The following is a 51,492-nucleotide window of genomic DNA, read 5'->3' as shown; positions in this document are numbered from 1 at the left end:
GCTGACGGCCTGCGGGGTCAGCCCGGTCCGCTCGGCCAGTTCGAGCCGGCTGATGCCCTCCGCCCCGGCCGCCCGCAGCAGATCCAGCACCAGCGCGGTGTTGTGGCTGCGCACCGCGAGGAGGTTCGCTCCCGTCGCCCCGCCGCTCTTCGTCCTGTTCACGCCACCATTCTCCCCACCGCTTGCACTTTGGCAACAGCGTTGCGAAAGTAGGACGCATGACTGGTACCCCCCTCCGCGTCGGCCTGGTCGGCTACGGCCTCGCAGGCTCCGTCTTCCACGCCCCGCTGATCGCCGCGACCGAGGGCCTCGCCCTGGACACGGTGGTCACCTCGAACCCCGAGCGGCAGGAGCAGGCCCGCGCCGAGTTCCCGGACGTCCGCGTCGCCGGTACCCCCGACGAGCTGTTCGACCGGGCCGACGAGCTGGACCTGATCGTCATCGCCTCCCCGAACAGGACGCACGTCCCGCTCGCCGGCACCGCGCTCAAGGCGGGCCTGCCCGTGGTCGTGGACAAGCCGTTGGCGGGTACCGCGGCCGAGGCCCGCGAGCTGGCCGCGCTCGCCGAGGAACGCGGCCAGCTGCTGTCGGTCTTCCAGAACCGCCGCTGGGACAACGACTTCCTGACCCTGCGCGGGCTGCTGGAGGCGGGCGAACTGGGCGACGTGTGGCGCTTCGAGTCCCGTTTCGAGCGCTGGCGCCCCCAGCCCAAGGGTGGCTGGCGCGAGTCCGGCGACCCGGCAGAGATCGGAGGTCTGCTCTACGACCTCGGCAGCCATGTCGTCGACCAGGCCCTGGTCCTCTGCGGCCCGGTCACCGAGGTGTACGCCGAGACGGACATCCGCCGCCCCGGCGCCGAGACCGACGACGACACCTTCATCGCGCTCACCCACGCGAACGGCGTCCGCTCCCACCTCTACGTCTCCGCCACGACGGCCCAGCTCGGCCCGCGCTTCAGGGTGCTCGGCTCGCAGGCGGGCTACGTGAAGTACGGCCTGGACCCGCAGGAGGCCGCCCTCCGGGAAGGCCTGCGCCCCGGCCCCAAGTGGGGAGCCGAGCCCGAGTCCCTGTGGGGCCGCCTGGGCGCCGGCGACTCCCCGCTGACCGGCGGCGGCCGTGCCGTACCGACGCTGCCCGGTGACTACCCGGCCTACTATGCGGCCGTGGCAGCGGCCCTGACCGGCGCCGGCCCCAACCCGGTGACCGCGCTCGAGGCGGCCGCCGCCCTCGACGTACTGGAAGCTGCCCGGCGCTCCGCCCGCGACAAGGTGACGGTGACCCTCTGATGCACCACCCGCAGATCACCCCGAAGTTCGCCCCCGAGATCACCCCGAGCGTGGAGGAGCTGGAGGCACAGGAACGCCGTCTGGTCTTCAGCCGGTTCACCTACGAGGACGCCTGGGCCCTCGGCTCCCTCCTGGTCGAGCTGGCCAGGGAGCGCCAGGCGCCGGTCACCATCGACATCCACCGCGCCGGCCAGCAGCTCTTCCACGCGGCGCTGCCCGGCTCCACGCCCGACAACGACGCCTGGATCGCCCGCAAGCGCCGGGTGGTGGAGCGCTTCGGCGCCTCCTCCTACCTGGTCGGCACCCGCTTCCGCGCCAAGGGCACGACGTTCGAGGAGTCCTCCCGCCTGGACCCGGACACCTACGCGGCGCACGGCGGTTCGTTCCCGGTCCACGTCGAGAACGTGGGCATCATCGGCACGGTGACCGTCTCCGGCCTGCCCCAGCTGCAGGACCACCGCTTCGTGGTGGAGGCGCTGGAGCAGTTCCTGGGCGAATAGCCCGTGCGCAGGATTATCGCGCGGCTCTCTCCGGTTGGCACCGACGTGCACGACGATCACGGCACGACACCCACCCGGAGGGAACGGACCCGATGAGCGAGTCGACGAGCAGCGCGCGCATCTTCAAGGAGACGATCGGCCGGTACGGCGTCTGGAGTGTGGGGCTCCGCTCGGAGGACCCGGCCCGGCGCGGCGACATCGCCGAAGCGGCCGCGGAGCTGGAACAACTCGGGTACGGAGCAGCCTGGCTGGGCGGCAGCAGCGCCGTCCGGCATGCGGTGCCGCTCCTCGAAGCGACGTCCCGGCTGGCCGTCGGCACGAGCATTCAGAGCATCTGGCAGTACGACGCCGAGGCGAGCGCGGCCGGCTTCGCGGAGGTGGAGTCGGCCCACCCCGGCCGCTTCCTGCTCGGCCTCGGCGTGAGTCACGCCAAGCTCGCGGACCAGTACCGCCGCCCGTACTCGGCGCTGGTCGCCTACCTGGACGCGCTGGACGCGGCCGGCGTTCCGGCCGAGCGCCGGATCCTGGCGGCCCTCGGCCCGAAGACCCTGGAGCTGTCCCGGGACCGGGCGGCAGGCGCGATCCCCTACCTCGTCACCCCCGAGCACACCGCCCGGGCCCGCGAGATCCTGGGCGACGAGCCGCTGCTGGCCCCGGAGTTCGCGGTCGTCTGGGAGACCGCCCCGTCCCGCGCCCGCGCCCTGGCCCGCGACCACCTGGCGCTCTACCTCTCGCTCCCCAACTACACCAGCAGCTTCCTGCGCATCGGTTTCACCGAGGACGACCTGGCCGACGGCGGCAGCGACCGCCTGGTCGACGCGCTGTACGCATGGGGCGACGAGGACCGGATCCGGGACCGCGTCAACGCCTTCCACGAGGCGGGCGCGGACCATGTGGCGATCCAGGTGGTGGACGGCGGCTCCCGCGACGCCCTTCCCAGGGAGGTATGGCGCCGCCTGGCCGCTCTCCTGGGCTGAGCGGCCGCGGCTCAGACCGCGGCCTGACCGCCGCTCCGCGCCGGGCAGTCGCGCAGCAGCTTCCTGATCTGCCCGGCGCGGTCGGTACCCGGAAGCATCTGGTTCATGCGGCGTTGCAGCAGGGCCCTCGTCTCCTCGTCCAGGTACTCGCAGTTCCCCCGGAACACCTCGCGCAGCGCCTTGAGCGCCCAGTACTCGTTGAACGGTTTGTCCTCGGACACCGCCGCCTCGGCGAGTGCGCGTCCCCACGCCGGATCCGGATTGGCGTACAAGTACGCGGCAGCGGCCAGTCGCAACCCACGGTCGTCGCTGTGGAGATGGCTCTCGACGTCGAAATCCGGGGCGCCTCGCAGCAGACCGATCATCTCGTCCACCACGTCGGACATCGCCTGTGTCCTCGCCTGCCCGCTGGACATGGTCCACCGGATCTCGTTGTACCGCGCCGCCAGCCGACCGACGGGATCGGTCGGCACCGACACGGCGGCCTGGCCGGACTGCGCTCTGCTGAGCGCCTCCCGCACCCCGTCGGCCAGATCGTCCGTCGTCTCCTGATGCCTTGCCTCGACCTCCCGCGTCTCGCGGATGGCCTCCTGCGCGGTACTCCGGGCCTCCTCCACCTGGCGCTTCAGCGTGATCCCGAATCCGGAGATCTCGGAGAAGAAGACGCCCAGGAGCACCAGGATCACGAGGCCGAGGACGACCATCGGAGGGTCCGTCATCTGCGGGTGCCGACAGACCCTGACGACGTTCCCGTTCGAAGCCAGCTGCTGGTCGCACACCTCGGTGGTGAAGAACACGACCATGGCCGCGCCCGCGGCGAGGGTCACCAGCGAAGCGGCCGCCCGCTGGAGCGGCCTGACTCCTCTGCGACCGGTCGTCGAGGTCCGATCAGCTCCCGTCGCGACCATCCCCCACCCTTCGGCCGAGCCGACATCGACGCCATGGTAGCGGCGAGACCTCGGCGCCTCAGGCGTCCTTGAGTTCCTGCCGCTGCCGCCCGAGCCCCGCGATCTCCAGCTCCACGACATCCCCGGCCCGCAGGAACGGCTTCGGCTCGGGCTGGCCGAGCGCAACGCCCGCCGGCGTACCGGTGTTGATGACGTCACCGGGGTACAGGGTCATGAACTGGCTGACGTACCGCACGACTTCCGCGACCGGGAAGATCTGCTCGGCCGTCGTACCGTCCTGCTTCAGCTCACCGTTGACCCACAGCCTGAGCGACAGGTTCTGCGGGTCCGGCACCTCGTCCGCCGTCACCAGCCACGGCCCCAGCGGGTTGAACGTCTCGCAGTTCTTCCCCTTGTCCCAGGTCCCGCCCCGCTCGATCTGGAACTCCCGCTCGGACACGTCGTGCGCGACCGCGTACCCGGCGACGTGCGCGAGCGCCTCGTCCCGGGACTCCAGGTAGCGGGCCGTACGCCCGATGACGACGGCCAGCTCCACCTCCCAGTCGGTCTTGGCGGACCCGCGCGGCACGAGCACGGTGTCGTTCGGCCCGACGACCGTGTCCGCGGCCTTGAAGAAGATCACCGGCTCGGCGGGCGGCTCCGCCCCCGTCTCGCGGGCGTGGTCGTGGTAGTTGAGACCGATGCACACGACCTTGCCGATCCGGCCGAGCGGGGGCCCGACCCTGAGGCCGGCCGCGTCCAGCGCGGGCAGCTCGCCGGACTCGGCCGCCGCCCGTACCCGGCCGAGCGCGCCGTCGTCGGCGAGCAGCGCCCCGTCGATGTCGTCCACGATCCCGGACAGGTCCCGCAGGATCCCCTCGGCGTCGAGCAGCGCGGGTCGCTCCGCACCGGCCGTACCGACTCGCAGCAGCTTCATGGTCACAATCTCCCTCGATCGCGGGCGCCCGACCGATGGGTGCAGCCATCGGAGGACTGGTCGATCCTCCAATCCGGCCGTCCAGTCCGCAATACCTTGTTCACGGACTGGACCGTAACCACACCCCCGGTGAGCCGGCTCAGCGCCCTCGGTGACCCGGCTCAGCGGTAGAGCGCGGCTCGCTCCACCGCGCTCCAGGTCGTACTGGTGACGACGTACAGCGCGGCCGCGAGCGGCACCACCGCCACGGTGACGAGGGTGAAGAAGGACATGAACGGCATGACCTTGTTGATCGCGCCGAGCCCCGGCACCTGCTCCCCGTCGCCTGCCGCGACCGTGACCGGGTTCTTGGCCGTCATCAGTTTGGTGCGCCGGTAGTTGAAGGCGGCGACGGCCGCGACGAGGGCGAAGAGCGCGAGGTAGACGAGCCCGGCCGAGCCCAGGACCCCGCCGTCGGCGAGGGCGTCGGCCCAGCGTCCGCCGAGCGGCGCGGCGAACAGGGAGTGGGTCAGCAGTTCGTTGGCCTCACCGCCGATCGAGGTGTTGGAGAAGAGGTGGTAGAGGAGGAAGAACGCGGGCAGCTGGAGCAGGCTGGGCAGGCAGCCGGAGAGCGGCGAGACCTTCTCCTCGGCGTGCAGTTCCAGCACCGCCTTCTGCAGCCGCTCGGGGTCCTCGGCGTGCTTCTTGCGCAGCTCGGCGATTCTCGGCTGGAGTTCGGCCCGGGCGCGCTGGCCGCGGGCGGCGGCCCGGGACAGGGGATGCACGAGCAGGCGTACGAGCGCGGTGAACAGGACGATCGCGGCGGCGGCCGCGGAGGCGTGGAAGAGCGGCTGGAGCAGGTCGGCGAGCTGCTCGACCAGACGGGCGAAAACGGACATGGGTGGACCCTCCGTGGCGGGGTGTGTCGTCGTGCCGGTGTGACCGGAGATGGCATGGCGGCATGACGACCCGCACGCGGGTCACGTGACGGATCACGCAACGGTGGCCGGTGGTGCCCTACGCGCAGGTCGTCGCGAGGGCGTGTCCGGGGGCCCGGGGCCGGCGGCGCCCCGAGGCGTCGGGGTCGCGCTGGGGCAGGAAGGCCGTACGGCGGGCCCGGTCGCGTATCGCCGTGCGGACCCGGGTGGGCGGGACGGCGGGTGCGCAGCGGGCGGTGATCAGCGAGCAGACGGCGAGCGCGGAGCCGGCGGCGGCGGTCGCGGCGAGCGCGACGGCGGTGGAGAGGCTGCCGGTGTCGAGGAGCGCTGCCTGGAGCAGGAGCAGGTTCACCAGGACGAGCAGCAGGGCGACGGGACGCGCAACGGCGACACGACTGCGCACCCTTGCCTCCCCCCTCCGCTGACCTGCGGTTCTATGCGGTTCTACTCTCTGCCTCTCGGTTATACAGGATCGATCTCCAGGGGCTCCACCAGCCTCTTCGGCTTGAGCAGCGCCCTGCTGACCGGATCCGCCGGGTCGGGATCGAGTCCCGCGCCCGGCACCATGACAACGTCCGCGACGGGCACGACAGTTCCGCAGACGGGACATTCGCCGTACGACCCGAGTTCCGTGCCGCACTCCGCGTGCCGGAAGAACCGCAGCTGGGTCTCCTGGAAGTGCTCCCGCCCCCACAGCCCGAGAGCCCGAAGCGCCGGCCACAGCGCCGTACCGCGCTCGGTGACGACGTACTCCTCACGCGGCGGCGCCTCCTGGTACCGGCGCTTCTCGAGGATCCCCTCCTCGGTGAGCGCCTTCAGCCGGGCCGAGAGGACCGCGCGCGGGATGCCGAGGTGGACGAGGAAGTCGTTGTAGCGCCGGACGCCGTAGATCGCGTCGCGGACGACGAGGAGCGTCCACCGCTCGCCGACGACCTCGAGCGCGCGGGCGATCGAGCATTCCTGCGTCGCGTAGTCCTTGCCCAGTGCCATGGCGTCCACCTTAGCCAGTTTCCGACGGGTTGGTTCAATGACAGAACCTTCAGTGTTACGGTACTTCCATGACTAGGTTCAATGAAAGAACTCTCCAGGCGGTCGATGCAGCCGCCCCGCATACCGCCCCGCGCACGGCACCCGGCACGGAAGCGCCCCGGCATCCACGGGCCACACTCGCCCTGACCAGCGCCGCGACGGCGGTCGCACTGATGACGTACACGGCCCCGGTGGTCACGCTCCCCGACACCGTGGCGGCGCTGCACACCCCCGCCTCCGCCCAGGCCTGGCTGCTGAACGGCACCCCGCTGGGCCTGGCCGCCCTCCTGCTGGTGGCCGGCAGCCTGGCCGACGACTACGGCCGGCGGCGGATCTTCCTCTACGGCACCCTGGCCCTGGGCCTGACCACCGCGCTCGGCGGACTGTCGACCTCCACCTGGCAGTTCACCCTCGCCCGCATCGCCCAGGGCGCGGCCAGCGCGGCGATCCTCGCCAGCAGCCTCGGCCTGCTGGTGGCCGCCTTCCCGAGCCCGCGGGGCCGGTTGCACGCGACGGGCGTGTGGGGAGCCTTCGTCAGCGGCGGCATCGCGGTCGGCCCGCTCGTCGCCGGGGCGCTGCCCGACTGGCGGGTGGCGTACGGCGTCCTGGGCGCGGCGGCGCTGGTCGTGGCCGGGGCGGCCGTCCGCCCCCTGACCGAGTCCCGCTCACCCCGGGGCGGCCGCCCGGACATCCTGGGCGCGCTGACCTTCGGACCGGCACTGGTGGCACTGGTCGCCGCACTCACACTGGGCCGGGACGGCTGGCTGCGGGCGCCGGTCGGGCTGCTGCTCGCGGCCGCCGTCGTGCTGCTCGCCCTGTTCACCCTGGTCGAGCGGCGCGTACGCACCCCCATGATCGACCTGGACCTGCTGCGCCACCGCCGCTTCCTGGCCTCGTCCGCGGCCGGCCTGTTCACAGGGCTCACGGTGATCGGCCTCTTCAGCTTCTTCCCCACGGTGCTGCAGCAGGCGCTCGGCCTGTCCGCGATGAACACGGCCTGGCTGTTCCTGCTCTGGTCCGGCCTGTCCTTCGCGGTGGCCCTGCAGGCGAAGCGGCTGGCGGGGCGGGTGGCCCCGCGCCTGCAACTGGCCATCGGCTTCCTGCTGCATGCCGGCGGCGCGCTGACCATGCTGGGCGCGATCGGCGCGGGCTCGTGGGCCCGGCTGCTGCCCGGCCTGGTGCTCGGCGGCATCGGCAGCGGCCTGCTCAACGCGGCGCTCCCGCTGCTCGCGGTGGAATCCGTACCGCTGGCGCGGGCGGCGATGGGCTCGGGTGCCCAGCAGACCTTCCGCTACATCGGCTCCTGCGCGGGCGTGGCCCTGACGATCGCCCTCGTGACGTCCTCCTCCGGCGGCCTCGCCCGGGGCACGGACGTGGCGATCGTGGTGTCGGCGGCGCTGGCCGTGGTGGGAGCGGCGAGCGTGCTGGCGCTGCGCGAGCGTGCGTGAGCCGGCTGGGCTGTCCTCCCCCCTCGCCCATGTCACCGAGGCCGCATCGACACCAGCTTCCCCCACACCACCATCCGGTACCGCGAGGTGAACTCGGGAGTGCAGGTGGTCAGGGTGATGTAGTAGCCGGGCTCGTCGTACCCGTAGGAGGGCCGGACGAGCGACCGCGGCACGGGCCGTACGACCCCGGAGTCCCGCGACGACGTCTGCGGCAGAACCTTGTCGACCGCGTACGTGTACGTCGCCGTCGCCGTCTCGACCTGGAGGGTGTCCTTGGGGCGGAGCCCCGGCAGGTACCGGAAGGGCTCACCGTGGGTGTTCCGGTGCCCGGCGAGCGCGAAGTTGCCCGCCTGGCCGGGCTGCTGGGTGCCGGGGTAGTGGCCGACGTACCCCTTGTTGAGCACACCCGGTTTGCTCACGCCTTCGGCGACGGGGACGCGGAGGTGCAGCCGGGGGATCGTGAGGACGGCGTACGCCTGGGAGGGGCCGGGCCGGCCGGAGACGATGACGGGGGTGGCCGACCGCTGCCGCGCACGTCCGGGAGCCGTCGCCACCGGGGATGAGGCCGACGCCGAGGGCGCAGCGCCCGAAGCCGCACCGTCCCCTCGACCGCCGCTGCCCCACTCCCGCTCCAGGGCCTCGACCTTCCGCTCGGCCCCCTGCCGAGCCTCCCGGTTGGTCCACCACAGCTGATGCACCACGAGGAGCATGAGCACGGCCCCGACGGTGACGAGCACTTCGCCCCCGCCCCACAGTCCGCGCCGCCACCTCGCCCGCCTCCGCCGATCACGGTGCTGCACGACACGCATCCGCACACCCACCTCCCAGGAGCCGCCCGCACGATAGGGCGAGTCGCCCCAACTCACCAGAGCCGTAAGGACTCCGGTGTCCACGCCGACGGACGCCTGCTTCCACGTCTGCTTCCGCGCTTGCTTCCACACCTGCTTCCTCAATGGGTTTTAGAAAGGGCTGCCAGATCCCTCGACAACCCCGTGCGTCACACCTGATGCTGCTTCCTGTTGGCATGCGGGGGGGGACGAACCGAGCCCGGTCGGGAACCGATGTTCGAGCCGCACGGAGAGGCAGAGAAGAACCCATGATCCGACGCAGAACACTGCTGGCCGCCGCGGGCGGCGGCCTCCTGGGCAGCGCCCTGGCCACGGGCACGGCCCGGGCCGACGCGACGATAGCCGTCACCCCGTCGACGACCTACGGCACCTGGGAGGGCTGGGGCACGTCCCTGGCCTGGTGGGCGAACGTCTTCGGCGGCCGGGACGACTTCGCGGACCTCTTCTTCACCACCAAGTCCACGACGTACAACGGCACGTCACTCCCCGGTCTCGGCCTGAACATCGCCCGCTACAACCTCGGCGCATGCAGTTCGAACAGCGTCGGCGGCGAGTCGATGGCGGTCTCCCCCGGCATCCCGGCCTTCAAGCAGATCGAGGGCTACTGGCAGGACTGGAACAACGAGGACCCCACGTCCTCGGCCTGGAAGTGGACAGCGGACGCGACACAGCGGGCGATGCTGCTGAAGGCGACGGCACGAGGGGCGACGACCGAGCTGTTCGCCAACTCGCCCATGTGGTGGATGTGCCTCAACCACAACCCCTCCGGCGCCTCCGACGGCGGCAACAACCTCCAGTCCTGGAACTACCGCCAGCACGCCTCGCACCTGGCGGCGGTCGCCCTCCACGCGAAGCAGAACTGGGGCGTGAACTTCGCGACGGTGGAGGCCTTCAACGAGCCGTCGTCGTCCTGGTGGACGGCGACCGGCACGCAGGAGGGCTGCCACATGGACGCGACGGTCCAGTCGGCCGTGCTCCCGTACCTGAGAAGCGAGTTGGACAAGCGAGGCCTGACGAGCACGAAGATCTCGGCCTCGGACGAGACGAGCTACGACCTCGCCCGCACGACCTGGAACTCCTTCTCCTCGACGACGAAGGGGTACGTGAACAGGGTCAACGTCCACGGCTACCAGGGCTCGGGCGGCCGCAGGGACCTCCTCTACACGGACGTGGTGACGACGTCGGGCAAGGCCCTGTGGAACTCGGAGACAGGAGACAGCGACGGTTCGGGCCTGACCCTGGCGAGCAACCTCCTCTACGACTTCCGCTGGCTGCACCCCACGGCCTGGGTCTACTGGCAGGTGATGGACCCCAGCTCGGGCTGGGCGATGATCGCGTACGACGAGAACACCCTCCAGCCGGGAGCGATCCAGACCAAGTACTACGTCATGGCGCAGTTCAGCCGCCACATCCGCCCGGGTATGACGATCCTGGACACGGGCGTGAGCTACGCGGTGGCGGCACTGGACAAGTCGGCGAAGCGCCTGGTGATCGTGGCGGCGAACACGTCGTCGTCCGCCCAGACCCTCACCTTCGACCTGTCGAGGTTCACGGCGGTGACGGGCGGCTCGGGCGGCCTGGTCCCGCGCTGGAACACGGTCACCACGGGCGGCTCGGATCTCTACACCTCCCACTCGGACACACATCTGTCCGGCAAGACCCTGGCCGTGCCCTTCGCGGCCAAGTCGGTGCAGACACTGCAGGTGGACGGGGTCACCGTGTAGCGCGGCGGCTCAGGGCCGCGGAAGAGCGTCCTGGTACCCGTTCCACGGCCGGTCGACCTTCTCGACCGTACGGGCGTCGAGCGCGACCGGCGCGGAGCTGGTGCCCAGCTTCCCGCCGGCGTGCCAGGTCCCGGTCACCGTCACCCACGTGTTGGCGGGCAGCACGGGACCGCCGTGGATCCGCACCTTCACCGACTGGGCGTCCGCCGCACAGCAGTTGAGGATGATCCGCGTCAGATCCCAGCTCCCACCCGGCCCCCCGGGCGTGACGAACCCGGTCATCCGGATGCTGCGCCCCTTGACGGACTGCGCCCGGTCCTGCCGCACCCGACTGGTGAAGTCGGAGAGGGTCATGGGCACGGGCGAGCCGGCGGGCAGCGGATCGAAGTCGCTGCGCTCGGCGACGGCTCGGGGCGGCTGCCGGGAGGCGGTGTAGGCGCCGAGCGCGGGTGGGGCGTAGAAGAGCAGGCTGAGCGCCGGGAGGAGAAGCAGCCAGGCGACACGGGGCAGGCCGGAGTGATCGTGCCCGTGCCCACCGTGCCCCTCTTCTTCTCCCTCTTCTTCCTCCTTCTTCTTCTGGGGGTCGGGCTTCTGCCTGTCGAGCACGGCACTGGCCAGACCCAGCAGGAGCAGCACCACGCCCGAGGCGACGAGGAGGGGCTGCATCCCTTCCTTGACGTACCTCAGGCACAGGTCGGTGAAGAGGGAGACGTGCAGCAGCCCGAGCCCGCAGAGCACGAGCAGGACCGCCTGAAAAACTCGCTTCACAGCAGCACCCCACCGATCAACGAGCTGCACGCGACGGCGACGACGACCGTGGCGGCGGAGAACCGTACGGCGAAGGCCCGCCCGAAGGTCCCCGCCTGAAGGGCGATGAGCTTGAGGTCGACCATGGGCCCCACCACCATGAACGCGAGCCGCGCGACCGGCGGGAACCCGGTCAGCGAGGCGGCGAGAAAGGCGTCGGCCTCGGAACACACGGCGAGCAGCACGGCGAGCCCGGCCAGAAACAGCACGGACAGCCAGGGCGCCCCGGCGAAGGTGTCGAGCACGGATCTGGGCACCGCCACATTGAAGGTGGCGGCCGCCATGGCCCCGAGCACGAGAAACCCGCCGGCATGCAGGAAGTCGTGCTGAAACCCGAGCCGGAACTCGTTCCACCGGCTGTGGCCCTCCTGGTGACCGGTGTGCCGTACAGCGGGCGCCAACCACTCGGCCCGCCCGAACCGCAGCCACAACCACCCCATGACCACAGCGGTGACCAGCGAAGCGACCAACCGGGCCAGCACCATGGCGGGGTTCCCGGGGAACGCGATGGCGGTGGCGGTGAGTACGACCGGATTGATGGCCGGCGCGGACAGCAGGAAGGCGAAGGCGGCGGCCGGGGCGACCCCACGCCCGATCAGACTGCTGGCGACCGGCACCGAGGCACACTCGCATCCGGGCAGGACGACCCCGGCGATCCCGGCGACCGGAACGGCGAGCGCGGGCCGCCGTGGCAGCACCCGGCTGAACACCCGCTCCGGCACGAACGCGTTGATCGCGCCGGACAGCGCCGTGCCGAGCAGCAGGAAGGGCAGGGCCTGCACCGTGACGGCCAGACACACGGTCCGCCACGCCTGCACGGCAGGGGCGTCCCCCCAGCGCCCGAGAAGAATGACGGCCGTACCGGGCACCACGGCCGCGCCCGCGAGGAGCAGCGGCCAGTACCGGGGCGGCGCGGACCGCGAGCCGCCGGCCTCCCGCCCGCCTGACCCTTCCCCCGCGCCGTCCGCTACGGCACCGGCCGCCGCCTGATCCCCGGCGAGCAGGGCACCCGTCTTCTCCATGCCGACTCCGCTTGTAGAGGTCCGCGTCGAAGATAACGGTCCACACCTCCCGTTCCCCCCTTTCCCACGGGCGGGCGGCCACTTCCCGACCTCCCCTTTCTCACCTCTTTCCCTCCCCTTTGCGCCTCACGTTTGTCACCGCCCGGCAGTACGGTGTCACCCATGCGCCCCGACACGCCTGCCGAGAATGTCGACCACACCGCCGAGGCGGCACGCCTGGAGCGGACCGCCGGCCTGTATCCCGAGGACGCCGAGGCCCTGCTCCTGCGCGCCGCGGCCCACCTGGAACTCTCCGGCGACCGCCCAGCCGCGACGACGCTCTACGACCGCCTGCTGTCCGATCTCGCTTCGCTGGACGACCCCCACCTGGTCCGCGCCCTGAAGGCGTCGAACCTCTGGGAGTACGACCACGAGGCGGAGGCGAGGGCGATCATCGACGGCATCCGCACGTCGGCTCCCCGCGACCCGGCCCCCTGGGTGATCGTGGCCGAGGCCCTGGAGTCGCACGACGAACTGGAGGCGGCGGAGGAGACGTTCACGGAGGCGGCGCGCCTGCTCCTGACGGACACGTCCGAGCCCCCGTACGCCACCCACCCCCTCCTCTACGGCCGCCACCGCGTCCGCCGCATGCTGGGCCTGGACCACGACGACTGGGACACCCTGGCCGACACCCTCCACCCGTCCCCGGTCTCCCTGGACGAACTCCACGACCCGAAGCGCGTGTGGTCCCTGGGCTCGGACAACCCGGCGGAACTGGAGGCCGAGATCTCCCGCCTCCGCGCCGAACTGGGCGCCTACCGGGAGGCCCTGTCCCGCCCGTTCCCGGTGGCGGTACTGCACTGGCCGGCGGGGGAGCTGACGGAGCTGGTGGGTGCGTACCCCTCCCTGGACGCGGAGTACCCCTCCCACTCCGAGCACCTCACGACCATAGAGTCCTCCTTGCGCGAACTGTCCACCTCGGGCACCCCGAACCTCGGCATCGTCACGGGCACGGTCCCGTCGTACGAGGCGTTCGCGGCCTCGGAGGGCTCATCACCGGCGGACGTGACACTGCTGCCGCAGTATGCGACGACGCTGGCGGCTCGGGGGAGGGCTGTGGTCTGGCCGCCGCAGAGGGGGGCGGGGTGCTGGTGTGGATCAGCACGGGACTACGGAGGGTGCCACGGGGCCGAGTAGGAGACTCGACCTCGAACCCAGACCTTCACCTAGCGCCCCGGCCTCATCCCTGGCTGGGGCTGCTCTTTCCCTGCCACCAGTCCCGGTGATAGCGCACATACTCCTCGTGCACCCTGTGCTTTCCATGCCTTTTAAGCATCGCTCGTACGTTGTCGCCGAACATGCCGGCACGCACAATGATCGACCAGTCTTCGTCGATGACGATGGCACCAATATCAAGGCGAACATGACAGTTCGGGCAGAGGCAGAGGATGTTCCTCTCAACATCAGGCCCGTTATGCGGACTACCTAGTGGCCTTATGTGAGCGCCTTCGCTGTAGGGCTTCTCATCCGGCCCCACCAAGCGCATCCCGCATATTTGACACTCATGCTCGTAGAGCTCTTTGATACGTCGTGCCGCAGCAGCATCGCGGACGATCCTCTGAACAGAAGTGGTGCGTGACGTGGGGAACTTGAGCAGTTCTTCCTGCTGCACCAGCACCGAAGCGATCTGGCGCTCGGCAGCAGTCAACTCCTGCTCAGGATCTGACAGCCGCTCCAGATCAAACTGGCATATGTGAAGGGGAGAACCATCAGGAGCCGGTGTTTTGGAGGGGGTCATCCGAGACGCAGTGATCCGATACAGGCCATCGTACCGATAGTGCTCGGACAATGAATAGCGCCGGTCACCCTTAGGGCCGCGAATGATCCTTATAGCATGACCTCGATCGAAGCTAAGCTTGAGCGCAGCGTTATCTCGGTACTCCCAAGACTGGCTCCGCAACAGCCTCTTACCGTCCTTGCTCTTCTCATTGTCCGGAGAGGCACCGGTGTACTTGATCCGAATCCAATCGTCTTCGTCGTCTTCGTAGCCGCCGTTCAAGACGATCGCGTCTGCAACGTAACTGCCGTCGGTATCCTTCAGCCGCGAGATGCCCCGCATGGTGTCGCCGTGCAGGTTGGCCCGCTTCACATCTGTCCTGAGCGGGAAAACCGCGCCAGGGGCTATGCCGTCAATGTGACCAATGACTCGCTCTCCCATCGCTCCATAGTGGCGCAGGTTGATCACTCATGTCACACCTAATGCACGAAGTTGGCTGATCGCGGACGTTGCCAGTCCATCCAGCGTTCGGCGAGGGAGGGCTTGCCCTGCATCGGTACCCTGCCCCCATGATTCGCGCAGTGGTCTTCGACGTAGGTGAGTGCCTCGTGGACGAGACCCGGGAGTACGGGACCTGGGCCGACTGGTTGGGGGTGCCGAGGCACACGTTCCACGCGATGTTCGGAGCTGTCATCGCGCAGGGCCGGGACTACCGAGAGGTCTTCCAGCAGTTCCGGCCCGGGTTCGACCTCTACGCGGAGCGGGAGAAGCGGGCCGATGCGGGACAGGCGGAGACCTTCGGCGAAGAGGATCTGTACACAGACGTACGGCCCGCCTTTGCCGAGTTGCGGGCCGACGGGCTGTGGCTCGGTATCGCTGGGAACCAGACCGTGCGGGCCGGGCGGATCCTGCGTGAGTTGTTCTCAGACGGCGTCGACCTGATCGGTACGTCAGACGACTGGGGGGCCAGCAAGCCCGACCTTGAGTTCTTCAAGAGGGTTGCCGAGGCCGTGCCGTTCGACGTAGGCGAGATCCTTTACGTCGGCGATAGGTGCGACAACGACGTCCGTCCCGCGCGTCTGGCCGGCATGCAGACGGCGCTGGTGCATCGCGGGCCCTGGGCCACGATTCAGTGGAACACCGATGAGGCCAGGGAGCTACCGACCTTCCGAGCCGAGAGCCTGTTGGACCTGCCGAAGCTGATCCGCCAGCTCAACGGCCCAACGCACTGAGAGTCGTAGCCCAGTCGTACAGGCGGTCATCGAGATCGCGGACACAGCGCTCATGTTGGTGGGGCGTGAGCGCACGGCGGACCTCGCGCACCCGGTCCATGCCGGTGGCGTACCAGGTGATCGCCAACTGGTCGAGAGCCTGTGCGGCGTACCCGCACGCTGGCTCCGGATCGCCTGAGGCCGCCTCGACAGCTGCCAGGTCGCCGTAGACCACCGAGCGCTGTTTGTCCTCGGCAGGTGTCATCGAGGCCAAGGCGTGGAGCAAGCTCTCGCGGGCCTGCGGGAGGTGGCCCGCGATCATCTGGGTGTTGCCTTTGAAGGCTGCCAGACGGGCCGGGGAGAACCAGTCCATCCACTCCGGCGAGGCGTTGTCATTGCCGGCCGCCAACACGTCCTCGGCGTGACCGATCAGGTTCAGTGCTGTGCGGGTGTTCCCGCACCTGGTTTCACACTCGGCCTCCACGGCGTCGAGCCAAGCGAGGAATTCGGCGGACGCAGGGGCACGGCGGGCGTACGTGCGGGCCGCTGTCATGCGCTCCAGAGCTCCGTCGCGGTCCGCCGCCCAGCCCGGAACGAAGGCCATGTGCGCGATGATCGCCGATCCAAGCAACGAGTCGTCGGCTTCCCCAGCGGCTTGCAGAGCAACGAGGAGGGTGTTGTTGGCCCTGCTTGGTTCGCGGAGGTCAAAGAACTCGATCCGACCTGCCAGGAGGTAGGTCTCGGCGAGAGCGGCGGCCACTGTGCGACGAGTCGAGTCCCTCGTCTCCGGCAGCAGGGCACAGCCCAGGGTCGCGTGGGCGACAACCGCGGGGTGCAACTGGGTCGGCGTGACAGACCAGTAGAGGCGACGGTGAGAGCCGGTCACTGCCTGGAAGTCAGTCCCGGCCGTAGAGGGTTGTGGTGCTGCCCCAGCTCGCCTAGGCAGGGCAGCAAGGCCCAGGGGCGCTGCGCCATCGGCGTCCAGGATGCGTCGCAAGCGGCCGGGCTGTTGCAAGCCCTCCGAACCCCACGGGGGCGTGAATCCAAGCGCTTCCATGCCCTGGCCCAGCAAGTGGACGAGCACACGCTGACAGTCTGGCTGGGGCCACGGAGGACTGTCCGACTCCCATCGCCGGACCTGCCGAACCCCGATCGACAGCCCGCGCATGCCCATGTCCTTGGCGTGCTGAGTGAGGGCATCGGCCAGATCTTGCTGCGAGTTGAACCCGGCGGCTACGCGAGCAGCCTTGAGTCGGACATTGCCGGTAGGCCTGGGCACTTGGACACCTCCTGCTGCTAGCTGGTCCAACAGTCCCACATGGAGTCCCTTGTTGAGCTGCCTTTACCCCAGAAGGGGCAAGCAAGGCCCTTCTTGAGTCCCTTCTGAGGCCCTTCCAAGTCCTCGAATATGCTCATCGATTCGAGAACGCTGTGTGTCGTACCTGATTGGAACCTAGACAGGAGGCAGGCGTGGATACACAGGAGGCGCTGGACAGGGCGATTGCGGCGTGGCTCGCCCGAGCTCATCCTGCGCCGGAGCGGGCACGGGCGGAGTGGGCCATCCAGGGCGTCGCACTCCTGCCTCTCGGCGACCGGTTTGCCGCAGTACGTATGACGGCTGACGTGGTTCATGCCGCGGTGGCTTCGTGCGACCCCGACCAGATCGCGGTCTGTCTCGGCGAGACGCTGGGCGGTTCGGTCATCTACGACCGCCGCGTCTCGGGTGGGACGTACTACGCCCTGATTCAAGGGCACGCCGGCCTGGTCTGGGCATACGACGACGTCGCCACGTGCCTCGGGCACGGCACCTACCTCGGCGTGCCACGGCTCGACCAGCAACAGCCACCCGGCACGTACTGGGTGATTCCGCCTCGCTACGAGGGCGACCTGTGTGCCCCGCGATCGATCATCCCTCTGGTCGAGTTGGGCCGGTCTCGACTGGCCGCCCAGGCCGAAGCCTGATTCCCGCGGCATGCTTGGCCGGGAGAGGCCAACGCGACAGGGACCACCGTAGGGCCGGCACTGCGCTCTCCGAACCGTGCAAACCCTGCCCTGAATTGTCCGACGAAGGACGCCGCGTGGTTCGGCACGCGGCGACGTGCCGCGTGCCGAACCACCTGACAAGCCCTACTCGTTGACGCAGACGTTCCCGAACGACGGGTTGAGAAGGCCGATAATGCTGATGGTGTTGCCGCACACGTTGGTGGGCGCGTGTACGGGCACTTGGACCACGTTGCCGCTCAGGATGCCGGGAGAGTGCACAGCGGCGCCCTGGGCCCCGGCGTCGGCGGCTGCGGCGCCTGCGCAGCCGAGTACTGCGGTCGCAGCGAGAGCGGCGGCAGCCAGGGTGACACGTCCACGCATGGTGTTCTCCTTCGTGTGGAGGGCGATCGCTCGATAGATCTCCCGGCGCTCGGCGGAAAAACGCCGTTCCAGGCGCAGCCCGGAGAAACCACTCGTTCAGTTGGAAGTGCGGCCAACTCGGCCACGGACAGGGGCTAGTCCGGGCTGGACCTCGTCGTTCCTGATCGTGCGCCACAGATCCGACAGTTCTTCCGCCACCCCTGGTGCCGCCAGCAGCAACGGCTTGTCGTACGCAGGAAATTGCGGCAGCGCCACCGCCCCCGCCTCCGTCGCGATCAAGTAGGCCGGGAGGCCGTCCACCGCGTGGAATTCGCCGATGGCGGCGGCGGTGGCCCGGCCTGCGGCCACCTGGGCCAGGGAGAGTGCCGTCGAGCCCATGACCCTGGTCGTGCAGTGGCGGTGCGACAGAGCCACCAAGAGAGAGTCCAGGCCCGGCCAGTGGGCGTGGGCCGCCCATTCCGTCAGGAAGAGGTGGCCCGTGAGGGTGGTGTGGGTGGCCGCCCGGACGGGGGCGCCGTTCAGGTGGGCGCCTCTTCCTCGGATCGCCGTGAAGGTCTCACCTCGCCAGGGGTCGGCCACCAGGCCGAGCAAGGGGGTGCCGTCGGGGGCCGCCAGGCCCAGGGAGAAGGAGCACCAGCCGAGGCCGTGGGCGTAGTTCGTGGTGCCGTCGACCGGGTCCACGACCCAGTACGGGGCGTTCGGGGTGGCCGGCTCGTCGGTGCCGTACTCCTCACCCTCGATGCCGTGGGTCGGGAAGGCCGCCCGCAGGACCGAGCGGACGTGTGTCTCGATCGCCTCGTCCGTCTGCGTGACGATGTCCGCGGGGCTCGCCTTCTCCCGTACGTCGTCGTCCGTGGCGCCGGTGGTGCCGTTCCGTGGGCGGCGGATCGCCTCTGACGCCCAGGCCGCCAGTTCGGTCGCGACCGTCAGGGCTCGATCGAGGTCCAGGTCGAGGTCCGGTTCCGGGTCCGGTTCCGGGCCCTCGTTCAGATCCTGGTTCAGGTCCGGTTCCGGGTCCGGTTGCGGGCCCTCGTTCTGATCCTGGTTCAGGTGCGGATCGTGGGCCGGGTCGTGGCCGTTCACGGAGGTCACCGCCGGTCTGCTCGGGGACGGTCCTGAGGAAGGATGCCACGGGCCCACAGAGGTCGTCCGACCTGTCCAGGTCGGGGCCGCACCTGCGGCCGACCCCGTCTTTGTCCCAGGCGATGCCGGGGGTGGGGTCCTAGTCCTACGAGATCATGAAACGGCGTGTCGCCGTCCACTTTGAGGTATTTTCACATAATTTTCATGACTGCGAGACGTCGGTTCGTGACAGATCGCATCCACCTTCAATCCAGTGGAGATGACATGCACAAGCTTCACAAGGCTGCCGTCCTGGTCGCCGCCCTCGGCAGCGTCGGGCTCCTGTCGACCGGTACCGCCTACGCCGGCGACGACGGGGGCAGCCACGTCCTGCAGAGCTCCAACTGCAAGTCCCACGACCTGAACCTCGACGTCCTCGGCGAGGTCGGCCTCATCAACGGCGCGCTGGGCAACGCGCTCAACGGCGAGGGCGACCCGGGCGCGCAGAACACGCACATCGGCTCGACCATGGGCTGCAGCAACAAGGCCTGGTAAGAGGCCGGTTCAGCATCCCTTGACGGCGGACAGCGCGGCAGGCCAGGCGTCCGGTGGGGCCAATCGGCTTGCCCACCGCCGGCATGGGACACGCGTGGTGACCTCACGCGCGCACGGGTATGGGGCACGAAGGACCCGTATGCGTGCGTGAGGTTGCCACGCACCCGCAACCATCATCGTCACGGCGCAGTACAGCCCCATGGTTAGGCTCTGCGCAGATCTTGACGGGCGAGTGGAAACGGGGGGCGCCATGGGGGCGACTGTCACGGCTGTGAGCAGTAATGGGGAGTACTCCTTCACCAAGCCGAACCGGGAGAGCATCACGCTGCTCACCGGGCTGGGGGTCGAGGGGGACGTGCATGCCGGGGTGACCGTCAAGCACCGGTTTCGGGTCGCCCAGGATCCGACTCAGCCCAATCTGCGGCAGGTTCACCTCATCCACGAGGAGCTCTTCGAGGACGTCGCGGAGAGCGGGTTCCGGGTGGGGGCCGGGGACCTCGGCGAGAACATCACCACCCGCGGGATCGACCTGCTGGGACTGCCCACCGGGGCCCTGTTGCGGATCGGGGACGACGCCATCGTCGAGGTGACCGGGCTGCGCAATCCCTGTGCTCAGATCGACACCTTCCAGCGAGGGCTGCTGAAGGAGGTCGTGGCGCGCGGGGACGACGGGCGCGTCCTGTACAGGACCGGGGTCATGGGTGTCGTGAAGGCGGGGGGCGTGGTGCGGGCCGGTGATCTCATCGCCGTGGAACTGCCCGAGACGCCTCATCGGCCGCTCGAGCGGGTCTGAGAAGCGGGGAGCCTTCTGCCACCTGTCATCCCGGGACAGAAACTTGACAAGCATCGACTCATGTTCGGGGAGTCCCATCGCCTGCCCGTTAGCCTCGGGCGAAGACCGAAGGAACAGAAAAAGGCAGCAGAAAAAGGCATACGAGGAGGCAGACATGGCGAAGGTTCCCAGCTCGGTGATCGCCGCGGGTGGGCTCGTCGGCGGTTACGCCGTCGCCCGCTGGACCAAGAAGCGCCAGCTCGGCGGGGCCGTCCTGGCCGTCGCGGGTGCCGCCGCCGCGCAGCAGTGGCGCAAGCAGGTCGGCGGGAAGGCCGCCGGTGCGCTGACCGTCGCCTACATCGCCGCGTTCGCCGGGTCCCATCCGCTGGCGAAGAAGGTCGGCGCCTGGCCGTCCGTCTTCGGTGTCGCCGGCACTGTGGCCCTGGCCTCCTGGGCCGTCGCCGACCGTCAGAGTTGATCAACAGAGCCGCCCAACGGGCCGTCACCGGCCGCCGGGACCGACCGGCCACGAGCCGGACCGACCGGCCACGGGCCGCCGGGACCAGCCAGGGATGACCGGCAAAGCCCCCGGGCCCTCGCCACCGCCAGAGCTGACCAGCAAAGCCTCCCCGGGCCGCCGGGCCCTCGCCACCGCCGGACACTGAGCCGACCCGCCCGGACACTGAGCCGACCCGGCCGGCCCCCTACGACGCCCTCCCGGCCCCCTCCCCCGTAGACCGGAACGACCTCCGATACGCCTGCGGACTCGTCCCCACCACCCGGCGGAACCGTTCCCTGAACGCCGTCGGGGAGCCGAAGCCCGCCTGGGCCGCGATCCGCTCCACCGGGTACGGCGTCGTCTCCAGCAGGTACTGCGCCCGCCGCACCCGCGCCCGGTGCAGCCACTGCAGCGGTGTCGTACCGGTCTGCTCGCGGAAGCGGCGGTTGAGGGTGCGGCTGCTCATGCGGGCCTGCGCCGCGATCTCGTCCAGGGTGAGGTCGCGGTCGCAGTGGTCCTCCAGCCAGGCCAGGAGAGGTTCGAGGGTCCCGCCGGCAGGGGCCGGGGGCAGGTCGTGGACGATGAACTGAGCCTGTCCGCCCTCCCGTTCCAGCGGCATCACGGACATCCGGGCCGCGTGCGCGGCGACCGCCGAACCGTGGTCCTTGCGGATCATGTGCAGGCACATGTCCATGGCCGCGGCCGCGCCCGCCGAGGTGAGGAACTGGCCGTTGTCGACGTAGAGGACGTTCGGGTCGACGGTGACCTTCGGGTACATCGCCGCGAGATCCGCTGCCGCGATCCAGTGCGTCGTCGCCCGCCAACCGTCGAGCAGCCCGGTCGCCGCGAAGACGAACGCGCCCACGCAGATCGACGCGATGCGCGTCCCGTTCGCTGCCGCCGCGCACACCGCCTCCGCGACGCCCGGCGGCAGCGGCACGGTCGGGTCCGCGACGCCCGGCAGGATGATCGTGTCCGCGTCCGCGAGCGCCTCCAGGCCGTGCGGCGCCCGCACCTCGAAGACGCCCGCGCCCGCGCTCACCTCCCCGGGCGGGGAGCAGACCCGCACCCGGTAGGCGGGCCGCCCGTCCGGCAGCCGGGCCCAGCCGAAGGTGTCGATCGGGACGGACAGATCGAACGGGATCACCTGGTCCAGCGCCAGGACGGCGACAGTATGCATGGCAAGAACCTAGCCATGCGACGGAATGGCGCCAACCGCGTGCCAACCGCGTGATGACCGCACACCCACCCCACACCAACCGAGCCTCACCATCCTCGCGGCCCCTGGCACCCGCTAAGAGACCGGCTGGCGAGAATCCGTCACCTCCTGGCAATCCCGCCACTACTCCAAGATCCCCCGCTCGCCTAGCGTCCCCCCGTGACCAAGTTTCTCCTCGCCGTCCATGTCCTCGCCGCGATCGTCGCCATCGGGCCCGTCACCGTCGCCGCCAGCATGTTCCCGCCCGCCGCCCGCCGCGCGCTGGCCGCCCCGGACGACACCCGGGCCGCCGAGACGGTGCAGCTGCTGCACCGGATCTGCAAGGTCTACGCCGTCGCCGGGGTCGTCGTCCCGGTCTTCGGGTTCGCCACCGCGAGCACCATGGGCGTGCTGGGCAGCGCGTGGCTGATCGTGTCGATCGCGCTGACAGTGCTGGCCGCGCTCGTGCTCGCCGCGCTGGTGCTGCCGGCCCAGACCGCGCTGGTGGAGGGCGACGGCACGCGCGAGAAGACCGTACGGCTGGCCATGTTCACCGGGGTGTTCAACCTGCTGTGGGCGGCCGTGACGATCCTGATGATCGTGCGGCCGGGGTCGACCACCGGAGCCTGAACTTTCTGTTATCGGCGGCTTCCCTCGCACGTCTCCGGGGCATGCACGTGACCTCTCAGATCAGCCGCCGGAGCCTCGTCAAGGCCGCGGCACTCACGTCCGCGGCCACCGCCCTCGGTGCGACGGCCACCGCGCTCGGTACGACATCCGCCGCCGCCGACACCGCCTACGCGCACCCCGGCCTGCTGCACACCCGTACCGACCTCGCCCGCATGGCCGCCAAGGTCAAGGCGGGTGCTGCGCCCTGGGCCGCCGGGTACGCGAAGCTCACCGCCAACCGGCACGCGCAGAGCGGCTGGCAGCCCGACCCGCAGACCACCGTGTACCGGGGCGCGGGCAGCCCGCAGAACTACGGGATCCTCTACAACGACCTGCACGCCGCCTACCAGAACGCCCTGCGCCACCACGTCAGCGGGGAAAACGCGTACGCCGACACGGCCGTGGCGATCCTCAACGCCTGGTCGCACAAGCTCACCTCCCTCGCCGGGTCCGCCGACCGCTTCCTCGCGGCGGGCCTGTACGGCTACCAGTTCGCCAACGCCGCCGAACTCGTCCGCGACCACCCCGACTTCGACCTGACCGCTGCCAAGAAGGTTCTCCTGAACGTCTTCTCCGCGCCCAGCGAGTCCTTCCTCACCCGGCACAACGACGCCGTCGTCACCAACTACTGGCCCAACTGGGACCTGTGCGCCCTCGCCTGCGTCCTGGCCACCGGCATCTTCTGCGACGACCGCAGCCGGGTCGACCAGGCCGTCGCGTACTTCAAGCACGGCGCCGGACTCGGCTCCGTCCGCCACGCCATCCCGGTCGTGCACGACAGCGGGCTCGCCGAGTGGCTGGAGGCCGGCCGCGACCAGGGCCACTCCCTGCTCGGCGTGGGCCTCATGGGCACCGTCTGCGAGATGGCCTGGAACCAGGGCATCGACCTTTACGGCTACGACGACAACCGCTTCCTCAAGGGCGCCCAGTACGTGGCGAAGTGGAGCCTCGGGGAATCCGTCCCCTACACCCCGAACACCCGCAGGAAGGGCGCCGTCGGCGGCTGGTCCGGCAGCGAGACGGCCACCGCCGCGGCCGCCGTCGACCCGGCCATGGCCCGCCCGGTCTGGGCGATGATCGCCAACCACTACACCAAGCGCCGCGGCCTGTCCGCCACCTACCTCACCCGCATCGCCGCCAAGTCCGCACCCGAGGGCGGCGGCGGGGACTACGGCCCCAACAGCGGTGGCTACGACCAGCTCGGCTTCGGGACCCTGGCCTTCACCCGCGACCGGACGCCCCGCTCCGAGACCTCGGCCGCCCCCAGCCCCGCGACCTCCGCCGCCGCCGCCGGATCCGGTTCCGGTTCCGGCTCCGACCCGCGCCCGCAGACCCGGTCGTCCGGCAAGCCCGCCCACGACCTCGCCGCGACCGGCACCGCCGACGTCCTCGGCTGGACCGCCGCGGCGGGCGTCGGCGCCGTGGCCGGAGGCCTGCTGCTGCTCCGGCGGCGCGTCCGGCGCCCGGCGCGGTGACCTACAGCTCCGCCTGCCCCGCCCCCTTCAGCGCGCCCAGGTCGAAGACCTCGCCCATCTTGCGGAAGCCCAGGTCACTGGGGTGCAGATGGTCACCTGAGTCGTACTCGGGACGCAGCCGGCGGGGGTCGTACGGGTCCTTGAGGGACGCGTCGAAGTCGACCACCGCGTCGTACACCCGGCCGGCCCGGATCTCGGCGTTGATCTGCCGGCGCACCGTCTCCCGGGCCGGGGTGAAGCCGCGGTGGCCCTTGAAGGGCAGGAGGGTGGCGCCGACGACCTTCAGACCGCGGGCGTGGGCCTGGCGGACCAGGGTGCGCAGGCCGTCGGCGATCCGGTTCGGGTCGGCGCGGTCCGGGTTGCGCAGGATGTCGTTGACGCCGAGGTCGATGACGACGACCTTGACGTTCGTGCGGGAGAGCACGTCCCGGCCGAAACGGCCCAGGCCGCTCTGGTTCTCGACCGGGCGGCCGAGGCCGTCGGCGAGGACCTGGTTGCCGCTGATGCCCTCGTTGACGACGCCGTACCGGGGCAGCGCGTCGCCGCTCCCGACGGCCGTGCGCAGGCGGCCGGCGAGGATGTCGGGCCAGCGGCGGTTGGCGCCGACGGTGGACGTTATGCCGTCGGTGATGGAGTCGCCGAACACGACGGCCGTGCCCGTGGCCTCGTTGCTCAGAACGTCGAGCGCCGTCAGATAGCGCCAGTACGGGGTCTGTTCGGTGTACGGGGTGCCGGTCGCGTCCTCGGTGCGGTCGCCCCGGGCGGCGTAGGACACCTGGCGTGCGTACGGGTGGTACGTCACCGGGCCGGAGGGAGTGGGCGAGTACGTCGTGACCAGGACGTCCGTGTCGTGCGGGACGGTCAGCCGTACGGCGTCGCTGACGATCTGGCCGCCCGGCGGGATGACGACGCGGGTGCTGCCGTTGAACGTGAGACGGCGCATCGTTTCCGCGTCGGCCGCGGCGGTTCCGTCGCCCGTCGAGAGGGCGAGGGAGGCGTGCGTGAGGGTCAGCGGGGACTGGCCGTAGAGGTTCGACAGCGTGATGCGGGCACTCGTACCCCCGGTGCTCGCGTGCACCACGTTGCGCACCGAACGGCCGGCCAGGCCCTCGGTCCCGGTGTCCGGCTCACCGCCCACGGGCGACGTGGCCCAGGCGCCGACCCAGGTGCCGGTCGAGGCGGGTGCGACAGAGGCGTCGCGGTGCGGGCGGCTGTCGGCGAAGGTGCCGCCAGACGTGCCGTCGTCGGCCGCCACGGTGACGTAGATGACGGCGGACACGGCCAGGACCAGCGCGACGAGCGCAGTCAGTACGGCACGGTGCTTCGCAGGGGCCGCAGTTGTCGGCTGCTCCGCAGCAGGCCCCGCGCCCCCGTCACGGGACTTGGTCACGTTGGTGTTGTTCTCCCCCGGAAACGGGAGCCCGAGGCTCCGATCTGATGAGCCCATCATCCGGCATGGGCTCGGGAGACCTGACAGGACCCTGCCCAAAAAACCGTCCGGACAGACGCCGGGAACTCCTGATCCGCTTCGGGAGTCGGTCAGGAAGGGACAATTGTGTGCGGGTGTGTGCGGGATCACCGAACGGGTGGAGCTGATGGAACCTACGGAGACGGAAACACCGAGCCGGACGACGTCGTACCGGACCATGACCGCCTTCACCCCGGCCGACGAAGAACGCCGGCGCGGGGTGCGGCGCATGAAACTGACGGCCACCGGAATGCTGCTGCTCGTGGCCGTCATCTACGTGCTCGCCACCTGGGCCTCGCACGAGGGCGCGGGCAACTGGGCCCGCTACGTGGCCGCCGCCGCCGAGGCCGGCATGGTCGGCGCCCTCGCCGACTGGTTCGCGGTCACCGCCCTCTTCCGGCACCCGCTCGGCCTGCCCATCCCGCACACCGCGATCATCCCGACCAAGAAGGACCAGCTCGGCGTCTCCCTCGGCGAGTTCGTCGGCGAGAACTTCCTCTCCCAGGACGTCGTACGCCAGCGCCTGCGCACCGTCGGCATCGGCAGCCGGCTCGGCGCCTGGCTCGCCGAACCCGAACACGCGGACCGGGTGACGGCGGAACTGGCCACCGCGCTCAGAGGCGCCTTGACCGTGCTGCGCGACTCCGACGTGCAGGCGGTCGTCGCAGAGGCCGTCACCCGGCGCGCCAACGCCCAGGAGATCGCGCCCGGCATCGGCAAGATGCTGGAGAAGATCGTCGCCGACGGCGGCCACAAGCGCGTGGTCGACCTGGTGGTGGCCCGCGCCCACGACTGGCTCGTGCTGCACCGCGGCGACGTGATGGTCGCCGTCGAGGGCGGCGCACCCGGCTGGACGCCCCGCTTCGTGGACAAGAAGGTCGGCGAACGCGTCTACAAGGAGCTGCTGCGCTTCGTCACCGAGATGCGCGACATGCCCTCCCACCCCGCACGCGGCGCCCTCGACCGCTTCCTCACCGACTTCGCCTCCGACCTCCAGTCCGACACGGACACCCGCGCGCGGGTCGAACGGCTCAAGGGCGAGGTGCTGGGCCGCGGCGAGGTCCAGGACCTGATCGCGTCCGCCTGGACCGCCGTACGATCCATGATCGTCGCAGCGGCCGAGGACGAGCGCAGCGAGCTGCGGCTGCGGGTACGGGCCGCACTGCTGTCCCTCGGTGCGCGAATGGCGAGCGAACCGAAGGTGCAGGAGAAGGTCGACAGCTGGGTCGAGGGCGCGGCCGTGCACGTCGTGACCACCTACCGCAAGGAGATCACCTCCCTCATCACCGACACCGTCGCCGGCTGGGACGCCGAGCACACCACCCGCAAGATCGAGGCCCACATCGGCCGCGACCTGCAGTTCATCCGCATCAACGGCACGGTGGTCGGCTCACTGGCAGGATTGCTGATCTACGTGATCTCGCGAGGGCTCGGGGCCTGATTCCAGGCCCCTCCAGGGATACTGACCCCCATGACCCGCTTGATCCTCGCCACCCGCAACGCCGGAAAGATCACCGAACTGAGGGCCATCCTCGCCGAGGCCGGACTCCCCCACGAGCTGATCGGCGCCGACGCCTACCCCGACATCCCCGACGTCAAGGAAACGGGCGTGACGTTCGCGGAGAACGCCCTGCTGAAGGCCCACGCCCTGGCCCAGGCCACCGGCCTCCCCGCCGTCGCCGACGACTCCGGCCTCTGCGTCGACGTCCTGAACGGCGCCCCCGGCATCTTCTCCGCCCGCTGGGCCGGCCGTCACGGCGACGACAAGGCCAACCTGGACCTGCTCCTGGCCCAGCTCTCCGACATCGCGGAGGAACACCGGGGCGCCCACTTCGCGTGCGCGGCGGCGCTCGCCCTGCCGGACGGCACGGAGAGGGTGGTCGAGGGGCAGCTGCGGGGTGCACTGCGGCACGCACCCGCCGGCACGAACGGCTTCGGCTACGACCCGATCCTGCAGCCGGACGGCGAGACGCGGACGTGCGCGGAGCTGAGCCCCGAGGAGAAGAACGCCATCAGCCATCGGGGGAAGGCGTTCCGAGCGTTGGTGCCGGTCGTGCGGGAGTTGTTGGGCTGACTTCACGAAAGAGCCCCGCACCTACGATCCAAAGGTGCGGGGCTCCGATTACCTGTGCGCCCGGTCGGATTTGAACCGACAACACCAGGCTTCTAAGGCCTGTCTCTCTGCCGTTGGAGTACGAGCGCCAGCCGGGATCTACCCTACTGGGCGAGAGTATGCCGTCGCCGCCCACCTCGGCACCAGGTGCTGGTGATCGCGTGGCAATTGGGGCACAGCAGCCGCAGGTTCTCCCGCCGATTGTCCCGCCAGTCCCCGTTGACGTGGTCGATCTCCAGCGTCATGGGCTTCCCGAACCACTCGGAGCCGACACCGCACCTGGCGCACTCCTCGGGTACGCCGACTTCGAACAGCGCACGCCGCAGGCGTTTCGTTGCGATCCGGTGAACGCCGTCGTGCCGCACCAGCACGTCCTCCGGCCGCTTGGCGTTCGTTCCAGGCTTCCCTCGCTGATGCGCCTGCCCCAGAAAGTGGGTCGTGGCGAGGTGGTCGGCAGCGATCCACTTGCGAACGTTCGCGCGCTGTGCGCCGTTGTTGGCGCGGCCCAGACAGCGCAGCACTTCTGCAATGGAGTTCGAATCTCTGACCGCCGCCCGCAGCACATCCGGTGAGGGGCGTGCTTGCCTGCCACTGGGCGGAAAGTGAGAGATGTCGATGCCGAAGTGGGCGAATCGCTTCACGAGATAGCCGCGGAGGTATCCATACGGCCGGGTGCCGAAGAAGGCGATGACCTCGTCGATGTTGGAGCACTGCTCGGCTGCCTGCGAGTCCCCTCCGCTCCGGCCACGCGTTCGCAGCCCGTGCGGAGTAACGAACCGGTTATCGGACAGTCACGCCCGGAACGCGAAACGGCTCGCACCGGGGTACCCCAGTACGAGCCGTCGGCGGCAGAAGCGGGTCCTCAGATCCCCAGGTCCTTGATGATCTTTGCTACGTGGCCTGTCGCGCGGACGTTGTACAGGGCCCGGTCGACCTTGCCCTCCTCGTCCACGACGATCGTGGAGCGGATGACGCCCATGTAGGTCTTGCCGTAGTTCTTCTTCTCGCCGAAGGCGCCGTAGGCGTCGAGGACCTTCTTGTCGGGGTCGGCGAGGAGGGTGATCTTCAGGGATTCCTGTTCGCGGAACTTGGCCAGCTTCTCCGGCTTGTCGGGGGAGATGCCGATGACGTCGTAGCCGGCGCCGGCCAGGAGGGACAGGTTGTCCGTGAAGTCGCAGGCCTGCTTGGTGCAGCCGGGGGTCAGGGCCGCGGGGTAGAAGTAGACGATGACCTTGCGGCCCTTGTGGTCCGACAAGGACACCTCGTTGCCGTCGGCGTCGGGGAGGGTGAAGGCGGGGGCCACGTCGCCGGGCTGGAGTCGCTCGCTCATCGGTCCAGCGTAACGGGGGGCGTTGCGGTGCGGTGGAGGCTGGAGCTGACAGACTGTCCGGGACAGCATCAGGAGACTTCGGAGGCCGTACGGTGGCGGACACGTCGGACACCAGAACCCCGGCGCAGATCGAGGCGGACATCAAGCGCCGTCGCGAAGTGCTGGCCGAGACGCTCGACGAGATCGGGGTGCGGGTGCATCCGCAGACGATCGTCGGGGACGCCAAGGCCAAGGTCGTCGCCCATATCGATCACACGGTGGGGCGGGCCTACGTCCAGGTCAACCGGGTGGTGAGTGAGGTGCGGGCGCAGTTCGTGGACGAGGAGGGCTCGCCCAGGCTGGAGCGGGTCGTGCCGGTCGCGCTGGTCGCGGTCGGGGTGGTGGGGTTGTTCGCGCTGGGGTCGCGGCGACGGCGCAAGGGCTGACGGGGGCGGAGTCGAGCGGTGGCCCGGGTCGTACGGGTCGGTCCGAGGCAGGTAGGTTCGAGGCGTGAGCGCCAACAGAAACGAGCACAGCAACCCTCAGCACGACAAGCTGCCCATCCGGATGCTGCACGACCGGGTTCTCGTGCGGCAGGACGCCGGTGAGGGCGAGCGGCGGTCGGGCGGCGGCATCCTGATTCCCGCGACCGCGGCGGTCGGGCGGCGGCTGGCCTGGGCCGAGGTCGTCGCGGTGGGGCAGAACGTACGGACCGTGGAGACGGGTGACCGGGTCCTGTACGACCCGGAGGACCGGGCGGAGGTCGAGGTGCGGGGCGTGGCGTACGTGCTCATGCGGGAGCGGGATCTGCATGCGGTGGCCGCGGACCGGTTCGAGGGGGCGGAGGACTCCACGGGCCTCTACCTCTGATTCCGGAGGACCTCCGATTTCGGAGCACCTCTGATTCCAGAGCGGGAAGGGGCTGGTGACTGTGGTCACCAGCCCCTTTTGTCGTTCTTTTGCTATGTTCGAAGGAGCCCGACGAGACGCGCCGTACCGGGATGCAGGCAAAGACGACGCACCGAAGGAGAGTCGTCCGTTCGTCTCGGAGGTGTGTGTCGTGGCCTGGGTGCTGCTTGTTGTCGCCGGTCTGCTCGAGGTCGGCTGGTCGATCGGGATGAAGTACACCGACGGGTTCACTCGGCTGGTGCCCAGTCTGTTCACCGGTGCGGGGATCGTCGCGAGCATGGTGCTGCTGTCGTATGCCGCCAGGTCGCTGCCCATGGGTACCGCCTACGGCGTGTGGGTCGGCATCGGGGCGGCCGGGGCGGCGGTGCTCGGCATGGTGGTGCTGGGTGAGCCGGTCACCGCCGCCCGGATCTTCTTCGTCTGTCTGCTGCTGGTCGCCGTGGTGGGGCTGAAGGCGACCGGCGGTCACTGACGGCTGCGGGCCTTCCTACGGCTGGCCTGTCGGGGTGCCGGCGGTTCCGGTGCCGCCGGTGGTCGGATCGCCGCCTGTGTCCGTGCCTCCGCCGGTGGGCGCGCCCGGGGTGCCGCCGCCGGTGGTCGGATCGCCGCCCGTGGTCCCGGCGATCGTGCCGCCGGCCGTGGTGGTGCCGCCGCCGTCGGTGGGGGTGCCGCCGTCCGTCGTCGTACCGCCGTTGGTGGGGGTGCCGCCGGTGGGGGTGCCGCCGGTGTCCTGGCCGCCGTCGGTCGTGGCGCCCCCGGTGTCCTGGCCGCCGTCCGTGCTCGTGCCGCCGGTGTCCTGGCCTCCGGTGCCGGGCTGGTCGGTGGGCTCGGTGCTGGGGGTCTGGATCACGTCGGCGCCCTGCTGGAGCTCCAGGTCGAAGTCGGTGACCGACCGGCCCTTCAGCGCGTCGCTCGTGTACTGCGCCCAGATGTCGGTGGGCGGGCCGCCGCCGTTCATACGTGGCTGACCGAGGGCGTTGTACAGCGGCATGTGCTTGGCCGTGACCGGGTCCTGGCCCATGACGGAGACCACGGTGGCGAGGTCGGGGGTGTAGCCCGCGAACCAGGCGGCGGTGTCCTCCTCGGCGGTGCCGGTCTTGCCGGCCGCGGGGCGGCCCGCTGCCTGGGCTGCGGTGGCGGTGCCGTTGTCGACCACGCTCTGCAGGACGGAGGTGGTGGTGTCGGCGGCCTCGCGGCTGACGGCCTGCTTGGTCTCCCGGTCGGGCAGCTTGACCTCTTCCTTGCCGTCCTTGGTGATCTTCTCGACCATCGTGTACGTGCCGTGCTTGCCGTGGTTGGCGAGCGTGGCGTACGCCTCCGCCATGTCGAGGACGCTGGCGGTGGCGGTGCCGAGGGCGATGGACGGGTAGGGCTGGAGGTCCCTGGTGTCGGCGGGGATGCCGAGGTCGACGGCGGTCTCCTTGACCTTGGCGGGGCCGACGTCGACGGCCATCTGCGCGTAGACGGAGTTGACCGAGAGATCGGTGGCCTTGCGGACGGTGATGTCGCCGTACGACTTCTCGTCCTCGTTCGAGGGGGCGTAGGCGCCGCCGCTCCAGCCCTGTACGGGGCGCCTGCTGGTGCCGTCGTACGCCGTGTTCGGGGTGATGGTCTGGCCGCTCTGGGTGGTGGAGCCGTTCTGGACCGCGGAGGTGAACACGAACGGCTTGAACGTGGAGCCGACCTGGAAGTCACCGCGGGTGGCGCCGTTGGTGTACTGCTTCACGTAGTCGATGCCGCCGTAGAGGGCGACGACCTTGCCGGTCTTGGGGTCGACGGAGGCGCCGCCGGCGCGGACGTAGGTGTCGACCTTGCGGTTCTTCTTGTCCAGTTTGGACATCAGCTGGTCGTTCACGGCCTTGACGAAGGCGTTCTGCTTGGTCTTCTGGAAGGTGGTCGTGATGCGGTAACCGCCGCCCTGCAGCTGGTCCTTGGTGAGGATGTCGTTCTCGGTGAGGTAGTCCTTGACGGCCTCGACGAGGTAGCCGCGCTGGCCGGACAGGCCGGTGGAGATGGTCTGCTCCTTGGGCATGGGGAACTTCATGCCGGTGCGCTCGGACTCGCTGAGCCAGCCCTTCTTGACCATGCCGTCCAGGACGTAGTTCCAGCGGGCGACGGCTGCGGACTTGTTCTCGGGGTGGGCCACGACGTCGTACTCGCTCGGTGCGTTGACGAGCGCGGCGAGGTAGGCGGCGCGGGCCGGGTCGAGGTCGGCGGCGTCCTTGCCGTAGTAGGCCTGGGCGGCGGCCTGGATGCCGTAGGCGTTGCGGCCGAAGTAGCTGGTGTTGAGGTAGCCCTCGAGGATCTCGTCCTTGGACTTGGTGCGGTCCAGCTTGATGGCGATGAAGAACTCCTTGGCCTTGCGGGTGACCGTCTGTTCCTGGGCCAGGTAGTAGTTCTTCACGTACTGCTGGGTGATGGTGGAGCCGGACTGCTTGCCCTTGCCGGTGGCGGTGTTCCAGCCGGCGCGGAGCATGGCCTTGAGGTCGACGGCGGACTCGCTGTAGAAGTCGCGGTCCTCGGCGGCCAGGACGGCGTGCTGGGCGTCCTTGGAGATCTGGGCGAGGGTGACGTTCTCGCGGTTGATGGCGCCGTCGCGGGCGAGCTGGGAGCCGTCGGCGTAGAGATAGACGTTGTTCTGCTTGGTGGCGAGGGCGTTGGCCGGCGGGATCTTCACGAGCGAGTAGCCGAGGAAGAAGAGGCCGATGACCAGCAGGACGCCGATCACGAAGGTGCCGAGCACCATGCGCCAGGTCGGGATGAGCCGCCGCCATCCGGTCCGCTTGGGCCGCTTGGGCTTCTTGCCCTTGCCGCCGCCACCGCCGCTGCCGCTGCCGGTGCCGCTGCCGCCGCTGCCGCTGTCCGCGAGGGAGGCGGCGGTCTGGTCGGAGGGCTGAGGCGTGGGGGTGGAGGTGGTACGGGAGACACGTGAGGTGCCGGAGGTCGGGGCGCCGGCCGGACCCGCGGGGGCCTTGGAGGCCGCAGCGGCGGAACCACCGACCAGCCCGGCGCCGCCCAGCGCAGCGGCCTTGGCGGCACCGCCCGCCGCAGCGGCCTTGGCCGCCTGACCAGCACCGCCCGCCGCAGCGGCCTGAGCCGCCTTCGCGGCGCCGCCGCTTGCCCTGCCTGCCTGGGCCGCGGCGCCCCCCTTTCCGGGCCGGTTCGACTGCGTCGACTCGGCCTGGCGAGGGGCGTTGACGCGCCGGAGGATCTGGGTGGTCTCGGGCGCCGCCGCCTGCCCCGAACCCTGCGGGTCGGCGGCCGCCTTGCCGGTGTCGGCCGACCGGTTCCCCTGGGCCGCGGAGGCGTCCTGGGGTGCCCGGGGGGCCTGGACACGCCGGAGGACCTGGGTGCTCTCGGCCGGGTGAGCCTGCTCGGAGTCCGGCGACCTGTCGGCAGCCGCGGGCCGCCCGGACTGCTCGGGCACTGCGGCACGCCGGGACGTCCGGGCCTGCTCGGCCTGCGTCCGCGACTCCTCGCCCTTGGCCGACGCCCGAGGCTGACCGGGCAGATGAGCCTCCTGGACCCCGTGAGCCTTCTCGGACCCTTGAGACTCCCCGGACTGACGGGACCCGACAGACCCCTGAGACCTCCCGGACCCCTGGGACTCTCCGGACTGACGGGACTCAGCGGACCCCCGCGGCCTTGCGGACCCCTGGGACTTGCCGGCCCCCTCAGACTCCGCAGCCCCCTGAGGCCTCCCGGCTCCCTGAGACTCCGCAGCCCCCTGAGGCTGCTGGGATCCCTCGGTCGCCTGGCCCTTTTCGTCCGTGCGCCCCTGCGTGCCGGTCCGCCCCGCACGGCTCGCCTGAGCGGCCAGAGCCGCCCGGCGCGCCCGGGTCGCCTGGTCCGCACCGGCACCGGAGAGCGACTGCCCCCCGGAGGTCCGGCCCGCACCGGCATGCCCCTGGGCGCCCTGAGCCGACCCATCGGCCGAACCCGGCCGATCGTGGCCCTCCCGGTCCTCACCGGCCCGGTCCTGCCCCCGAGCGGCACGCACCCGGTCCTGGCCCTCCCGACCCTGGTCCTGCCCGGCGCGGACGCCGTCCTGGCCCTGGTCGGTCCGTGCCCGGTCGGCCTGGGTCTCGCGGGTGCTGGGCCCTTCAGCCGACAGCGGTGTGCTTGGTGCCCCGCCCTGGTCCTGCTGCTGCGGCTGCGGCTCGTCGCTCATGTCGTGCACGGACTCCTGTTTCGCGTCGTACGTTTCCCGTACGCCTCGTACGCCTTCTGCGCCCCCAGTTTGAAGACTCTCGCACCTGGCGTTCCGTTCCCGGATTCCGGCACGCTTCCGGGGCGGAAAATGCGTGGCCGGTCGCCGGGCCCAGGGACTAGGCTCCTGCGCTTCGGTGTCGAGCGGTCCAGGGAGGTCGACTGCTGTGGGCGCGGGACGGTTGTACGCGGCCGTCGCGGCGGGGGGATTCAGACGGTACGCGACGTATAGGGCGGCCACTGCGGCAGGGGTGTTCACGAACACGGCCTTCGGGCTGATCCTCGTCTACACGTATCTGGCGCTGTGGGACGAGAAGCCGCACCTCGGAGGGTATGACCAGGCGCAGGTCGTGACGTATGTGTGGCTGGGGCAGGCGCTCTTGTCGACGCTCGCGATCGGGGGCGGAGGCGTCGAGGACGAGTTGATGGAACGCATCCGTACGGGGGATGTGGCGATCGACCTGTACCGGCCCGCGGATCTGCAGTTGTGGTGGCTCGCCGCCGATCTCGGCCGGGCGTTCTTCCAGTTGCTGGGCCGGGGGCTGATCCCGTTCGTCTTCGGTGCACTGTGCTTTCCGGCGTACCTGCCCACGGACGCAGGCACCTGGGGCGCCTTCTTCGTCGCCGTGCTGCTGGCGATGCTGGTCGGCTTCGGGATCCGCTTCCTGGTGGCGCTGAGCGCGTTCTGGCTGCTGGACGGCACGGGTGTGTCGCAGATGGCGTGGCTGCTCGGGTATTTCTGCTCGGGGATGCTGCTGCCGCTGAACGTCTTCCCCGGCGTGCTCGGCGAGGTCGTACGGGCTCTGCCGTGGTCGTCGCTGCTGCAGGCGCCCGCGGACGTCCTGCTGGGGCATGCGGATCCGCTGCGGACGTACCTGTTCCAGGGGGCGTGGGCGGTGGTGCTGCTGGGTGCGGGACGGCTGGTGCAGTCGGTCGCGACGCGGCGGGTGGTGGTCCAGGGTGGGTGAGGGCGGCCGGGTGCGGGAGGGTGTCCGGGCCTATCTGCTGATCGCGGGGATGTGGATGCGGTCCACGATGGCCTATCGCGCCTCCTTCGCCATGACCACGTTCGGGAACTTCGCGGCGACGTTCTTCGACTTCGTCGCGATCATGCTGATGTTCTCGCGGGTGGACGCGCTGGGCGGTTACGCGCTGCCCGAGGTGGCGTTTCTGTACGGGCTGTCCGCCGTGTCGTTCGGGGCGGCCGATCTGGCGATCGGCTCGATGGACCGGCTGGGGCGGCGGGTGCGGGACGGCACGCTGGACACGCTGCTGGTGCGGCCGGCGCCGGTGCTGGCGCAGGTGGCGGCGGACCGGTTCGCGCTGCGGCGGCTGGGCCGGTTGGTGCAGGGGTCGCTGGTGCTGGGCTGGTCGCTGACCCGGGTCGACATCGACTGGACGGCGGGGAAGCTGCTGCTGATGCCGCTGATGCTGGCGAGCGGCTTCGGGATCTTCTGCGCGGTGTTCGTGGCGGGGGCGGCGTTCCAGTTCGTGGCGCAGGACGCGTCCGAGGTGCAGAACGCCTTCACGTACGGCGGCACGACGCTGTTGCAGTATCCGCCGACGGTGTTCGCGAAGGAGTTGGTGCGCGGGGTGACGTTCGTGCTGCCGCTGGCCTTCGTCAACTGGCTGCCCGCCACCTATGTGCTGGGGCGGCCGTATCCGCTGGGTCTGCCGGAGTGGGTGGCGTTCGCGTCGCCGTTGGTGGCGGCGGGCTGCTGTGCGCTGGCCGGGCTGGCGTGGCGGGCGGGGCTTCGTTCGTATCGGAGTACAGGGAGCTAGCGCGGTGCCGGACAGTGACTTCATTGCACTGGAGAAGGTCGAGAAGGTCTTCGAGGTGCGCAAGAAGACCGGGTTTCTCAAACGGGAACGGCGGCAGGTGCGCGCGGTGGACTCGATCTCGTTCACCGTGGCGCGCGGCGAGATGGTGGGCTACATCGGTCCGAACGGCGCCGGGAAGTCGACCACGATCAAGATGCTGACGGGCATCCTGACGCCGAGCGCGGGCCGGCTGCGGGTGGCGGGGATCGATCCCTCGCGGGAGCGGACGCGGCTGGCGCACCGGATCGGGGTGGTGTTCGGGCAGCGGACGACGCTGTGGTGGGATCTGCCGCTGATCGACTCGTACCGGCTGGCGCACCGTATGTACCGCGTCCCGGACGCCCGTTACCGGGAGAACCTGGACCGCTGCGTGGAACTCCTGGAGCTGGGCGACCTGTTGGACGTGCCGGTGCGGCAGCTGTCGCTGGGCCAGCGGATGCGCGGGGACATCGCGGCGGCCCTGCTGCACGATCCGGAGGTGCTGTACCTGGACGAGCCGACGATCGGTCTCGATGTCGTCTCCAAGGCCCGGGTGCGGGGGTTCCTGAAGGAGTTGAACGCGGAGCGCGGGACGACCGTGCTGCTGACGACGCACGATCTGCAGGACATCGAGCAGTTGTGCTCGCGGGTGATGGTGATCGACCACGGGCGGTTGATGTACGACGGCCCGCTCGCCGGGCTGCACGAGGCCGGGGAGGGCGAGCGGACGCTGGTGGTGGATCTGGAGCGCGAGTTGCCGCCGATCGAGGCGCCGCCGTGCCGGGTGGTGCGGGTGGAGGGGCCGCGGCAGTGGCTGGCGTTCCCGGCGGGGCAGTCGGCGGCGCCGCTGGTGGCGCACATCGCGGCCGCGTATCCGCTGGTGGACCTGTCGGTGCGGGAGCCGGACATCGAGGCCGTCATCGCGAAGATGTACGCCGAGAAGGCCGTCTCGTAGGCTTCTGCCATGACCGACGACGCACTCCCGGAACTCCGCGCATCCGACGCCGACCGTGAACGGGTCGCCGAGGTCCTGCGGGACGCCCTCGCCGAGGGGCGCCTGGACATGGAGGAGTTCGAGGAGCGGCTGGAGGCGACGTACAAGGCGCGTACGTACGCCGAGCTGACGCCGATCACGCGTGATCTGCCGGCGGGCGGGGCCGTGGCGCCCAGCCCCGTCTCGTTCACCAAGGAGCCGGTGGAGAGCGGGAGTTGGGCCGGGCGGATCGTCGGGGGCGAGGGATCGTCCACGGGGGCGGTCGCCGTCATGTCCGGCTTCCAGCGCAAGGGGCGCTGGACGGTGCCCAGGAGGTTCACCTGCTTCGCCTTCTGGGGCGGCGGCGAGATCGACCTGCGGGAGGCGGACTTCGCGGCCCGCGAGGTCGAGATCAACTGTGTGGCGATCATGGGCGGGGTGCAGGTGATCGTGCCGCCGGGCGTCGAGGTCGTCGTACGCGGGATCGGTGTCATGGGCGGCTTCGATCACCCCAGGGGGGACGAGCGGGCCGAGCCGGGCGCGCCGCGGGTGGTCGTCGGCGGCTTCGCCTTCTGGGGCGGGGTCGGCGTGGAGCGCAAGGTGACCCGGGCCGAGCGGCAGCGACTGAAGGAGCAGCGCCGGCAGGAGCGACTGGACCGCAGGGAGACGCGGCACGAGCTGCACCGGGCCCGGCGCGAGGATCGGGAGCAGCGCAGGCGCGGGGAGTACTGAGCACTCCCCGGCCGCTTCCTCAGGACGCCGCTACGACGTGCAGACCTTGGTCAGTTCGCCGGCCGCGTCCGTCACCGGGCTGACGTCCGGTGTGTTGTCGCCGTTCTTGATGGCCGTACGGACGTTGCCCACGGCCTTGTTCAGGTCGTCGACCGCCTTGTTGACGTCGGCGTTGTCGGTCTTGTCGCCGATCTTGTCGAGGTTCTTGTCGATGGAGGCGAGGGCCTCGTCGAGCTGCGTCGGGTCGTTCGAGGCGTTCTCCACGGCCTGCTGGAGGCTGGTGACGCTGTCGGCGATGGCGTCGGCGGTCTGCACGCAGTCCAGAGCCTTGTTCACGGCGTCGCAGCCCGTGGTGAGGCCTGCGGTGAGCGCGGCGGTCGCTACGACGGCGGCGACGGCGGTGAGTCGGCGTCGGCTGGCGGCCATGGTGGTGTTCCCTCCCCTGATACGACTGGCCGGGCGCACGGTGGTGGACCGTGCGCCCGTATCCATAGGGACGCCGGGAGGCTGCCGGGGGTTGCCTTCGCGTATCCCGGTTTTTGGCGTGCCCTTTACTTTCGGTGCCCGCTACTTCTCGAGGGTGGCGGCCAGTGCGGCCCGCTGGATCACGGCCAGCTCGGTGCAGCCGGTGACGGCGAGGTCGAGCAGGGCGTTCAGTTGCTCGCGGGCGAACGGCTCGGCCTCGGCGGTGCCCTGGACCTCGACGAAGCGGCCGTCGCCGGTGCAGACGACGTTCATGTCGGTCTCGGCGCGCACGTCCTCCTCGTAGCAGAGGTCGAGGAGGGGGACCTGGCCGACGATGCCGACGGAGACGGCGCTGACGGTTCCGGTGAGCGGCTGACGGCCGGCCTTGATCAGCTTCCTGCCCTGGGCCCAGGCGATGGCGTCGGCGAGGGCGACGTAGGCGCCGGTGATGGCGGCGGTGCGGGTGCCGCCGTCGGCCTGGAGGACGTCGCAGTCGAGGACGATGGTGTTCTCGCCGAGCGCCTTGTAGTCGATGACGGCCCGAAGGGAGCGGCCGATGAGCCGGGAGATCTCATGGGTGCGGCCGCCGATCTTGCCCTTGACGGACTCGCGGTCGCCGCGGGTGTTGGTGGCGCGGGGCAGCATGGCGTACTCCGCGGTGACCCAGCCCTCGCCGCTGCCCTTGCGCCAGCGCGGGACGCCTTCGGTGACCGAGGCGGTGCAGAACACCTTGGTGTCGCCGAAGGAGACGAGGACGGAGCCCTCGGCGTGCTTGCTCCAGCCGCGTTCGATGGTGACCGGGCGGAGCTGTTCAGGGGTGCGGCCGTCGATTCGAGACATGGCCACGAGCCTATCCGGAGTGACGGAAGGGGCCCCTCCCCCGTCGGGAAGAAGCCCCTCGCAGATGATCCCGGTCGCCCCGGGATCTCACATCATGTCTTCGATCTCCGCGGCGATCGGGTCGGCGTCGGTGCCGATGACGACCTGGATGGCGCTGCCCATCTTGACGACGCCGTGGGCGCCTGCGGCCTTCAGGGCGGCCTCGTCGACCAGCGCGGGGTCGGACACCTCGGTGCGCAGCCGGGTGATGCAGCCCTCGATCTCCTCGATGTTGTCGATTCCGCCGAGGCCGGCGACGATCTTCTCAGCCTTGCTGGCCATGTTCCTTCTCCCTGATCCGAACCGCTTTGTCGCAGTAACCCACAGTTGGCCCATCTTCGCGAGCGGTCATGCCGTACGTGCCGAATGATGGCGATCACCACAGCGGAACCGTCCGCCGACTGGTCTACACCACCTGGGGGACGGTCGCCAAACCGCGTCCCGTCGAGCCGCCCCGGGAGGACGCCATGAGCGCCGACAGCACGGTCAGCCCCGCGCGCGCCCGCCGGCACACCCTGTTCCAGGGGCTGCAGAAGATGGGCCGCAGCCTCCAGTTGCCGATCGCGGTGCTCCCGGCCGCGGGCCTGCTGATCGGGCTGTCCTCGGCGGGCGTGGTCGGGGAGGGAGGCCTGGGCTGGACGTCGGTGGCCAAGGTGATGGCGGGAGCGGGCGGCTTCCTGCTCAACGGCTCCCTCGGCCTCCCCCTGCTGTTCTGCGTGGGTGTCGCGATCGGCATGGCCAAGAAGTCCGACGGCTCGACGGCACTCGCGGCGGTCACGGGGTTCCTCGTCTACTACGGCGTGCTGCAGCAGTTCCCGCAGGACTGCCCCGCCGGTTCGAAGGCGATCCCGCAGGTCGGCTGTCAGGTCAGCGACGGGTCGGTGACGGCCTTCACCTTCCAGAACCCCGGCGTGTTCGGCGGCATCGTGATGGGCCTGCTGACCGCCTTCTTCTGGGCCCGCTTCCACCGCACCAGGCTGGTGGACTGGCTCGGCTTCTTCAACGGCCGCCGGCTGGTCCCGATCATCATGTCGTTCGTCGCCATCGTCTTCGCGGTGCTGTGCCTGTGGATCTGGCCACCCATCGGCAGCGCGCTGGAGACCTTCAGCCACTGGCTGCGGGACACCGGCTCCTGGGGTGCGGGCCTGTTCGGTGTCGCCAACCGCGCGCTGCTCGTCGTCGGCCTCCACCAGTTCCTGAACGTGCCCATCTGGTTCCAGTTCGGCAGCTACACCAAGCCGGACGGGACGGTGGTGCACGGCGACATCAACATGTTCCTGCAGGGAGACCCGAGCGCGGGCCAGTTCACCTCGGGCTTCTTCCCGATCATGATGTTCGCGCTGCCGGCCGCCGGGCTGGCGATCACGCACTGCGCCAAGCCGCACCGCCGCAAGGAGGTCGGCGGCCTGATGATGTCGGTGGCGCTGACGTCGTTCGTGACCGGCATCACCGAGCCGATCGAGTACTCGTTCCTGTTCATCGCCCCGTTCCTCTACGCGATCCACGCCGTGCTCACGGGCGTCTCGATGGCGGTGACCTGGGCGCTCGGGGTGCACGCCGGCTTCGGCTTCTCGGCCGGCCTGATCGACTACCTCATCTACTGGCACCTGGCGACGAAACCGTGGCTGATCATCCCGATCGGCCTGTGCTTCGCGGCCGTCTACTACGCCGTCTTCCGGTTCGCGATCACGGTGTTCGACCTGAAGACGCCGGGCCGCGAGCCGGAGGACGAGATCGAGGACGTCACCAAGGCCTGACGACACGACCCGACCGGGCCCTTGGACCTTCCGTCCGGGGCCCTTCGTCATGCCCGTCGCCATGCCCGTCGCCATACCCGCCGAAGGCCTCCGTGACCAGCACGGCGCGTAATCCCGCGGTAGCGGATCCGCGGGTTCCTTATCCCGCCTTCATCGTGCTACAACAGGTCTACACCACTGGGTGGTGTAGACCAGAGACGCTGCCGTCCCCTTCCATGGTTCCCGGGCGGCGCCTTGCCCACTGGAGGAACTTGTGACCACGGCCAGCGCCGCCCCCGCGGCGGAGAAGAAGAAGGGCGCCGGGGTGATGGCTGTGCTCCAGCGCATCGGCCGCAGCCTGATGCTGCCGGTGGCGGTGCTGCCCGCCGCCGCCCTCCTGGTGCGCCTCGGCAACACCGACATGCTGGGCGACCCCGGCTACCCCGCGTTCCTCACGAAGATCGCGTCCTTCATGGCGGCCGGCGGCAACGCGATCCTCGACAACATGCCGCTGCTGTTCGCCGTGGGCATCGCGATCGGCTTCGCGAAGAAGTCGGACGGCTCGACGGCGCTCGCCGCGGTGGTCGGCTACCTGGCCTTCAAGAACGTGCTCGGCACCTTCACCGACAAGAACCTGCCGAAGGTGGCGACGGCCGTCGACGGCAAGGTCGTCATGATGGACGCCCCGGCGGACGCCAAGGTCCTCGGCGGTGTGGTGATGGGCCTCGTGGTCGCGCTGCTCTACCAGCGCTTCTACCGCACCAAGCTGCCGGACTGGGCGGGCTTCTTCGGCGGCCGTCGCCTGGTGCCGATCCTGTCGGCCTTCGCGGGCCTGCTCATCGGCATCGTCTTCGGCTACATCTGGCCGGTACTCGGCTCGGGTCTGCACAACTTCGGTGAGTGGCTGGTCGGTTCGGGCGCCGTCGGCGCCGGGATCTTCGGTGTCGCCAACCGCGCGCTGATCCCGATCGGCATGCACCACCTGCTGAACTCGTTCCCGTGGTTCCAGGCGGGCGACTACCACGGCAAGAGCGGCGACATCGCGCGCTTCCTGGCCGGCGACCCGACCGCGGGTCAGTTCATGACCGGCTTCTTCCCGATCATGATGTTCGGCCTCCCGGCCGCCTGCCTCGCCATCGTGCACTGCGCCCGCCCGGAGCGCCGCAAGGTGGTCGGCGGCATGATGTTCTCGCTCGCCCTCACATCCTTCGTCACCGGCGTGACCGAGCCGATCGAGTTCACCTTCATGTTCATCGCGCCGGTCCTGTACGCGATCCACGCGGTCCTCACCGGCATCTCCATGGCGCTGACCTGGTCGCTGGGCATGCGCGACGGCTTCGGTTTCTCGGCCGGCGTGATCGACTGGGGTCTGAACCTGGGCATCGCGAGCAACCCGTGGGGTCTGATGCTGGTGGGCCTGTGCTTCGGCGCCGTCTACTACGTCGTCTTCCGCTTCGCCATCATCAGGTTCAACCTGCCGACCCCGGGCCGCGAGTCGGACGAGGAGCTGGCGGAGATCCTGAAGGCCGAGGCCAAGTAAGGCTTTCGACCTCCCCGACCCCAAACCGAAGTCCCCGGCCGCACAGCGGACCGGGGACTTCGGTTTGACGGGGGCGGGGCCTCAGATCTCGTACGTGACCCGCGGAGCGGCCAGCTCCACCGGGCCCGTGAACACCTCGCGTGCGTCGGCGAGGTTGACCTGCGGGTCGGTCCACGGCGGGATGTGGGTGAGGACCAGGCGGCGCGCGCCCGCGCGGGCCGCCGACTCGCCCGCCTCACGGCCGTTGAGGTGCAGGTCGGGGATGTTTTCCTTGCCGTGCGTGAAAGCGGCCTCGCACAGGAACAGGTCCGTGTCCCGGGCCAGCTCGTCCAGCGCCTCGCTGACGCCCGTGTCGCCGGAGTACGTCAGCGACCGACCGCCGTGCTCGACGCGGATGGCGTACGCCTCCACGGGGTGGCGCACCCGCTCGGTGTGCACCGTGAACGGGCCGACCTCGAACGTGGACGGCTTGACCGTGTGGAAGTCGAAGACCTCGCTCATGGAGGAGGCGGAGGGAGTGTCGGCGTACGCCGTGGTCAACCGGTGTTCGGTGCCCTCGGGGCCGTAGACCGGGATCGGATCGCAGCGGCCGCCGTCGTGCCGGTAGTAGCGCGCGACGAAGTACGCGAGCATGTCGATGCAGTGATCGGCATGCAGATGACTCAGGAAGATCGCGTCGAGGTCGTAGAGACCGCAGTGGCGCTGCAGCTCGCCGAGGGCGCCATTGCCCATGTCGAGCAGCAGCCGGAAGCCGTCGGCCTCTACGAGGTAGCTCGAGCAGGCCGATTCCGCGGACGGGAACGACCCAGAGCAGCCGACGACGGTGAGCTTCATGAAGCAGAAACCTCCGTAGGCGGGAAACCGATGGACGGGAAGCGGAGAGAGGGGTCGGGAAGGGGGGCAGACGGGGGTCGTGCGGTTTGTCGAGCGTAAGGCGCAAAAGGGCCGGTCGCTCCTCCGCCAGGGGCCGTTGTGGGCGAACTCACCTGTGGTGTCACCGGTTCGGCTGGACCGGGGGCGCAGAAGCTTACGAGAGGGCGCGCGATGTCGAGCGCGCGCCGGTAACGTCGTTCGTATGGACACGTCCTGGTGGCTGGCGCTCGCGGCGGTGGTACTGCTCGCGCTGGTCGCCACGCTCGTCGACGGCTGGGGGCGGGGACGCCGGCCGGGCGGGCGCCGACTGCGGCCTCCGGGGCGCCCCGGAGGCCGGGACCGGGCCCTGACGACGCGTCCGCACCCGGGGGACATCTGGTGGGCGAACGTGCCGTACGAGGACCGGTCCGAGGTAAAGGACCGGCCCTGTCTGGTGTTGGCCGTGCGCGGGAACCGGGCCACGGTCGCGAAGATCACCAGCAAGTACCACGACGAGCGCGCCGGGGTGATCCCGCTGCCGCCCGGCGCGGTCGGCGACGCCCACGGCCGGCCCAGCTTTCTGCAGACCGACGAGCTGCGCGAGGTGCCGTTCGGCGATTTCCGGCGCCGGATCGGTGTGGTCGACCCGGTCCTGTGGGACCAGGTCAGGCACCTCGCCGGCTAGCCGACCGTCACGGTGACCTTCCACTCCTCGATGCCCTTGCAGGAGACCTGGCCGGCAGCGGTGGGCTCGGCGCACAGGGGGCGGGAGGACGTCAGCTCGGACTTTCCGGCGGCGACCGCCTGGTAGGCCGCGGTGGCGTCGCCCGGCTGGATGACGAAGCCGGAGTTGATCGCCCTCAGGGCGGTGCCGCTCGCCGCGACCGGCTTCCAGGGGCGGCTCTTCGTGCCGTCGAGGGTGAGCCGCAGCTCGCCGCCCTTGGCCAGGCAGACGGTACGGCCGTTGTCGGCGGCGGTCAGTTCGGCGTGGGTGGCGCATCCGCCGCCGGGCTTCGTGGCGGACGGCGACGGTGACACCTTGCCGTTGTCGCCGGTGCCGCTGCCGGTGTCCCCACCGCTCTGGGAACCGCAGCCCGCGAGGAGCAGCGCTGCCGCCGCGAGGACGATGGGCGTCGTACGGCGCATGGTGTCCGCCTTTCTGCCGTGGCCGGGCCTGCCGGCCCCTTGGTGCAGATGAGACGTACCACCGGCACGGACGGATCCCGTACCCGGAAGGCTTTCTTCCGGGTACGGGATCCGGTTGCCGTACGGCTCAGCCGGTCGTCAGGGCGGTGTCGTCCACGACGAAGCTGGTCTGGAGGGAGGAGTCCTCCACTCCGCTGAACTTCAGGGTGACCGTCTGGCCCGCGAACGAGGACAGGTCGAAGGTCTTGAGCGCATACCCGGAGGCGGCGTTGGCGTTCGAGTACGTCGCCAGGGTGGTCGAACCGGCGGTCACGGTCAGCTTGTCGTACACGGTGCTGCCGGTCTCGGCCGTGTCGATGTGCAGGTAGAAGGTGAAGCTGGCCTTGCAGCCGGACGGGACGGTCACCGACTGGGACAGCGTGTCGGTGTGCGAGGAGCCGTACCCGTCGAGCCAGGCCTTGTACGAGCCGCCGTGTGCGGCCTCACCGGAGTCGTTGGTGATGACACCGCTGGAGGCGGTCCAGGTGGTGTTGCCCGACTCGAAGCCCGGGTTGCCGAGCAGCTGGGCCGAGGTGCAGGTGCCGCCGGAGGAGCCGACCGTCCATGTGAAGGAGGTCGAGCCGGAGGCGCCGGTGGAGTCGGTCGCGGTGACCGTGACCTGGTAGGTGCCAGCGGTGGACGCCGTACCGGAGATCAGGCCGGAGGAGCTGTTGATGGACAGGCCGGTGGGCAGGCCGGAGGCGCTGTAGGTCAGGGTCGCGCCCGCGCTGTCGGTGGCGTGGATCTGCAGGCTTGCCGAGCTGCCGGTGATGGTCGACTGGCTGCCGGGGTTGGTGACGGTCACCGTGTTGCCGGTGCTGGTGCCGGCGGTGAAGGCGGTGGTGCCGTTCGGGGTGCCCCAGCCGGTCGGGCCGTCGTAGCCGGCGGTCGCGGTGCAGAAGTACGAGGTGGAGCAGGAGCCGTTGCTGCCGCTGGTCACGTCGTACAGGTTGCTCGTGTGCTGGTACGGGTACTTCGCCGGGTAGTCGCCGGAACCCGGGGTGCCCGCGAGGGCGTAGACACCGGCGACGATCGGGGCGGAGGCGCTGGTGCCGCCGTAGACCGCCCAGCCGGAGCCGCCGTAGGTGTCGTAGACCGCCACGCCGGTGGCCGGGTCGGCGACCGCGGAGACGTCGGCCTCCATGCGCTTGGTGCAGCCGGTGTCGGTCTGCCAGCTCGGCTTCGCGTCGTACGCCGAGCAGCCGGAGCCGGTGCCCTCGGTGGAGCTGGTGTGCCACACCGACTCGCTCCAGCCACGGGAGTTGGAGGAGGAGGTGAGCGCGGTGCCGCCGACGGCGGTCACGTACTGGGAGGTCGCCGGGTACTCGGCGCCGTAGGCGGAGTCACCGGAGGAGACGGTGATCGCGACGCCCGGGTGCTTGAAGTACTGGGTGTCCTCGCTGGTCTGGCTGGACGCCTCGTCGCCGCCCCAGCTGTTGGAGACGACCTTGGCGCCGAGGGAGACCGCCTCGTTCTCGGCGATGCCGAGGTCGGTGTCGTTCGCCGAGTTGGCCTCGACCAGGACGATGCTGCAGTTCGGGCAGACCGCGCTGACCATGTCGAGGTCCAGCGCCTCCTCGCCCGCCCAGCCGGTGTCGTTGGTGGGCAGCGAGGTGGTCGAACCGGTCTGGCTGACCTGCTTGAAGCAGCCGTTGGCCTTGGTGCAGGCCGACAGCCCGTAGGTGGACCGGTAAGTGCCCAGGTCCGCCTCGGCGTTGGGGTCGTTGTAGGCGTCGACGATGGCGACCGTCAGACCGCTGCCGCCGGTCGAGGGCAGGTTGTAGGCGCTGTGCAGGTTGGCCGGGGAGAGGCCGGAGGGTGCGGCGGCGGCGAGCGCCGAGGCGAGCCGCTGCTTGATGTCGGTGCGGCGCTGGGCGAAACAGGACGCGTGGCCCGGCTTCGCGGTGGCGCACAGGTGGGTCGTGGGGACCTTCTGGCCGGCCTTGCCGGTCGAGTGGAAGGTCTGGTGCTCCGGGGCGGTCAGGGCCTTGGCGTTCTGCGCGGACCGGGAGATGTGGGGCGCGGGAGCGGCTGCGGCCTGGGCCCCGGCCGTCGGTGCCGCCGCCAGTCCGGCGACGGTCAGGGCGAGGGAGGGGAGGGCGACGGAGAGGAGTCTTCGCAGACTCGGTCTCCGTCCGCTCGGGCGTGACTCGCGCATGGGGTACTGCCTCCATCGGGAAGTGGGGTTTCTCGCACTGGTTGGGCAGGCCCGTGACGCGCGTAGCGGCGGCAGAACCGCGCAGTCATGAGCATGACACTCGCAGCGCCCTGGATGTCGGGTGAGCGTGACATGACAGGGTGCGGGAGGAACGTAGCCCTGGCCCGAGGGTCACCGGCAGTACCGCAGGGACTTCTTTGCCCCTCCATAGGAGGGGCTTAGCCCCCTCATAGGAGGGGGATGGCGCGTAGTTGGCCCGTAGAACAGGGGCGCTATGCCCAGAGCTGGCCCTGCAGCGTCTCGATGGCCTCCTCGGTGGTGGCAGCCGTGTAGACGCCCGTGGAGAGGTACTTCCAGCCGCCGTCGGCGACGATGAAGACGATGTCGGCGCTCTCGCCCGCCTTGACGGCCTTCGCGCCGACGCCGATCGCCGCGTGCAGGGCGGCGCCGGTGGAAACGCCCGCGAAGATGCCCTCCTGCTGGAGGAGTTCACGGGTGCGGGTGACCGCGTCGGCGGAGCCGACGGAGAAGCGGGTGGTGAGAACGGAGGCGTCGTACAGCTCCGGTACGAAGCCCTCGTCGAGGTTGCGCAGGCCGTAGACCAGGTCGTCGTAGCGCGGTTCGGCGGCGACGATCTTCACGTCCGGCCGGTGCTCGCGCAGGTAGCGGCCGACACCCATGAGGGTGCCGGTGGTGCCGAGGCCCGCCACGAAGTGGGTGATGGAGGGGAGGTCGGCGAGGATCTCCGGGCCGGTCGTGGCGTAGTGGGCGCCGGCGTTGTCCGGGTTGCCGTACTGGTAGAGCATCACCCAGTCCGGGTGCTCGGCGGCCAGCTCCTTGGCCACGCGCACGGCGGTGTTGGAGCCGCCCGCTGCCGGGGAGGAGATGATCTCGGCGCCCCACATGCCGAGCAGGTCCCGGCGCTCCTGCGAGGTGTTCTCGGGCATCACGCACACCATGCGGTAGCCCTTGAGCTTGGCCGCCATCGCGAGGGAGATGCCGGTGTTGCCGGAGGTGGGCTCCAGGATCGTGCAGCCCGGGGTGAGCCGGCCGTCCTTCTCCGCCTGCTCGATCATGTGCAGGGCCGGACGGTCCTTGACCGAGCCGGTCGGGTTGCGGTCCTCCAGCTTCGCCCAGATACGGACGTCCGGGGACGGCGACAACCGCGGCAGGCGCACCAAGGGGGTGTTGCCCACCGCGGCCAGCGGGGAGTCGTAGCGCATGCCGGTCTCAGGCCATGCCGCCGGCCACGGCCGGCAGGATCGTCACGGTGTCGCCGTCGGTCAGCTTGGTGTCGATGCCGTCGACGAAGCGGACGTCCTCGTCGTTCAGGTACACGTTGACGAAGCGGCGCAGCTGGCCGTTGTCCACGATGCGGGCCTGGATGCCGGTGTGCCGGGTCTCGAGGTCGGTGAACAGGTCGGCGAGGGTCTCACCGCTGCCCTCCACCGCCTTCTGACCGTCGGTGTACTGGCGGAGGATGGTGGGGATGCGGACCTCGATGGCCATGGTTGCGGGCTCCTGTTCGGAAAGAGTCGGTTCGTCGATTCGGTGTGCGCGCCTGGGAGTCCCCCCAGGCTTTGGGCACCGGGGGAGCGCCGCGGGAGCGGCCGTACGGAGGCGGGGAACGTCAACAGATGGCGCTGTTCAGCCTGCACAGGTCGACGTGCAGCCGCGCCACGAGCAGCATGCCCGGCGTCTTCTCGCACACGTCGTTCAGAACCATGGGCTCATCGTATCGATTCCCGGTCCCGGTTCCGGAGTGTCATTCCACATGCCGGACGCAATCCGTTCAGTCATTGAGACGCGCTACTCAGGGACCGCCGCCGGTGCGGCAGGTCAGTAGGCCTCCACGACCTTGACCTCCTCCTCGGCGACCTCGCCGTCGAGGATCCGGAAGGAGCGGAACTGGAAGTCGCCGAGGCCGTCGGCGTCCGCGGTGGAGACGAGGACGTAGTGGGCGCCGGGCTCGTTGGCGTAGCCGATGTCGGTGCGGGACGGGTACGCCTCGGTCGCCGTGTGGGAGTGGTAGATGATCACCGGCTCCTCGTCACGGTCGTCCATCTCGCGGTAGAGCTTGAGCAGGTCCTGCGAGTCGAACTCGTAGAAGGTGGGCGAGCGGGCCGCGTTCAGCATGGGGATGAAGCGCTCGGGGCGCCCCGCGCCCACCGGGCCGGCGACCACGCCGCACGCCTCGTCGGGGTGGTCCTCGCGCGCGTGGGCGACGATCTGGTCGTACAGGGCCTGGGTGATGGTCAGCATGGGGGTCAGGATAAGCAGAGGGGCCGTCCCGTACCGGGGGGTGGTACGGGACGGCCCACATGATGGACGTCCTGAGCGGCTGCCGCCGGGGGTGCCACGAGTACTCCCGGCGGCCGGACGTCCTGGGATGGTCTACCCGGAGGTCAGCCCACCTGCTCCAGCTCCGGCTCGCGACGGTCGGCGACCTGGGGCGTGCGGGTCTTCAGGACCAGCCAGCCGATGCCGAGCGCGGCCGCCCAGCCCGCCATCACGTACAGGCAGACGCGGGAGTCGGCGTCGTACGCGATCAGGCCGGTGACGAAGAGCAGGAACGCGATGGCGATGTACGAGCACACCGCGCCGCCCGGCGCCGGGAAGGACGAGGCGGGCAGCCGGCCCGCGACGACCGCGCGGCGGTAGAGGACGTGGCTGATCAGGATCATCAGCCAGGTCCAGATGCCGGCCGCGGTGGCGACGGAGGTGACGTAGCCGAACGCCTTCTCCGGGACGATGTAGTTGAGGATCACGCCGATGCCCATGAAGGCCACCGAGACGGTGATGCCGAGCGCGGGGGTCTTGGTGGACGACAGCCTGGAGAAGACGCGGGGCGCCTCGCCGTTGTCCGCCAGGGTGCGCAGCATGCGGCCCGTGGAGTACATACCCGAGTTGCAGGAGGACAGGGCCGCGGTGAGCACCACGAAGTTGACGATGCCGGCGCCGGCCGGGATGCCGATCAGGGCGAACGCCTTCACGAAGGGGCTGACGCCCGCCGCGAACTCGGTCCACTTGACCACGCACAGGATGACGGTGAGGGCACCGACGTAGAACAGGGCGATGCGCCAGGGCAGGGTGTTGATCGCCTTCGGGAGGGTCTTCTCCGGGTCCTCGGACTCGCCCGCGGTGACGCCGACCAGCTCGACGGCGAGGTAGGCGAACATCACGCCCTGCAGCGTCATCAGGGAGGAGCCGACACCCTTGGGGAAGAAGCCGTCGAACTGCCACAGGTTCGAGACGGACGCGGTGTCACCGGCGGCGCTGAAGCCGAAGGTGAGCACGCCCAGACCGATCACGATCATGCCGATCAGGGCGGTGACCTTGACCATGGAGAACCAGAACTCCAGCTCGCCGAAGAGCTTCACGGAGATCAGGTTGACCCCGAAGAGGATCACCAGGAAGACGAGCGCGGTCACCCACTGGGGGACGGACGGGAACCAGTAGTGGATGTAGATCGCGGCGGCCGTCAGCTCGGCCATGCCGGTCACGACCCACATCAGCCAGTACGTCCAGCCGGTGAAGTAGCCGAAGAACGGGCCGAGGAACTCGCGGGAGTACTCCGCGAACGATCCCGAGACCGGGCGGTAGAGCAGCAGCTCGCCGAGCGCGCGCATGATGAAGAAGATGATCACACCCGCGAGGGCGTACATCATGATCAGGCTGGGACCGGCCTTGGCGATGTTCGCCCCGGCTCCCAGGAACAGGCCGACGCCGACCGCGCCGCCGATGGCGATCATCTGGACCTGGCGGCTGCCGAGCCCGCGCTCGTAGCCCTCCTCAGGGGCTTCGGTGACCTTCTCGGAGGTCATGTGTGGTGCGCCTTTCTCCATGCCGAACCGGGCCTTTCGTCGGCCTCGGATCGGGTTTCGATCCCCCCGGATTGATGGAGCTGAGCGGGTTTCGCAAGCCCGCTCGTGCCTGGCCGGCGGTCGCCGGCTCGGTGGCGCACCCGGCCGGACATGGGTGGTGTCCGCCGGGCGGTCGTGAAGATTTATCACGGCCGCAATATGGAGCACAGGGGCGCACTGTGGCGCACCACACAGGGAAAAGCGGACAAAGAACGCCCTAACGCGGCAAACCAGGCCGCAACGGTGACGCGATCGTTATCCGGATTTGAGCGTCCTCTGAGCGGACACGCAAAAACGACAAGTTACGGCATAAGGGTGGTCACGAGCGTCTCCTGGAGGCCGCCCAGCCACAGATACGCCATCACCATCGGCTTGCGCGGGTCCTCGTCCGGGAGCCGGTAGAGCAGATCGGTGTCGTCCTCGTCGGTGATCTCCAGTCGGGCGCCGATCGCGAGGCGCAGGTCGTTGAGGGCACCGAGCCAGCACCGCGACTCCTCCGGGGACAGCTTGAGAACCGCCCCGCCGTCGTCCACCGGGGACAGCGCGTCCAGGGTGCGGATCACCGCGAGGGCGTTCTCACGCTTGCCGGCCCTGAGGTCGTTCTCGGTGTAGCGGCGGAACTCGGCGGAGTGCGCCTGCCGCTCCTCGGCCTGGGCCGGGGAGTCGGGCGCCTTCTCCGGGTCGCTGTAGGCGTCCGGGAAGAGCCTGCGCAGGACCGGATCGGTGGGCGGCTCGCTCGGACCCTCGGCGAACAGCTCGGCCAGCGGGTCGTCGGGGGCGTCCGCGGTGGGGCCGGGGCCGATGAGTTCCAGGAGCTGGACGGCCAGCGACCGGATGATGGAGATCTCGACATCGTCGAGCGCGACGGCGGCGCCGCCGCCGGGGATCGGTTCGAAGGTTCCGGGCATGAAGGGGATTCGCTACTTCCGGTCCTGCTGGAGGGTGGCCCACAGACCGTAGCCGTGCATCGCCTGCACGTCGCGTTCCATCTCCTCGCGACTGCCGCTGGAGACGACCGCCCGGCCTTTGTGGTGGACGTCGAGCATGAGCTTGGTGGCCTTGTCCTTCGGATAGCCGAAGTACGACTGGAAGACGTACGTCACATAGCTCATGAGGTTGACCGGGTCGTTGTGGACGATCGTGACCCAGGGGACGTCGGGTTCGGGTACGGCGAAGACCTCCTCCGCCGACTCGGTGCGTTCGATCTCTACGGGCGCGGGTGACGTCACACAGCCCATGCTGCCACGCGCCGTACAAATCGTCACACTGACGAGATGGGGGTACGATTGTTTGCCATGAACACAGCGGACCTTGGGCTGCCGGTGCACGTTCCCTCGACGGCGCTCTTCACTGACCAG

Annotated in this window: 56 protein-coding genes, 1 tRNA gene, 1 pseudogene and 1 riboswitch (1 of these 59 only partly in view); of the genes and pseudogenes, 26 read left to right on the top strand and 32 right to left on the bottom strand. The window is 70.0% G+C overall.

Annotation, left to right across the window (positions count from 1 at the left end; translation table 11 throughout):
• A pseudogene (locus ABZ471_RS19740) lies at positions 1-162 on the bottom strand (ROK family transcriptional regulator); the annotation flags it as partial.
• A 56-nt stretch (positions 163-218) separates the two neighbouring features.
• Between ABZ471_RS19740 and ABZ471_RS19735 the strand changes: the two are divergent.
• The 3 genes from ABZ471_RS19735 (at position 219) to ABZ471_RS19725 (ending at position 2,763) form a co-directional block, all read left to right on the top strand.
• Positions 219-1,286 (top strand): Gfo/Idh/MocA family oxidoreductase, encoded by a 1,068-nt coding sequence (locus ABZ471_RS19735; RefSeq protein ID WP_359068045.1) that lies wholly within the window; start codon positions 219-221, stop codon positions 1,284-1,286.
• Entirely contained in the window at positions 1,286-1,786 is a 501-nt protein-coding gene (locus ABZ471_RS19730; protein ID WP_359068044.1) for a heme-degrading domain-containing protein, read from the top strand. Before ABZ471_RS19735 ends, ABZ471_RS19730 begins: the two co-directional genes overlap by 1 nt.
• Positions 1,787-1,878: 92 nt before the next feature.
• Entirely contained in the window at positions 1,879-2,763 is an 885-nt protein-coding gene (locus ABZ471_RS19725) for an LLM class F420-dependent oxidoreductase (protein ID WP_359068043.1), read from the top strand.
• Positions 2,764-2,774: 11 nt separating this feature from the next.
• Here ABZ471_RS19725 and ABZ471_RS19720 read toward each other — a convergent pair whose 3' ends face one another.
• The 5 genes from ABZ471_RS19720 to ABZ471_RS19700 form a co-directional block, all read right to left on the bottom strand.
• Positions 2,775-3,671 carry a hypothetical protein gene (locus ABZ471_RS19720; RefSeq protein ID WP_359068042.1) on the bottom strand — a complete coding sequence of 299 codons (897 nt, stop codon included), beginning with the start codon at positions 3,669-3,671 and terminating at the stop codon, positions 2,775-2,777.
• Between the two features lie 58 nt (positions 3,672-3,729).
• Positions 3,730-4,587, bottom strand: coding sequence for a fumarylacetoacetate hydrolase family protein (locus ABZ471_RS19715; RefSeq protein ID WP_359068041.1), 858 nt, complete (start codon positions 4,585-4,587; stop codon positions 3,730-3,732).
• Between the two features lie 161 nt (positions 4,588-4,748).
• A complete protein-coding gene (yidC, locus tag ABZ471_RS19710; protein WP_359068040.1) occupies positions 4,749-5,465 on the bottom strand; it encodes a membrane protein insertase YidC in 717 nt (238 codons plus the stop codon).
• 118 nt (positions 5,466-5,583) lie between these two features.
• The gene (locus ABZ471_RS19705; RefSeq protein ID WP_359068039.1) at positions 5,584-5,907 is read right to left on the bottom strand and encodes a DUF6412 domain-containing protein; all 324 of its coding nucleotides are present in this window, start codon (positions 5,905-5,907) and stop codon (positions 5,584-5,586) included.
• 59 nt (positions 5,908-5,966) lie between these two features.
• Positions 5,967-6,494 carry a helix-turn-helix domain-containing protein gene (locus tag ABZ471_RS19700; RefSeq protein WP_359068038.1) on the bottom strand — a complete coding sequence of 176 codons (528 nt, stop codon included), beginning with the start codon at positions 6,492-6,494 and terminating at the stop codon, positions 5,967-5,969.
• A 68-nt stretch (positions 6,495-6,562) separates the two neighbouring features.
• Here ABZ471_RS19700 and ABZ471_RS19695 point away from each other — a divergent pair, with 68 nt between their 5' ends.
• Entirely contained in the window at positions 6,563-7,981 is a 1,419-nt protein-coding gene (locus tag ABZ471_RS19695) for an MFS transporter (RefSeq protein WP_359068037.1), read from the top strand.
• Positions 7,982-8,013: 32 nt separating this feature from the next.
• Here ABZ471_RS19695 and ABZ471_RS19690 read toward each other — a convergent pair whose 3' ends face one another.
• Positions 8,014-8,796, bottom strand: a complete 783-nt coding sequence (locus tag ABZ471_RS19690; RefSeq protein WP_359068053.1) for a class E sortase — start codon at positions 8,794-8,796, stop codon at positions 8,014-8,016.
• Between the two features lie 281 nt (positions 8,797-9,077).
• Here ABZ471_RS19690 and ABZ471_RS19685 point away from each other — a divergent pair, with 281 nt between their 5' ends.
• The gene (locus tag ABZ471_RS19685) at positions 9,078-10,553 is read left to right on the top strand and encodes a glycoside hydrolase (RefSeq protein ID WP_359068036.1); all 1,476 of its coding nucleotides are present in this window, start codon (positions 9,078-9,080) and stop codon (positions 10,551-10,553) included.
• A gap of 9 nt (positions 10,554-10,562) precedes the next feature.
• On the opposite strand, the gene ABZ471_RS19680 is transcribed toward ABZ471_RS19685, so the two are convergent.
• Together ABZ471_RS19680 and ABZ471_RS19675 are read right to left on the bottom strand one after the other, a co-directional pair.
• Positions 10,563-11,321: a TIGR03943 family protein gene (locus ABZ471_RS19680; RefSeq protein ID WP_359068035.1), complete on the bottom strand. Its 759-nt coding sequence runs from the start codon at positions 11,319-11,321 to the stop codon at positions 10,563-10,565.
• On the bottom strand, positions 11,318-12,382 hold the full coding sequence (locus ABZ471_RS19675; RefSeq protein ID WP_359068034.1) for a permease: 1,065 nt from the start codon (positions 12,380-12,382) through the stop codon (positions 11,318-11,320). The genes ABZ471_RS19680 and ABZ471_RS19675 overlap by 4 nt, the downstream gene beginning before the upstream one ends.
• A 162-nt stretch (positions 12,383-12,544) precedes the next feature.
• Between ABZ471_RS19675 and ABZ471_RS19670 the strand changes: the two genes are divergently transcribed.
• Entirely contained in the window at positions 12,545-13,558 is a 1,014-nt protein-coding gene (locus ABZ471_RS19670) for a hypothetical protein (protein WP_359068033.1), read from the top strand.
• Between the two features lie 43 nt (positions 13,559-13,601).
• Here ABZ471_RS19670 and ABZ471_RS19665 read toward each other — a convergent pair whose 3' ends face one another.
• Positions 13,602-14,606, bottom strand: coding sequence for a YDG/SRA domain-containing protein (locus ABZ471_RS19665; RefSeq protein ID WP_359068032.1), 1,005 nt, complete (start codon positions 14,604-14,606; stop codon positions 13,602-13,604).
• 101 nt (positions 14,607-14,707) lie between these two features.
• On the opposite strand from ABZ471_RS19665, the gene ABZ471_RS19660 reads away from it, so the two are divergent.
• A complete protein-coding gene (locus ABZ471_RS19660) occupies positions 14,708-15,370 on the top strand; it encodes an HAD family hydrolase (protein ID WP_359068031.1) in 663 nt (220 codons plus the stop codon).
• Here the strand turns inward: ABZ471_RS19660 and ABZ471_RS19655 are convergent.
• A complete protein-coding gene (locus ABZ471_RS19655) occupies positions 15,351-16,628 on the bottom strand; it encodes a transcriptional regulator (RefSeq protein ID WP_359068030.1) in 1,278 nt (425 codons plus the stop codon). The genes ABZ471_RS19660 and ABZ471_RS19655 overlap by 20 nt on opposite strands.
• A 344-nt stretch (positions 16,629-16,972) precedes the next feature.
• On the opposite strand from ABZ471_RS19655, the gene ABZ471_RS19650 reads away from it, so the two are divergent.
• Positions 16,973-17,311 carry a hypothetical protein gene (locus ABZ471_RS19650; RefSeq protein ID WP_359068029.1) on the top strand — a complete coding sequence of 113 codons (339 nt, stop codon included), beginning with the start codon at positions 16,973-16,975 and terminating at the stop codon, positions 17,309-17,311.
• Positions 17,312-17,476: 165 nt separating this feature from the next.
• Here ABZ471_RS19650 and ABZ471_RS19645 read toward each other — a convergent pair whose 3' ends face one another.
• Together ABZ471_RS19645 and ABZ471_RS19640 are read right to left on the bottom strand one after the other, a co-directional pair.
• Positions 17,477-17,713, bottom strand: coding sequence for a chaplin (locus ABZ471_RS19645; RefSeq protein WP_359068028.1), 237 nt, complete (start codon positions 17,711-17,713; stop codon positions 17,477-17,479).
• A gap of 96 nt (positions 17,714-17,809) precedes the next feature.
• Positions 17,810-18,703, bottom strand: a complete 894-nt coding sequence (locus ABZ471_RS19640) for an inositol monophosphatase (RefSeq protein WP_359068052.1) — start codon at positions 18,701-18,703, stop codon at positions 17,810-17,812.
• A 357-nt stretch (positions 18,704-19,060) separates the two neighbouring features.
• Here ABZ471_RS19640 and ABZ471_RS19635 point away from each other — a divergent pair, with 357 nt between their 5' ends.
• The 3 genes from ABZ471_RS19635 (at position 19,061) to ABZ471_RS19625 (ending at position 20,580) form a co-directional block, all read left to right on the top strand.
• Positions 19,061-19,330 carry a hypothetical protein gene (locus ABZ471_RS19635; RefSeq protein WP_359068027.1) on the top strand — a complete coding sequence of 90 codons (270 nt, stop codon included), beginning with the start codon at positions 19,061-19,063 and terminating at the stop codon, positions 19,328-19,330.
• Positions 19,331-19,580: 250 nt separating this feature from the next.
• Positions 19,581-20,123, top strand: coding sequence for an MOSC domain-containing protein (locus ABZ471_RS19630; protein WP_359068026.1), 543 nt, complete (start codon positions 19,581-19,583; stop codon positions 20,121-20,123).
• Positions 20,124-20,277: 154 nt separating this feature from the next.
• Positions 20,278-20,580 (top strand): hypothetical protein, encoded by a 303-nt coding sequence (locus ABZ471_RS19625; RefSeq protein WP_359068025.1) that lies wholly within the window; start codon positions 20,278-20,280, stop codon positions 20,578-20,580.
• A 226-nt stretch (positions 20,581-20,806) separates the two neighbouring features.
• Here ABZ471_RS19625 and ABZ471_RS19620 read toward each other — a convergent pair whose 3' ends face one another.
• Positions 20,807-21,781 (bottom strand): helix-turn-helix domain-containing protein, encoded by a 975-nt coding sequence (locus tag ABZ471_RS19620; RefSeq protein ID WP_359068024.1) that lies wholly within the window; start codon positions 21,779-21,781, stop codon positions 20,807-20,809.
• Positions 21,782-21,979: 198 nt separating this feature from the next.
• On the opposite strand from ABZ471_RS19620, the gene ABZ471_RS19615 reads away from it, so the two are divergent.
• Both ABZ471_RS19615 and ABZ471_RS19610 read left to right on the top strand, forming a co-directional pair.
• Entirely contained in the window at positions 21,980-22,429 is a 450-nt protein-coding gene (locus ABZ471_RS19615) for a hypothetical protein (RefSeq protein WP_359068023.1), read from the top strand.
• A 41-nt stretch (positions 22,430-22,470) separates the two neighbouring features.
• On the top strand, positions 22,471-23,943 hold the full coding sequence (locus tag ABZ471_RS19610) for an alginate lyase family protein (protein ID WP_359068022.1): 1,473 nt from the start codon (positions 22,471-22,473) through the stop codon (positions 23,941-23,943).
• A gap of 1 nt (position 23,944) precedes the next feature.
• Here ABZ471_RS19610 and ABZ471_RS19605 read toward each other — a convergent pair whose 3' ends face one another.
• Positions 23,945-25,333: an SGNH/GDSL hydrolase family protein gene (locus tag ABZ471_RS19605; RefSeq protein ID WP_359068021.1), complete on the bottom strand. Its 1,389-nt coding sequence runs from the start codon at positions 25,331-25,333 to the stop codon at positions 23,945-23,947.
• 205 nt (positions 25,334-25,538) lie between these two features.
• Here ABZ471_RS19605 and ABZ471_RS19600 point away from each other — a divergent pair, with 205 nt between their 5' ends.
• The gene (locus ABZ471_RS19600) at positions 25,539-26,852 is read left to right on the top strand and encodes a DUF445 domain-containing protein (protein ID WP_359068020.1); all 1,314 of its coding nucleotides are present in this window, start codon (positions 25,539-25,541) and stop codon (positions 26,850-26,852) included.
• A gap of 30 nt (positions 26,853-26,882) precedes the next feature.
• A complete protein-coding gene (gene rdgB / locus ABZ471_RS19595) occupies positions 26,883-27,485 on the top strand; it encodes an RdgB/HAM1 family non-canonical purine NTP pyrophosphatase (protein WP_359068019.1) in 603 nt (200 codons plus the stop codon).
• A 55-nt stretch (positions 27,486-27,540) separates the two neighbouring features.
• Here rdgB and ABZ471_RS19590 read toward each other — a convergent pair.
• The 3 genes from ABZ471_RS19590 to bcp form a co-directional block, all read right to left on the bottom strand.
• Positions 27,541-27,613: transfer RNA gene (locus tag ABZ471_RS19590), tRNA-Leu, on the bottom strand.
• Positions 27,614-27,628: 15 nt separating this feature from the next.
• The gene (locus ABZ471_RS19585; RefSeq protein WP_359068051.1) at positions 27,629-28,282 is read right to left on the bottom strand and encodes an HNH endonuclease signature motif containing protein; all 654 of its coding nucleotides are present in this window, start codon (positions 28,280-28,282) and stop codon (positions 27,629-27,631) included.
• A gap of 104 nt (positions 28,283-28,386) precedes the next feature.
• On the bottom strand, positions 28,387-28,854 hold the full coding sequence (bcp, locus tag ABZ471_RS19580) for a thioredoxin-dependent thiol peroxidase (RefSeq protein ID WP_359068018.1): 468 nt from the start codon (positions 28,852-28,854) through the stop codon (positions 28,387-28,389).
• 92 nt (positions 28,855-28,946) lie between these two features.
• On the opposite strand from bcp, the gene ABZ471_RS19575 reads away from it, so the two are divergent.
• The 3 genes from ABZ471_RS19575 to ABZ471_RS19565 all read left to right on the top strand — a co-directional run bounded on the left by ABZ471_RS19575 (position 28,947) and on the right by ABZ471_RS19565 (position 30,214).
• Positions 28,947-29,279: a DUF3618 domain-containing protein gene (locus ABZ471_RS19575; protein ID WP_359068017.1), complete on the top strand. Its 333-nt coding sequence runs from the start codon at positions 28,947-28,949 to the stop codon at positions 29,277-29,279.
• A 64-nt stretch (positions 29,280-29,343) separates the two neighbouring features.
• Entirely contained in the window at positions 29,344-29,703 is a 360-nt protein-coding gene (locus ABZ471_RS19570) for a co-chaperone GroES (protein ID WP_359068016.1), read from the top strand.
• A gap of 80 nt (positions 29,704-29,783) precedes the next feature.
• A riboswitch (guanidine-III (ykkC-III) riboswitch) is annotated at positions 29,784-29,856 on the top strand.
• A gap of 37 nt (positions 29,857-29,893) precedes the next feature.
• On the top strand, positions 29,894-30,214 hold the full coding sequence (locus tag ABZ471_RS19565) for a multidrug efflux SMR transporter (protein ID WP_359068015.1): 321 nt from the start codon (positions 29,894-29,896) through the stop codon (positions 30,212-30,214).
• A gap of 15 nt (positions 30,215-30,229) precedes the next feature.
• Here ABZ471_RS19565 and ABZ471_RS19560 read toward each other — a convergent pair whose 3' ends face one another.
• Complete coding sequence (locus ABZ471_RS19560) at positions 30,230-32,953, bottom strand: transglycosylase domain-containing protein (protein WP_359068050.1); 2,724 nt, start codon at positions 32,951-32,953, stop codon at positions 30,230-30,232.
• A 1,165-nt stretch (positions 32,954-34,118) separates the two neighbouring features.
• On the opposite strand from ABZ471_RS19560, the gene ABZ471_RS19555 reads away from it, so the two are divergent.
• Genes ABZ471_RS19555 through ABZ471_RS19540 form a run of 4 tightly spaced genes read left to right on the top strand, consistent with a single transcriptional unit; the run spans position 34,119 to position 37,456 of the window.
• The gene (locus ABZ471_RS19555) at positions 34,119-34,919 is read left to right on the top strand and encodes an ABC-2 family transporter protein (protein WP_359068014.1); all 801 of its coding nucleotides are present in this window, start codon (positions 34,119-34,121) and stop codon (positions 34,917-34,919) included.
• Positions 34,920-34,968: 49 nt separating this feature from the next.
• The gene (locus tag ABZ471_RS19550; protein WP_359068049.1) at positions 34,969-35,733 is read left to right on the top strand and encodes an ABC transporter permease; all 765 of its coding nucleotides are present in this window, start codon (positions 34,969-34,971) and stop codon (positions 35,731-35,733) included.
• A gap of 4 nt (positions 35,734-35,737) precedes the next feature.
• On the top strand, positions 35,738-36,706 hold the full coding sequence (locus tag ABZ471_RS19545) for an ATP-binding cassette domain-containing protein (protein ID WP_359068013.1): 969 nt from the start codon (positions 35,738-35,740) through the stop codon (positions 36,704-36,706).
• A 9-nt stretch (positions 36,707-36,715) separates the two neighbouring features.
• Entirely contained in the window at positions 36,716-37,456 is a 741-nt protein-coding gene (locus ABZ471_RS19540; RefSeq protein ID WP_359068012.1) for a DUF1707 domain-containing protein, read from the top strand.
• Positions 37,457-37,486: 30 nt separating this feature from the next.
• Here the strand turns inward: ABZ471_RS19540 and ABZ471_RS19535 are convergent, their stop codons facing one another.
• The 3 genes from ABZ471_RS19535 to ABZ471_RS19525 form a co-directional block, all read right to left on the bottom strand.
• Positions 37,487-37,882 carry a hypothetical protein gene (locus ABZ471_RS19535; protein WP_359068011.1) on the bottom strand — a complete coding sequence of 132 codons (396 nt, stop codon included), beginning with the start codon at positions 37,880-37,882 and terminating at the stop codon, positions 37,487-37,489.
• Positions 37,883-38,023: 141 nt separating this feature from the next.
• On the bottom strand, positions 38,024-38,761 hold the full coding sequence (rph, locus tag ABZ471_RS19530; RefSeq protein WP_359068010.1) for a ribonuclease PH: 738 nt from the start codon (positions 38,759-38,761) through the stop codon (positions 38,024-38,026).
• 87 nt (positions 38,762-38,848) lie between these two features.
• Entirely contained in the window at positions 38,849-39,082 is a 234-nt protein-coding gene (locus ABZ471_RS19525) for a PTS glucose/sucrose transporter subunit IIB (protein WP_359068009.1), read from the bottom strand.
• A gap of 185 nt (positions 39,083-39,267) precedes the next feature.
• Here ABZ471_RS19525 and ABZ471_RS19520 point away from each other — a divergent pair, with 185 nt between their 5' ends.
• Together ABZ471_RS19520 and ABZ471_RS19515 are read left to right on the top strand one after the other, a co-directional pair.
• Positions 39,268-40,557: a PTS transporter subunit EIIC gene (locus tag ABZ471_RS19520; RefSeq protein WP_359068008.1), complete on the top strand. Its 1,290-nt coding sequence runs from the start codon at positions 39,268-39,270 to the stop codon at positions 40,555-40,557.
• Positions 40,558-40,810: 253 nt separating this feature from the next.
• Positions 40,811-42,076 carry a PTS transporter subunit EIIC gene (locus ABZ471_RS19515; protein ID WP_359068007.1) on the top strand — a complete coding sequence of 422 codons (1,266 nt, stop codon included), beginning with the start codon at positions 40,811-40,813 and terminating at the stop codon, positions 42,074-42,076.
• An 81-nt stretch (positions 42,077-42,157) separates the two neighbouring features.
• On the opposite strand, the gene ABZ471_RS19510 is transcribed toward ABZ471_RS19515, so the two are convergent.
• Complete coding sequence (locus ABZ471_RS19510) at positions 42,158-42,910, bottom strand: MBL fold metallo-hydrolase (protein WP_359068006.1); 753 nt, start codon at positions 42,908-42,910, stop codon at positions 42,158-42,160.
• A 241-nt stretch (positions 42,911-43,151) separates the two neighbouring features.
• On the opposite strand from ABZ471_RS19510, the gene ABZ471_RS19505 reads away from it, so the two are divergent.
• Positions 43,152-43,613: a type II toxin-antitoxin system PemK/MazF family toxin gene (locus tag ABZ471_RS19505; RefSeq protein ID WP_359068005.1), complete on the top strand. Its 462-nt coding sequence runs from the start codon at positions 43,152-43,154 to the stop codon at positions 43,611-43,613.
• Here ABZ471_RS19505 and ABZ471_RS19500 read toward each other — a convergent pair.
• The 9 genes from ABZ471_RS19500 to clpS all read right to left on the bottom strand — a co-directional run bounded on the left by ABZ471_RS19500 (position 43,610) and on the right by clpS (position 51,372).
• Positions 43,610-44,074, bottom strand: a complete 465-nt coding sequence (locus tag ABZ471_RS19500) for a hypothetical protein (RefSeq protein ID WP_359068004.1) — start codon at positions 44,072-44,074, stop codon at positions 43,610-43,612. The genes ABZ471_RS19505 and ABZ471_RS19500 overlap by 4 nt on opposite strands.
• Positions 44,075-44,201: 127 nt before the next feature.
• Positions 44,202-46,271, bottom strand: a complete 2,070-nt coding sequence (locus ABZ471_RS19495; RefSeq protein WP_359068003.1) for a putative Ig domain-containing protein — start codon at positions 46,269-46,271, stop codon at positions 44,202-44,204.
• A 272-nt stretch (positions 46,272-46,543) separates the two neighbouring features.
• Positions 46,544-47,494, bottom strand: a complete 951-nt coding sequence (locus ABZ471_RS19490; RefSeq protein WP_359068002.1) for a cysteine synthase — start codon at positions 47,492-47,494, stop codon at positions 46,544-46,546.
• Between the two features lie 7 nt (positions 47,495-47,501).
• On the bottom strand, positions 47,502-47,780 hold the full coding sequence (locus ABZ471_RS19485; RefSeq protein ID WP_359068001.1) for a MoaD/ThiS family protein: 279 nt from the start codon (positions 47,778-47,780) through the stop codon (positions 47,502-47,504).
• 121 nt (positions 47,781-47,901) lie between these two features.
• On the bottom strand, positions 47,902-47,997 hold the full coding sequence (locus ABZ471_RS19480; protein ID WP_359068000.1) for a putative leader peptide: 96 nt from the start codon (positions 47,995-47,997) through the stop codon (positions 47,902-47,904).
• Between the two features lie 113 nt (positions 47,998-48,110).
• Positions 48,111-48,533 carry a M67 family metallopeptidase gene (locus tag ABZ471_RS19475; RefSeq protein WP_359067999.1) on the bottom strand — a complete coding sequence of 141 codons (423 nt, stop codon included), beginning with the start codon at positions 48,531-48,533 and terminating at the stop codon, positions 48,111-48,113.
• A 143-nt stretch (positions 48,534-48,676) separates the two neighbouring features.
• Positions 48,677-50,095 carry an amino acid permease gene (locus tag ABZ471_RS19470; protein WP_359067998.1) on the bottom strand — a complete coding sequence of 473 codons (1,419 nt, stop codon included), beginning with the start codon at positions 50,093-50,095 and terminating at the stop codon, positions 48,677-48,679.
• 341 nt (positions 50,096-50,436) lie between these two features.
• Positions 50,437-51,042 carry a DUF2017 domain-containing protein gene (locus ABZ471_RS19465; RefSeq protein ID WP_359067997.1) on the bottom strand — a complete coding sequence of 202 codons (606 nt, stop codon included), beginning with the start codon at positions 51,040-51,042 and terminating at the stop codon, positions 50,437-50,439.
• Between the two features lie 12 nt (positions 51,043-51,054).
• Positions 51,055-51,372, bottom strand: a complete 318-nt coding sequence (gene clpS, locus ABZ471_RS19460) for an ATP-dependent Clp protease adapter ClpS (protein WP_351665270.1) — start codon at positions 51,370-51,372, stop codon at positions 51,055-51,057.
• Between the two features lie 57 nt (positions 51,373-51,429).
• Here clpS and ABZ471_RS19455 point away from each other — a divergent pair, with 57 nt between their 5' ends.
• Positions 51,430-51,492 carry the start of a nicotinate phosphoribosyltransferase gene (locus ABZ471_RS19455; RefSeq protein ID WP_359067996.1) on the top strand. It continues 1,284 nt past the right edge of the window, so the window shows 63 of its 1,347 coding nt (coding positions 1-63); its start codon is at positions 51,430-51,432; the stop codon falls past the right edge of the window.

The sequence above is a fragment of the Streptomyces sp. NPDC005728 genome (assembly GCF_040630895.1).
In the GTDB taxonomy this organism is placed as follows: Bacteria; Actinomycetota; Actinomycetes; order Streptomycetales; family Streptomycetaceae; genus Streptomyces.
The sequence above is the reverse complement of the archived record's forward strand: the minus strand, read 5'-3'. Positions and strand labels throughout refer to the sequence as shown.

Bases quoted from the DNA above. Each gene is read 5' to 3' on its own strand.
- bcp (WP_359068018.1), bottom strand. From the start codon at position 28,854: ATGAGCGAGCGACTCCAGCCCGGCGACGTGGCCCCCGCCTTCACCCTC.
- ABZ471_RS19540 (WP_359068012.1), top strand. From the start codon at position 36,716: ATGACCGACGACGCACTCCCGGAACTCCGCGCATCCGACGCCGACCGT.
- ABZ471_RS19735 (WP_359068045.1), top strand. From the start codon at position 219: ATGACTGGTACCCCCCTCCGCGTCGGCCTGGTCGGCTACGGCCTCGCA.
- ABZ471_RS19470 (WP_359067998.1), bottom strand. From the start codon at position 50,095: ATGACCTCCGAGAAGGTCACCGAAGCCCCTGAGGAGGGCTACGAGCGC.
- ABZ471_RS19485 (WP_359068001.1), bottom strand. From the start codon at position 47,780: ATGGCCATCGAGGTCCGCATCCCCACCATCCTCCGCCAGTACACCGAC.
- yidC (WP_359068040.1), bottom strand. From the start codon at position 5,465: ATGTCCGTTTTCGCCCGTCTGGTCGAGCAGCTCGCCGACCTGCTCCAG.
- clpS (WP_351665270.1), bottom strand. From the start codon at position 51,372: ATGGGCTGTGTGACGTCACCCGCGCCCGTAGAGATCGAACGCACCGAG.
- ABZ471_RS19480 (WP_359068000.1), bottom strand. From the start codon at position 47,997: ATGGTTCTGAACGACGTGTGCGAGAAGACGCCGGGCATGCTGCTCGTG.
- ABZ471_RS19625 (WP_359068025.1), top strand. From the start codon at position 20,278: ATGGCGAAGGTTCCCAGCTCGGTGATCGCCGCGGGTGGGCTCGTCGGC.
- ABZ471_RS19525 (WP_359068009.1), bottom strand. From the start codon at position 39,082: ATGGCCAGCAAGGCTGAGAAGATCGTCGCCGGCCTCGGCGGAATCGAC.
- ABZ471_RS19730 (WP_359068044.1), top strand. From the start codon at position 1,286: ATGCACCACCCGCAGATCACCCCGAAGTTCGCCCCCGAGATCACCCCG.
- ABZ471_RS19490 (WP_359068002.1), bottom strand. From the start codon at position 47,494: ATGCGCTACGACTCCCCGCTGGCCGCGGTGGGCAACACCCCCTTGGTG.
- ABZ471_RS19685 (WP_359068036.1), top strand. From the start codon at position 9,078: ATGATCCGACGCAGAACACTGCTGGCCGCCGCGGGCGGCGGCCTCCTG.
- ABZ471_RS19695 (WP_359068037.1), top strand. From the start codon at position 6,563: ATGACTAGGTTCAATGAAAGAACTCTCCAGGCGGTCGATGCAGCCGCC.
- ABZ471_RS19505 (WP_359068005.1), top strand. From the start codon at position 43,152: ATGGACACGTCCTGGTGGCTGGCGCTCGCGGCGGTGGTACTGCTCGCG.
- ABZ471_RS19720 (WP_359068042.1), bottom strand. From the start codon at position 3,671: ATGGTCGCGACGGGAGCTGATCGGACCTCGACGACCGGTCGCAGAGGA.
- ABZ471_RS19715 (WP_359068041.1), bottom strand. From the start codon at position 4,587: ATGAAGCTGCTGCGAGTCGGTACGGCCGGTGCGGAGCGACCCGCGCTG.
- ABZ471_RS19645 (WP_359068028.1), bottom strand. From the start codon at position 17,713: ATGCGTGGACGTGTCACCCTGGCTGCCGCCGCTCTCGCTGCGACCGCA.
- ABZ471_RS19675 (WP_359068034.1), bottom strand. From the start codon at position 12,382: ATGGAGAAGACGGGTGCCCTGCTCGCCGGGGATCAGGCGGCGGCCGGT.
- ABZ471_RS19630 (WP_359068026.1), top strand. From the start codon at position 19,581: ATGGGGGCGACTGTCACGGCTGTGAGCAGTAATGGGGAGTACTCCTTC.
- rdgB (WP_359068019.1), top strand. From the start codon at position 26,883: ATGACCCGCTTGATCCTCGCCACCCGCAACGCCGGAAAGATCACCGAA.
- ABZ471_RS19465 (WP_359067997.1), bottom strand. From the start codon at position 51,042: ATGCCCGGAACCTTCGAACCGATCCCCGGCGGCGGCGCCGCCGTCGCG.
- ABZ471_RS19550 (WP_359068049.1), top strand. From the start codon at position 34,969: ATGTGGATGCGGTCCACGATGGCCTATCGCGCCTCCTTCGCCATGACC.
- rph (WP_359068010.1), bottom strand. From the start codon at position 38,761: ATGTCTCGAATCGACGGCCGCACCCCTGAACAGCTCCGCCCGGTCACC.
- ABZ471_RS19520 (WP_359068008.1), top strand. From the start codon at position 39,268: ATGAGCGCCGACAGCACGGTCAGCCCCGCGCGCGCCCGCCGGCACACC.
- ABZ471_RS19475 (WP_359067999.1), bottom strand. From the start codon at position 48,533: ATGCTGACCATCACCCAGGCCCTGTACGACCAGATCGTCGCCCACGCG.
- ABZ471_RS19610 (WP_359068022.1), top strand. From the start codon at position 22,471: ATGCACGTGACCTCTCAGATCAGCCGCCGGAGCCTCGTCAAGGCCGCG.
- ABZ471_RS19510 (WP_359068006.1), bottom strand. From the start codon at position 42,910: ATGAAGCTCACCGTCGTCGGCTGCTCTGGGTCGTTCCCGTCCGCGGAA.
- ABZ471_RS19620 (WP_359068024.1), bottom strand. From the start codon at position 21,781: ATGCATACTGTCGCCGTCCTGGCGCTGGACCAGGTGATCCCGTTCGAT.
- ABZ471_RS19635 (WP_359068027.1), top strand. From the start codon at position 19,061: ATGCACAAGCTTCACAAGGCTGCCGTCCTGGTCGCCGCCCTCGGCAGC.
- ABZ471_RS19500 (WP_359068004.1), bottom strand. From the start codon at position 44,074: ATGCGCCGTACGACGCCCATCGTCCTCGCGGCGGCAGCGCTGCTCCTC.
- ABZ471_RS19495 (WP_359068003.1), bottom strand. From the start codon at position 46,271: ATGCGCGAGTCACGCCCGAGCGGACGGAGACCGAGTCTGCGAAGACTC.
- ABZ471_RS19535 (WP_359068011.1), bottom strand. From the start codon at position 37,882: ATGGCCGCCAGCCGACGCCGACTCACCGCCGTCGCCGCCGTCGTAGCG.
- ABZ471_RS19670 (WP_359068033.1), top strand. From the start codon at position 12,545: ATGCGCCCCGACACGCCTGCCGAGAATGTCGACCACACCGCCGAGGCG.
- ABZ471_RS19600 (WP_359068020.1), top strand. From the start codon at position 25,539: ATGGAACCTACGGAGACGGAAACACCGAGCCGGACGACGTCGTACCGG.
- ABZ471_RS19725 (WP_359068043.1), top strand. From the start codon at position 1,879: ATGAGCGAGTCGACGAGCAGCGCGCGCATCTTCAAGGAGACGATCGGC.
- ABZ471_RS19700 (WP_359068038.1), bottom strand. From the start codon at position 6,494: ATGGCACTGGGCAAGGACTACGCGACGCAGGAATGCTCGATCGCCCGC.
- ABZ471_RS19660 (WP_359068031.1), top strand. From the start codon at position 14,708: ATGATTCGCGCAGTGGTCTTCGACGTAGGTGAGTGCCTCGTGGACGAG.